Annotated in this window: 41 protein-coding genes, 2 tRNA genes and 2 pseudogenes; 32 read left to right on the forward strand and 13 right to left on the reverse strand. The window is 65.7% G+C overall.

Annotated features, from left to right (window positions below; translation table 11 throughout):
• Positions 1–74: 74 nt before the first annotated feature.
• The 9 genes and pseudogenes from ACGFIF_RS43485 to ACGFIF_RS43525 all read left to right on the forward strand — a co-directional run.
• Positions 75–1,055: pseudogene (locus tag ACGFIF_RS43485) on the forward strand (alpha/beta fold hydrolase); the annotation flags it as partial.
• Positions 1,056–1,110: 55 nt separating this feature from the next.
• Positions 1,111–1,266 (forward strand): hypothetical protein, encoded by a 156-nt coding sequence (locus ACGFIF_RS43490; protein ID WP_393163662.1) that lies wholly within the window; start codon positions 1,111–1,113, stop codon positions 1,264–1,266.
• A 15-nt stretch (positions 1,267–1,281) separates the two neighbouring features.
• The gene (locus tag ACGFIF_RS43495; protein ID WP_393163664.1) at positions 1,282–1,482 is read left to right on the forward strand and encodes a hypothetical protein; all 201 of its coding nucleotides are present in this window, start codon (positions 1,282–1,284) and stop codon (positions 1,480–1,482) included.
• A gap of 71 nt (positions 1,483–1,553) precedes the next feature.
• On the forward strand, positions 1,554–2,198 hold the full coding sequence (locus tag ACGFIF_RS43500; RefSeq protein ID WP_393163666.1) for a sigma-70 family RNA polymerase sigma factor: 645 nt from the start codon (positions 1,554–1,556) through the stop codon (positions 2,196–2,198).
• Positions 2,182–3,594, forward strand: coding sequence for an epoxide hydrolase family protein (locus ACGFIF_RS43505; protein WP_393163669.1), 1,413 nt, complete (start codon positions 2,182–2,184; stop codon positions 3,592–3,594). The genes ACGFIF_RS43500 and ACGFIF_RS43505 overlap by 17 nt, the downstream gene beginning before the upstream one ends.
• Positions 3,595–3,820: 226 nt before the next feature.
• Positions 3,821–4,363, forward strand: coding sequence for a hypothetical protein (locus ACGFIF_RS43510; RefSeq protein ID WP_393163671.1), 543 nt, complete (start codon positions 3,821–3,823; stop codon positions 4,361–4,363).
• Positions 4,364–4,447: 84 nt separating this feature from the next.
• Positions 4,448–5,464, forward strand: coding sequence for a redoxin domain-containing protein (locus tag ACGFIF_RS43515; protein ID WP_393163672.1), 1,017 nt, complete (start codon positions 4,448–4,450; stop codon positions 5,462–5,464).
• Between the two features lie 416 nt (positions 5,465–5,880).
• Entirely contained in the window at positions 5,881–6,759 is an 879-nt protein-coding gene (locus ACGFIF_RS43520) for a sigma-70 family RNA polymerase sigma factor (protein ID WP_393163740.1), read from the forward strand.
• A gap of 372 nt (positions 6,760–7,131) precedes the next feature.
• On the forward strand, positions 7,132–7,434 hold the full coding sequence (locus ACGFIF_RS43525; protein WP_393163674.1) for a hypothetical protein: 303 nt from the start codon (positions 7,132–7,134) through the stop codon (positions 7,432–7,434).
• Positions 7,435–7,456: 22 nt separating this feature from the next.
• On the opposite strand, the gene ACGFIF_RS43530 is transcribed toward ACGFIF_RS43525, so the two are convergent.
• Positions 7,457–7,894 (reverse strand): hypothetical protein, encoded by a 438-nt coding sequence (locus tag ACGFIF_RS43530; protein WP_393163676.1) that lies wholly within the window; start codon positions 7,892–7,894, stop codon positions 7,457–7,459.
• Positions 7,895–8,691: 797 nt separating this feature from the next.
• Here ACGFIF_RS43530 and ACGFIF_RS43535 point away from each other — a divergent pair.
• Positions 8,692–10,944 carry a N,N-dimethylformamidase beta subunit family domain-containing protein gene (locus ACGFIF_RS43535; protein ID WP_393163678.1) on the forward strand — a complete coding sequence of 751 codons (2,253 nt, stop codon included), beginning with the start codon at positions 8,692–8,694 and terminating at the stop codon, positions 10,942–10,944.
• 1 nt (position 10,945) lies between these two features.
• On the opposite strand, the pseudogene ACGFIF_RS43540 reads toward ACGFIF_RS43535, so the two are convergent.
• From ACGFIF_RS43540 to ACGFIF_RS43555, 4 genes and pseudogenes are all read right to left on the reverse strand, one after another.
• A pseudogene (locus ACGFIF_RS43540) lies at positions 10,946–11,532 on the reverse strand (LysR substrate-binding domain-containing protein).
• Positions 11,529–12,785, reverse strand: coding sequence for an IS701 family transposase (locus ACGFIF_RS43545; protein WP_393163680.1), 1,257 nt, complete (start codon positions 12,783–12,785; stop codon positions 11,529–11,531). Before ACGFIF_RS43545 ends, ACGFIF_RS43540 begins: the two are co-directional and overlap by 4 nt.
• A 156-nt stretch (positions 12,786–12,941) precedes the next feature.
• Complete coding sequence (locus ACGFIF_RS43550; protein ID WP_393163681.1) at positions 12,942–13,541, reverse strand: recombinase family protein; 600 nt, start codon at positions 13,539–13,541, stop codon at positions 12,942–12,944.
• 425 nt (positions 13,542–13,966) lie between these two features.
• Positions 13,967–14,272 (reverse strand): hypothetical protein, encoded by a 306-nt coding sequence (locus tag ACGFIF_RS43555; protein WP_393163683.1) that lies wholly within the window; start codon positions 14,270–14,272, stop codon positions 13,967–13,969.
• A gap of 438 nt (positions 14,273–14,710) precedes the next feature.
• On the opposite strand from ACGFIF_RS43555, the gene ACGFIF_RS43560 reads away from it, so the two are divergent.
• Positions 14,711–17,503, forward strand: coding sequence for a LuxR C-terminal-related transcriptional regulator (locus tag ACGFIF_RS43560; RefSeq protein WP_393163685.1), 2,793 nt, complete (start codon positions 14,711–14,713; stop codon positions 17,501–17,503).
• A 1,166-nt stretch (positions 17,504–18,669) separates the two neighbouring features.
• The gene (locus ACGFIF_RS43565; protein WP_393163687.1) at positions 18,670–20,043 is read left to right on the forward strand and encodes a pentapeptide repeat-containing protein; all 1,374 of its coding nucleotides are present in this window, start codon (positions 18,670–18,672) and stop codon (positions 20,041–20,043) included.
• 234 nt (positions 20,044–20,277) lie between these two features.
• Here the strand turns inward: ACGFIF_RS43565 and ACGFIF_RS43570 are convergent, their stop codons facing one another.
• From ACGFIF_RS43570 to ACGFIF_RS43580, 3 genes are all read right to left on the reverse strand, one after another.
• Complete coding sequence (locus ACGFIF_RS43570) at positions 20,278–21,279, reverse strand: tyrosine-type recombinase/integrase (RefSeq protein WP_393163689.1); 1,002 nt, start codon at positions 21,277–21,279, stop codon at positions 20,278–20,280.
• Entirely contained in the window at positions 21,230–21,766 is a 537-nt protein-coding gene (locus tag ACGFIF_RS43575) for a hypothetical protein (RefSeq protein ID WP_393163691.1), read from the reverse strand. Before ACGFIF_RS43575 ends, ACGFIF_RS43570 begins: the two co-directional genes overlap by 50 nt.
• Before the next feature lie 115 nt (positions 21,767–21,881).
• Positions 21,882–21,973 (reverse strand) — tRNA-Ser (locus ACGFIF_RS43580).
• A 254-nt stretch (positions 21,974–22,227) separates the two neighbouring features.
• On the opposite strand from ACGFIF_RS43580, the gene ACGFIF_RS43585 reads away from it, so the two are divergent.
• Positions 22,228–23,847: a hypothetical protein gene (locus ACGFIF_RS43585; RefSeq protein ID WP_393163693.1), complete on the forward strand. Its 1,620-nt coding sequence runs from the start codon at positions 22,228–22,230 to the stop codon at positions 23,845–23,847.
• A 578-nt stretch (positions 23,848–24,425) separates the two neighbouring features.
• Here the strand turns inward: ACGFIF_RS43585 and ACGFIF_RS43590 are convergent.
• On the reverse strand, positions 24,426–26,375 hold the full coding sequence (locus ACGFIF_RS43590) for an AAA family ATPase (RefSeq protein WP_393163695.1): 1,950 nt from the start codon (positions 26,373–26,375) through the stop codon (positions 24,426–24,428).
• 159 nt (positions 26,376–26,534) lie between these two features.
• Here ACGFIF_RS43590 and ACGFIF_RS43595 point away from each other — a divergent pair, with 159 nt between their 5' ends.
• The 15 genes from ACGFIF_RS43595 to ACGFIF_RS43665 all read left to right on the forward strand — a co-directional run bounded on the left by ACGFIF_RS43595 (position 26,535) and on the right by ACGFIF_RS43665 (position 41,539).
• The gene (locus ACGFIF_RS43595; RefSeq protein WP_393163697.1) at positions 26,535–27,377 is read left to right on the forward strand and encodes a phosphoribosylaminoimidazolesuccinocarboxamide synthase; all 843 of its coding nucleotides are present in this window, start codon (positions 26,535–26,537) and stop codon (positions 27,375–27,377) included.
• Between the two features lie 2 nt (positions 27,378–27,379).
• Complete coding sequence (locus ACGFIF_RS43600) at positions 27,380–27,571, forward strand: hypothetical protein (protein ID WP_393163699.1); 192 nt, start codon at positions 27,380–27,382, stop codon at positions 27,569–27,571.
• Positions 27,572–27,642: 71 nt separating this feature from the next.
• Entirely contained in the window at positions 27,643–28,413 is a 771-nt protein-coding gene (locus ACGFIF_RS43605) for a GntR family transcriptional regulator (protein ID WP_393163701.1), read from the forward strand.
• A gap of 126 nt (positions 28,414–28,539) precedes the next feature.
• The gene (locus ACGFIF_RS43610) at positions 28,540–28,857 is read left to right on the forward strand and encodes a hypothetical protein (RefSeq protein WP_393163703.1); all 318 of its coding nucleotides are present in this window, start codon (positions 28,540–28,542) and stop codon (positions 28,855–28,857) included.
• 47 nt (positions 28,858–28,904) lie between these two features.
• Entirely contained in the window at positions 28,905–29,252 is a 348-nt protein-coding gene (locus ACGFIF_RS43615; protein ID WP_393163705.1) for a hypothetical protein, read from the forward strand.
• 138 nt (positions 29,253–29,390) lie between these two features.
• Entirely contained in the window at positions 29,391–30,227 is an 837-nt protein-coding gene (locus tag ACGFIF_RS43620) for a hypothetical protein (protein ID WP_393163707.1), read from the forward strand.
• Positions 30,220–31,062, forward strand: coding sequence for an FtsK/SpoIIIE domain-containing protein (locus ACGFIF_RS43625; protein WP_393163710.1), 843 nt, complete (start codon positions 30,220–30,222; stop codon positions 31,060–31,062). The genes ACGFIF_RS43620 and ACGFIF_RS43625 overlap by 8 nt, the downstream gene beginning before the upstream one ends.
• Entirely contained in the window at positions 31,059–31,298 is a 240-nt protein-coding gene (locus tag ACGFIF_RS43630; protein WP_393163712.1) for a hypothetical protein, read from the forward strand. The genes ACGFIF_RS43625 and ACGFIF_RS43630 overlap by 4 nt, the downstream gene beginning before the upstream one ends.
• A gap of 57 nt (positions 31,299–31,355) precedes the next feature.
• Positions 31,356–32,852, forward strand: a complete 1,497-nt coding sequence (locus ACGFIF_RS43635; RefSeq protein WP_393163714.1) for a DUF2637 domain-containing protein — start codon at positions 31,356–31,358, stop codon at positions 32,850–32,852.
• 244 nt (positions 32,853–33,096) lie between these two features.
• Positions 33,097–37,746 (forward strand): MobF family relaxase, encoded by a 4,650-nt coding sequence (gene mobF, locus ACGFIF_RS43640; RefSeq protein WP_393163716.1) that lies wholly within the window; start codon positions 33,097–33,099, stop codon positions 37,744–37,746.
• Between the two features lie 332 nt (positions 37,747–38,078).
• A complete protein-coding gene (locus ACGFIF_RS43645) occupies positions 38,079–38,309 on the forward strand; it encodes a hypothetical protein (protein WP_393163718.1) in 231 nt (76 codons plus the stop codon).
• Between the two features lie 81 nt (positions 38,310–38,390).
• On the forward strand, positions 38,391–39,935 hold the full coding sequence (locus tag ACGFIF_RS43650; protein WP_393163720.1) for a DNA cytosine methyltransferase: 1,545 nt from the start codon (positions 38,391–38,393) through the stop codon (positions 39,933–39,935).
• Positions 39,936–40,026: 91 nt separating this feature from the next.
• On the forward strand, positions 40,027–40,407 hold the full coding sequence (locus tag ACGFIF_RS43655) for a hypothetical protein (RefSeq protein ID WP_393163722.1): 381 nt from the start codon (positions 40,027–40,029) through the stop codon (positions 40,405–40,407).
• The gene (locus tag ACGFIF_RS43660) at positions 40,404–40,628 is read left to right on the forward strand and encodes a hypothetical protein (RefSeq protein WP_393163724.1); all 225 of its coding nucleotides are present in this window, start codon (positions 40,404–40,406) and stop codon (positions 40,626–40,628) included. Before ACGFIF_RS43655 ends, ACGFIF_RS43660 begins: the two co-directional genes overlap by 4 nt.
• A complete protein-coding gene (locus ACGFIF_RS43665) occupies positions 40,625–41,539 on the forward strand; it encodes a bifunctional DNA primase/polymerase (RefSeq protein WP_393163726.1) in 915 nt (304 codons plus the stop codon). Before ACGFIF_RS43660 ends, ACGFIF_RS43665 begins: the two co-directional genes overlap by 4 nt.
• A gap of 77 nt (positions 41,540–41,616) precedes the next feature.
• Here ACGFIF_RS43665 and ACGFIF_RS43670 read toward each other — a convergent pair whose 3' ends face one another.
• Positions 41,617–42,048, reverse strand: a complete 432-nt coding sequence (locus tag ACGFIF_RS43670) for a hypothetical protein (RefSeq protein WP_393163728.1) — start codon at positions 42,046–42,048, stop codon at positions 41,617–41,619.
• A 145-nt stretch (positions 42,049–42,193) separates the two neighbouring features.
• On the reverse strand, positions 42,194–42,433 hold the full coding sequence (locus tag ACGFIF_RS43675; RefSeq protein WP_393163742.1) for a DUF1330 domain-containing protein: 240 nt from the start codon (positions 42,431–42,433) through the stop codon (positions 42,194–42,196).
• 323 nt (positions 42,434–42,756) lie between these two features.
• Between ACGFIF_RS43675 and ACGFIF_RS43680 the strand changes: the two genes are divergently transcribed.
• On the forward strand, positions 42,757–43,188 hold the full coding sequence (locus ACGFIF_RS43680; RefSeq protein WP_393163730.1) for a hypothetical protein: 432 nt from the start codon (positions 42,757–42,759) through the stop codon (positions 43,186–43,188).
• 23 nt (positions 43,189–43,211) lie between these two features.
• The gene (locus ACGFIF_RS43685; protein ID WP_393163732.1) at positions 43,212–43,433 is read left to right on the forward strand and encodes a hypothetical protein; all 222 of its coding nucleotides are present in this window, start codon (positions 43,212–43,214) and stop codon (positions 43,431–43,433) included.
• 216 nt (positions 43,434–43,649) lie between these two features.
• On the opposite strand, the gene ACGFIF_RS43690 is transcribed toward ACGFIF_RS43685, so the two are convergent.
• Positions 43,650–44,132: a hypothetical protein gene (locus ACGFIF_RS43690; RefSeq protein WP_393163734.1), complete on the reverse strand. Its 483-nt coding sequence runs from the start codon at positions 44,130–44,132 to the stop codon at positions 43,650–43,652.
• A gap of 370 nt (positions 44,133–44,502) precedes the next feature.
• Between ACGFIF_RS43690 and ACGFIF_RS43695 the strand changes: the two genes are divergently transcribed.
• Positions 44,503–46,623 (forward strand): restriction endonuclease, encoded by a 2,121-nt coding sequence (locus tag ACGFIF_RS43695; RefSeq protein WP_393163736.1) that lies wholly within the window; start codon positions 44,503–44,505, stop codon positions 46,621–46,623.
• A gap of 652 nt (positions 46,624–47,275) precedes the next feature.
• Here ACGFIF_RS43695 and ACGFIF_RS43700 read toward each other — a convergent pair.
• Positions 47,276–47,425 (reverse strand): hypothetical protein, encoded by a 150-nt coding sequence (locus ACGFIF_RS43700; protein WP_393163738.1) that lies wholly within the window; start codon positions 47,423–47,425, stop codon positions 47,276–47,278.
• 568 nt (positions 47,426–47,993) lie between these two features.
• Between ACGFIF_RS43700 and ACGFIF_RS43705 the strand changes: the two genes are divergently transcribed.
• Positions 47,994–48,087 (forward strand) — tRNA-Thr (locus ACGFIF_RS43705).
• The last annotated feature ends 127 nt before the right edge of the window (positions 48,088–48,214 follow it).

Here is a 48,214-nt window from a genome sequence, read left to right on the forward strand (position 1 = left end):
ACCTGTCCCCGAACACCTACGAAGCCCTCTACCCCGCTACGCTCCCGTCAGCGGCGTAATCCACCACCCGTGTCCACGAACCGGGGGTAAGGCCCCACTTCCTCCACATCCGATCCAAGCACGAGGACGCGCTACCGCTGATCGTCTGCCACGGCTGGCCGGGCTCGGTCGTGGAGCAGCTGAAGATCATCGAACCGCTGACCGACCCGACCGCACACGGCGGCAGCGCATCGGACGCGTTCCACGTCGTGGTCCCATCGATGCCGGGCTACGGCTACTCCGGCAAACCCACCGCCAAGGGCTGGGGGCCGGACCGGATCGCCCGGGCCTACGACGTCCTGATGAAGCGCCTGGGCTACGACCGGTACGCGGCCCAGGGCGGCGACTGGGGCGCCATCGTCGTCGAGCTCATGGCCGTGCAGGAGCCCGAAGGGCTCCTCGGCGTCCACACCAACATGGCTGGAGTGATCCCGCCCGAGATCGAAGCCCTATTCCACCGCGACATCATCGGCGCTGCTCCCGCGCTCGACAACCTCCCGGCCGACCTGACCGAGGAAGAGCGCAAGGCCTGCGAGGAGTTGCACAAGGTGTGGACCGGCGGCGCCACCTACGCCCTGCAGATGGCGTCACGTCCGCAGGTCATCTACGGCCAGGCCGACTCCCCGGTCGGCGTTGCCGCCTACCTCATGGACCACGACGCCAAGAGCCTCGCGATGATCACCCGCTCCATCCACGGCACCCCAGAAGGCATGACGCCCGACGACGTCCTCGACAACGTCACCCACTTCTGGCTGACCAACACCGTGGTCTCTGCGGGTCGTCTCTACGCCGAAAACAAGTTCGACTTCTTCGTCGTCAAGGGCGTCAAGGACGTGCCGGTCGCGGTGAGCGTGTTCCCCGAGGAGCTCTACCCCGCCCCGGAGACCTGGACCAAGAAGGCGTTCCCGAACCTCATCCACTACAACCGGCTGCCCAAGGGCGGCCACTTCGCGGCCTGGGAGCAGCCGGAACTGCTCGTCGACGAGGTCCGCACAGGACTCCGGTCGCTGCGGTAGGCCAGCCTCTTCCGTTGCAACTAGCCGTGGGCGTCTGATCGCGGCTTCTCCGCCCGTGGCACGGAGTCGATGTATCCACCGATGGCGCGGGGTTGTCGACGAAGGACGGCTCTATCAACTGGTCCGTCAGCAGGGTGAAGTCCGCGAAAGAACCATCGAGGTCACATTCCACACAGCAGGGGCGGAGGCCTACGCCTTCACCTTCGGATAGTCAGGAGGTCCGGCCATGTCAGATCGAGTTAGCGCCGATGCAGCCACCGACACCCGGCGGCGACGAGTGCGAGTCTGGTTCGGACGGTACGTGATCGCCGAGCTTGTCGCCGTACCCGCGACCGCGGACCGGTATGCCGCGGCGATGGACCGGCGGTTCGGCCTGCCGATCACGAACGAGCCCATTTCGGATCCGGCCGAGCAGGCGTCGACATGACCCCAGAACCGGTGGGCGGGCGTTCCGAGCCACTCAGCGCCCGTCCGCCGTACCAACGGTGGAGTCCCGCCATGGAGCACTGCACCAACCACGATCAGGCCCTGGCTTGGGACGATGTAGCCAAGGTCTACGCCAAGCGGATCTATCGTCACGCCTACCGACTGACCCGCAATCGCGCCGATGCGGAAGACCTCACCCAGGAGGTCTTCGTCCGGGTGTTCAGGCATCTGAAGAACTACGAACCCGGAACCTTCGAGGGCTGGCTCCACCGCATCACCGTCAACCTCTTCCTCGACCAGCTCCGCCGGGGTCGTGGACTCCGCTTCGAACCACTCACCGACATCCATCAGCGCGCCGGGCCGGCCGACCAGGATCTGGAATACCGAACGTTCGAGGCCGATGTGCGCTCGGCGCTCGACTCCCTTGCTCCCGGCAAGCTAGCAGTCATCGCCCTCCACGACATCGACGGTCTGACCTATGCCGAGGTCGCTGCCCTGCTTGGCATCCGGTGCGGCACCGTGGCCAGCCGCCTGCACCGAGCCCACGCACAGCTGCGCACAGCGCTCGCCCACCGAGCCCCACGCGACCTGTCAGATCCCGTCGACAACGCCATCCACCATCCATCCCCCTGGGGTCGCGCCCAGAGCGACTCCCCATTCAAGCTTCAAACCGGAGGTTGTCATGTCCGAACCGTCAGCCATGTCCCCGACCGATAAGTCGAACGAGCCCGATCCCTCCGACATCGCCTCAGAAGCACCCCGACCTGGTGCGGTCCCGACACGTCGGGGGTTCCTGTCCGGATCGGTCGCAGTGGCGACCGCGGCTGCTTTGACCTCGCTCGGTTCGCAGGGATTCGCCACCGCGGCAGCCGCAGTCAGCCCCGCGCGCCGGAGCTCGACCGGGACTTCCGTGCGAAAGTTCCACATTCACGAATCGAGACGCAAGCTCATCGACATGAAGCGACGCATCCGCGACACTCAATGGCCCGAGAAGGAGACCGTGGACGACCAGTCCCAGGGCCCGCAGCTCGCCACGATGCAGACTCTCGCGCGCCACTGGTACGACAACTACGACTGGCGCAAATGCGAGGCCAAAATCAACTCCTTCCCGCACTACATCACTGAGCTCGACGGCCTGGACTTCCACTTCATCCACGCACGCTCCAAGCACGCCAGCGCCATCCCGGTCGTGGTGTGCCACGGCTGGCCGGGCTCGATCGTCGAGCAGCTGAAGATCATCGAACCGCTGACCAACCCGACCGCATTCGGCGGCAGCGCCGCGGACGCGTTCCACGTCGTGGTTCCATCGATGCCGGGCTACGGCTACTCCGGCAAACCCACCGCCAAGGGCTGGGGACCGGACCGAATCGCACGTGCCTACGTCGAGCTGATGCGGCGACTGGGTTACAAGAAGTTCGTCGCTGCCGGCGGCGACTGGGGCGCCATCGTCGTGGATCTCATGGCCGTAGACGCGCCAGAGGGACTGCTCGGCATCCACACCAACATGGCGGGAGTGATCCCGCCCGAGATCGAGTCGATGTTCCACAAGAACATCATCGGCGCGGCCCCCGTGCTGCCCAACCTGCCGGCCGACCTGACCGACGACGAGCGGAAGGCCTGCGAGGAACTCGACAAGGTCTGGACCGGCGGCGCCACCTACGCCCTCCAGATGGCGTCACGTCCGCAGGTCATCTACGGCCAGGCCGACTCCCCGGTCGGCGTTGCCGCCTACCTCATGGACCACGACGCCAAGAGCCTCGCGATGATCACCCGCTCCATCCACGGCACCCCAGAAGGCATGACGCCCGACGACGTCCTCGACAACGTCACGCACTTCTGGCTGACCAATACCGTCGTGTCCGCGGGTCGTCTCTACGCCGAAAACAAGTTCGACTTCTTCGTCGTCAAGGGCGTCAAGGACGTGCCGGTCGCGGTCAGCGTGTTCCCCGAGGAGCTCTACCCCGCCCCGAGGACGTGGTCGCAGGAGGCATACCCGAACCTGATCTACTACAACCGAGTCCCCAAGGGCGGCCACTTCGCCGCCTGGGAGCAGCCGAAGCTATACACGCAGGAGGTGCGCGCAGGGCTCCGCTCGCTGCGCAAGGACTTCTGAGGCAGCAGCCATCGTGCCATACGAAGACCGGTGGCGGCCGGCGGATGACCCCCGCGGTGCTGTCACCGGCCTTCACTGCCGATGGCCGTCGCCGGCGAGAACTGGACCGACTGGCTCGACATTGTCTGGTGGTGGCGCTGCTCAGGGTGCGCGATCGAGTACAAGACAACGCCTTCCGCCCGGATCAGGGGCCGTGGTTGCCAGTCATGGGCTAAGACACGAGCGGGTGACACACGTAGCCGCCACGAGTCGTCGGTCGGCAGCAGCCCCCGGGGAGGAGAAGACCTGCGTCGAACAACTGCGGTTCTTCTACAAGCACGTCTACTACGCCTACCTCATGGGCGACCGCCCGCAGACCCTCACCAGCCTGGTCGACTCCCCGATCGGACTCGCCGCGTTCCTGCTCGACAACGACGCCAAGAGCATGGCCATGATCTCTCGTTCCTTCGCCGGCCAGACCGAAGGGCTGTCCCCGACCGACGTACTCGACAACATCACCCACTACTGGCTCACCAGGACTGGCGTGTCCTCGGCCCGGCTCGACATGGAGAACAAGGACCCCTTCTTCGCAGCCAAGGGCGTCACCATCCCAGTTGCCGTCAGCGTCTTCCCCGACGAGATCTACGAAGCCCCGCGTAGCTGGTCAGAACAGGCCTACCCCGGCCTCATCCACTACAACAGGCTGCCCAAGGGCGGACACTTCGCCGCCTGGGGGCAACCCAAACTGTGGATCCAAGAGGTCCGCAGGGGCCTCCGGTCCCTGCGCTGATGAGCCGCAGGTGGCTCGGCCGGTCCTCCAGAGGCCCGCCACCCGCCGTCATCGCGTCTTCTGCTCATTTTTCGGAGGTTCGAAATGACTGCACAACAATCTCAACCAACAGGTCTGCATACCGCACTGGTAGAGCTTCCCGTCCGCGGTCGACTCCCGGCGTTCGACAGTGCGACCGCATGGATCAACACCCCGCCACTGACGGCGGCCGGACTGCGCGGCAAGGTAGTCGTCGTCAACTTCTGGACCTACACCTGCGTCAACTGGCTCCGGCAACTTCCCTACCTCCGCGCCTGGCACCGGACGTACGGTGACGCCGGCCTCGTCCTGGTCGGCGTCCACACCCCGGAGTTCACCTTCGAGACCGACACAGGCAACGTCAGGCGAGCAGTGCGCCAGCTGGAGATCGACTATCCGGTCGCTGTCGACAGCGACTACGGCGTCTGGGGCGACTTCGACAATCGCTACTGGCCGGCCCTGTACTTCGCGGACGCAAGCGGCCGAGTACGCCATCACCACTTCGGGGAAGGCGAGTACCGCCAGTCCGAGATGGTCATCCGACAATTGCTCGGTGTCGCCGGCTCCGGTGTCCCGGCCGCAGTGTCGCCGACTGTCGCCTCCAGCGTCGAGGCCGCCGCCGACTGGCACAACCTGAGGACGCCGGAAACGTACCTCGGATATCAACGCTTGTGGAACTTCGCATCGGCGGGTGGCGCGGTACTGGGCGAGCGGCACGATTACACGAGGCCCGCCGTCCTGCACCTCAACCAGTGGGCGCTCTCGGGTGAATGGTCGATGGGCCATGAAGCCGCGGTATCCAGGGCAACGAACGCGCGGGTGAGCTACCGGTTCCATGCCCGCGACGTCAACCTGGTGATGGGGCCGTCGGTCTACCCGCCGCCGGTGCCGTTCCGCGTTCTTGTCGATGGGCGGCCACCGGGCTCCGACGCCGGCTCTGATGTGGACGCCGACGGCAACGGGACCCTCGCAGAGCAACGGCTGTACCAGTTGGTTCGGCAAACAGGGCCGATCTCGGACAGAACGGTCGAGGTCACCTTCGCAGACCCCGGCGCCGAGATCTACGCCTTCACCTTCGGATAGCGGGGCCCGACCCATGACTTATCAAGCGCAGGGTGGCGAACCGCCGACAACCACCGACGACGAGCGGCCGACACCCCCGTGCCGTACCGTGCGCGTCTGGTTCGGACAGCACGTGATCGCCGAGCTCACCGCCCCGGCGCCGGCCGCAAGCCACTATGCAGCAGCGATGGGCCGACGCTTCTTCGGGCTCCTCATAACCAACGACCGGCGCCCGGCACACCCAGGCCGTGAGCTAACGCCGACACCGACCGGTGGGCGGGCGTTCCCAACCCGACACTCAGCGTCCGTCCACCGCACCAGTCCACCGGAGAATCACATGGACCCCAACAGCCTCGAACATGGTGGATGTACCGCGGACCTGGGACGAGGTCGCCAGAAGACACGTGGCGGGAATCTATCGCCAGGCCTACCGGCTGATGGGCAACCGGGCCGATGCGGAGGACCTCACACAGGAGGTCTTCATACGGGTCTTCCGCCACCTCGAGGACTATGCGGAGGGAACCTTCGAGGGCTGGCTATACCGCATCACGAAAAACCTCTTCCTGGACCAGCTTCGTCGCCGCCGCGCGGCACGACTCGAGCCACTGGCCGATACCCATCTCCGCTTCGTGCACCCCGGCCCCGAACGCGACCTGGAGTGGCGAACGTTCGATCCGGACATACGTGACGCTCTCACGTCCCTACCACCAGGACACCTCGCGACCGTGCTGCTTCACGACATCGACGGCCTGACCTACGACGAGATCGCCGTGGTCCTCGGCGTACCCCATGGGACGGTCGCCAGCCGTTTGCACCCGTGCACGCAAGCAACTGCGAACCGCGCTCGCCCACCGCACACCCGCACTGCGGTGTGCTGCCTGACAATGCACGGCAGTCGAGTCTTTCAACCGCCGTCTCCTACTGAAGCCGAGCTTTCCGCAGAACCTTGCACAGTGCCATTCGACGGCACGGCGACTAACAAACAGCGCGCGAGCCGCCCGGGAGGCCGAGGCCGAGTTGCCTGCGATCGATCCCGCCGCCGAGGCAGCCGATGCGTTCGCCCGCCTCTGGCCGTCGAGCTGCGCGACGCCGAGGGCGGGGAGGAGACGCTTGAGACGGGTGTGCAGTTCGCGCTGCAGGCACTGAACTGCGACTACGCCGATGGCAGTGCGGCTGGTCAGATAATGATCGGGCGTGGTTGGTCGAAACAGGGTCTACAGAGTCCCAGGGATGCCCGAGATCCGTGGTGCGGGTCGTGGTGCGAAATGACGGATACCACTGGGGAAATCTTGGGGTGGTGCGGGCGGACGTGTTAGCGAAACCGCCGCTAGAGAGCGTATGCGACGCTGAGCGTCCTCCTCGTAATGAGAAGGTCGTCCGGATCCAACTCGTCAGACTCCTTGGTCGGCACGGGCGTTCCCCAGATGACCGGCGGACTGGCGCCGAACGCGTCGGGATCTAGCCGTACTGCCGTGCCGCAGTGCCGTGCGGGCATCGAACCCGGTTGCCGTCACGCCCCGGCCAGTAAGGAAAGGGGTGCGCGCGGAGTTGTTGAACACTCCGGGTTTGCAACACGTTTCTCTACACCGGAGGTGCGGGTGTGTCGCGATCTGTGATGTCGATGTTCGAAGTCGGCTGCACGGATGCCCGAACTCGTCTGCACACGCCGCAGCTTCAGGAAGATGTCGATGCTGGCCGGTAGCTTGCCCGGTGGCTCTGACGACGACGTCTTGATCGGCTACGCCACCACCGTCCACGGCATCATGCTGTCGATGCGGCCGCGCCGCCGGAAGGCCGCGCACATCGCCGACCTCGGCACACCGATCGCCACCGCGCTCGAAGTGCCCCCAAGGTGGAAGATCCGGTCCCTCGTCCGCATGGCCTCCGCACAGCAGCAGGTGCGGCGAATGCTGACCAAGATCGGCGACGAGTCCGGAGCGTCATCGACGCCGGCCGAACTCGCCCGCCGATCGAACCCAGGATCCAGCTGAGGCATGACGCCGGACTGGCGGTTCAGGGCGTGGCTGGCGGCCAGGCGACGACGACGGTCCGGGTCCACAGTCCGTCGTACGTTCCGGAGAGATCCTGTTCAAAGCCAGTGATGTTGGTGAAGGTGCCGGCCAGGTCGTAGACGACGGCCAGGACACCGCTGACGTCTGGATGCGTCTGGTAGTACCGCTGGTCGACGACGATCTCCGGACCGATCTCGCGCTCGGCGCGGCGCGGGTACGTCACCTTGACCTCGACCGTGGCGCGGAGATCCTTGACCAGGAAGTCCGTCCTCGTCGACTTCCCTGCGTAGCTGGGAGTGTGCTCTTCCGGCCGCACGTCGCGGTAGAGCAGCCGGAGCGCGAACGAGGTCAGGTCCTGCAGGTCGTACTCGTCCTCGAGTGGTAGCGGTTCCTTGCCCACACGAGGCCGAACCCGCAGGCTTCGGACCGCTGCGGGCATGCCTCAGCATCTGCACAAGGAGGTCGATGGACGGTCCCGTGACCGGCACAGGTGATGGTGCGGCGGCGGGAGCGGTCGCCCCCAACAGCGGCGTTTCGGCCGGGCGCGGCTGGAACAGATCGGCGAGCTCGCCGGGCCGGTTCGGGGCGAATTCCGAGCGCGGGAGCGGAGCGACTGGCGCAGTGTTGGGGAGTTCCCCGGCCGGCCAGGACACGTACCCCGCAGGGTCGAGGTCACCGCCGAGCTGTAGCAGTGCCCGGCGCAACCGCTCGGTCAGCTGCTGCTGATCGGGATAGCCGACGCGGCCGATGTGCCCGCCATCGCGCAGCAGTTCGAGTAGCTCCTCGGTCAGGTTGACCGCCGTCTGGTTGTCGGCAGTCATCAGCGCATGTTGCACTCGCTGCTGCTTGTTGTTGCCCTGCAGGGCTCGCGGGTCGATCCCCACCGACAGGAAGGCACTGTCGATTGCGGCCGCGGTCGGCCCTTCCCCGGCATGCCAGAACTTCGAGAGAGGCCCAGCAAGTTGTTGGCCGTACGACCGGGCACTTGGACTCACCATGGCCACAAGGCTCCCACCTCAGCGCACTGAACCGGCGACCGGAAACCGGTCTTCGGTGTGACCTGCGGAAACGCTGGATCACTTCCCTCGCGGCGGCCGGACTTGTAGTCCGGCTGTACGCCGCGCGGCCAGGGGCCATCGGCCCTAGGCGGAATCGCCGACCTGTGCGATCTTGCTGCTAGTCGGCGCTTGGGGGCGCGCCCGGGGGTGGGCGGGCAAGTGCCGGGTGGGGGGCACGATGAACGGATTGCGCAGGTATGTCGCGGCTGCGGTGGCGTTGCTGCTGACGTCGGCGACGCTGACTGTTGCCACGCCGGCCGCCGCGGTCGTGGCCGGCGTCGCGATCACGGGGGCCACGGCCTCGAACGGCACCACGACCCTTGGCTACCGCGCCACCGCGACCCATGCGGGGACCCTGCGGTACATCCTCGTCTCGATCCCGCCGGGATCGGGCGGGCGGATCACCTCGGTCAACGGCGCGGTCCGCACGATCTCGCCGGGCGTCCTGCAATGGCGCCCGAGCAGGACACTGACCGTTGCCGTCGGCACCCGTTTCTCGATCCCGCTGTACGGCGTACTGCTGCCGAGCGGAGGCCCGTGGACGCTGAGCGTCCGGGCGATCGGGACCACCGGCGTCGCCCTCTCAGCCGGCACCGGAACCCTGATCCGCCCTGCCGACGTGCGGATCACCGCGAGCAACCCGATCCCCGGCCAGAAGACCACGCTCACGTACGCCGGCACGGTCGGCCGCCCCGGCATCCTGTCGTCCGTCCGGATGAAGCTGCCGACCGGCGTACGGGGAACGCTGACGAGTGTCAACGGGACGCTGACAGTCTCGAGCGGATACGCGACCTGGAGACCGCGCTCCGGCATCAGCGTCCGCGGCGGCGTACGGTTGGCGATCCCGATCTACGGCGCCGTCCTATCCAAGTACGGCGGGATCTTCCGACTCGGGATGACCGCCACCTCGTCGACCGGCGTCCAGCTGATGGCAGGCACGGGCACCCTCGCGCTCATCGCGCCACCCGCACCGATGCCGACGATCCTCGCCGGCTCGTTCCCCGTACGACCGGCGGGATGCCCGACGGCCTGGCCGACGACTGCCGTAGAGAACGCCAAGCCGGGCACCGGCGCGTGGGTCATCCCGACTACGATGAACGGGCCGCTGGCGGCGTACCTGACGAAGGTCTCCGCGACCTGCGGCACCACGGTCGACCTGAAGGTCACGTCCGGCCGGCCGGTCAGCGTGGTGGCGTACCGGATCGGGTACTACCAGGGCCTCGGCGGGCGCGAGGTCTGGCGCCGCGACGGCGTGCCGACCGTGGTGCAACCCGCTCCGACGATTGGTGGTACGGCCAACGGTCACCCGCTCCGGATGGCGTCGGCGGCGAACTGGTCGAAGACGCTCACCATCCCGGTCGACCGGAACTGGATCCCCGGCACCTACCTGATCAAGGTGAGCGACGGCAGGTATGCCGCTTACGTGCCGCTGACGGTCCGCGACGACACCGGCCGGAAGCACAGCCTCCTCATCCAGCAGGCGACGACGACCTGGCAGGCCTACAACTGGTACGGCGGCCGGAGTTTCTACAGCAGCGCGACGACCGGTTCCGGCCGGCTGACGTTCAACCGCCCGTACGCCGAAGGGCAAGGATCGGGGCAGTTCCTGCCGCTCGAGCAGGGCCTGATCGTGTGGGCCGAGTCGAAGGGCCTGGACGTCACCTATTGGACCGACAACGACCTCGACGTGTACGGCGGTCAGCTCGCCGCCCGGGCCGGGACGATCTTCCTGCCCGGACATGACGAGTACTACTCGTTGCGGATGCGGGCGTCGATCAGTCAGGCGATCAAACGCGGCGTCAACGTGGCCAGCTTCGGCGCGAACGCGACGTACCGGCGGATCACCTTCACCGACAGCACCCGGCGGTACTTCGACCTCGACCGGTACACCGCCGGCGGGAGCTCGACGCTCTGGCGGTACCTGGGTGATGCGTACGCCTCGCAGCCGCTACTGGGCGCCGAGTACAGCTGCGGTGTGTACGCGGGCAACCTCAGGACCGGAAGCAGCTGGCTGTTCCGGGGCATTCCGGTCGGCACCGTCGTACCAGGGTTCCTCGCCGGTGAGGTCGACTACCTCTGGCCGGGGTTGTACAAGCATCCCGGGTTGGGCATCCTCGCGGCCGGCAGCGCTCTCTGCAAGTCGACGGGTCGGTCGACGCCGATGCACGCCACCGCGTACGTCGCGCCGTCCGGGGCCCGGGTGTTCAACGGTTCGACGTTCGCCTACGGGTGCTTCCTGGTACGGCGGTGTCCGTCCAACCTGGGGATGCCCGCGCAGTCGGTCGAGTCCCGGCGGGTGGTGACCACGATGGTCACCAACGTCACGAACTGGGTCAGCCGCGGGACGATCGTCGTTCCAGGAGGCGCGGCTGCGCCCGAGCTGCGCGTTGCCGTACCCAATCACCAACTGGCGGAGGACGACGACGACTAAGTCACAGCTTCTCGGCGACCTCGGTGAGTACGTCGAGCGTGGCGGTGATCAGAGGGTGCTCAGCACGGCTCGCCCGGACGGCGGCGTACACCCGCCACGTCGGCGCGGGCTCGGAGAGCGGCCGGGTGAGCGCGAGAGTCGACTCCGGTACGGCGAGGCGCGGGACGAGCGACACGCCGCCACCCGCGGCGACCGCGCGGAAGTCGTCGGACTGGTGGACGATCCGCGGCTGGAAACCCGCCTGCTCACAGGCGAGCAGGACGACGTCTCGGATCGGTTACCGGGCGCGGTCATCACCCAGTCGTCGTCTGCGAGCATGCTCAGCTCGATCGGGTCATGGTCCGCGGCTGGATGCGCCGGCGGCAGGACGGCGACGAAAGGCTCGCGTACAAGGGGATCCGGGCCAGGCGGCGGTCGTCGGGGCGCGGTGAGCCGCGGTGCTGACGCCGCACTAGATGCCTGGCGCGCGATCGCCAGTCTTCCCGGTCTGCCTCGAGCCGCACACAACCCAGCTATACGGGTAAGAAACGTGTCACCAGCGGCAACCGAGGGGGAACTAGTACGGCAGCCGGACTTCGTGATCGTCATGCTGGAGGGGTTTGGCGACGGTGGTAGTGGCTGGTTCGGGCGCGGTGTTGGTGGCGGCGTCTCCAGGTCGACCAGTGCAGCCGGTGTCGTATGTCGCGGATCGGTCCGGCGATGAGTGTGTTGAACAGGCGGTGGATCTCGTTGCAGGTCAACGCGATCAGAGAAGTCCGTTGTGGGGTGGGGTTCTGGGTTCGTTCGGTCGCGGCGAGGATGGCGAGGAGTGCGTAGGCGAGCATCGCCAGGATGGTCCAGCGGTGCCAGCTGGTCCAGCGGCGGACCTGGTGCTGGTCGAGCCCGGTGAGGGTCTTGCTCGCCTGGAACGACTCTTCGATCGTCCAGCGGCGCCCGGCGACGCGGACCAGGTCACGCAGCGGTACCGGTGCCGGTGACCAGCAGCGGTAATAGGCGAGCTCGCCGGTCGCGTTGTTGCGCCGGACCAGCAGCCACCGCTGCTGTGAGGACTGGGCGTCGTCGTCGGGGTCGATGCTGATCCAGGCCCAGGCGTAGAATCGCGGCCCCTTGGAGCCCTCACCGGCCGACATCTGCTGCCATGCCTTGCGGGGCAGTCCCGTGGCGAGTTCGTCGGCGCGAACCTTGCCGACACCGGTGCGAACCGGGTGGCTGCAGGCGACCGCCAGCACATACCCGATGCCGCGATCTTCAAGAGCTTGGCGCAGTTTCGGGTTGGCCCCGTAGACCTCATCACCGGCGACCCAGGGTGCGGTCACGCCAGCGTCCAGGACGCGGATGATCATCTCGGTGGCCAGCGCTGGTTTGGTCGCGAACTTCACCTCGGCCGGGACACCGGCCAGTTCGCGCCGGTCGGTGTCGTCGGCCCAGACCTGCGGCAGATACAGCTCCCGATCGATCAGTGCATGCCCGCCGGCGCTGGCGTAGGTCAGATAGACCGCGACCTGGGCGTTCTCAATCCGCCCGGCCGTCCCGGTGTATTGGCGCTGCACACCGACCGTGTGGACGCCCTTCTTCACATCCCCAGTCTCATCCACGACGAGCACAGCATCGGTGGCGCCAAGCCGTTCCAGGACAAACCGGCGCAGGTCATCGCGTACGCCGTCGGTGTCCCACGTCGCCTTGCGCAGCAGGTGCTGCAGGCCATCAGGCGAGTCATGGCCCGCGTGCTCGGCCAGCGTCCAGCAGTTCTTCACCGCCAACCCCGACATCAATCCGGCAACGGCATCCCGCGCCAACTGCCGCGGCTCCACCCGCGCGAATCGAGGCGCAATCCGCGCCATCAATCCGTCGAACTCCGCCCGCCAACGATCCAGGTCTATGCTGTGGCCCGCGGCCACCGCCATATCAGCTGTGTTCCACACAAACCCGGCATGATGACGCGGTGGCCGCTCCATGTCCCGTCGCCACGCCCAACATCACGAAGTCCGGCTGTCGTACTAGGCGCTGGCGGTGCTCGTGCGGTGGCGTTCAAGGACTCGGTACACAGTCGGCCGGGATACCTCGAACAGTTCGGCCAGTTCGGCGATGGTGTGTTCCTCAGCCGCGTGGAGTTTGAGCAGGTGGGCCTGCCGGGCCGGGGATAGTTTCGGTGCCCGGCCTTTGAGCTTCCCTTTCGCGCGGGCGATCGCCATGCCTTCGCGGGTGCGCATCCGGAGCAGGTCGACCTCGAACTCGGCGAAGGTGGCCAGGATGTTGAAGAACATCTTCCCCATCGGGTCGGTGGGGTCGTAGATCATGGTGCCGAGCTGGAGCCGGACGTGGCGCGCGGCGAGGGAGTCACCGATCTCGCGGGCGTCGGGCACCGACCGGGCGAGCCGGTCGAGTTTCGGGGTGACGAGGGTGTCACCGGCGCGCACCGCGGCTAGCGCCTGGTCCAGGCCGGGCCGATTGCGGTTGGTGCCGGAGTAGGCCTTGTCGAGGTAGATGTGTTCGGCGGCGACGCCGAGCTCGAGCAGGATCTGCCGGTTCGCTTCGAGGTCTTGTTTGTCGGTGGAGCAGCGGGCATACCCGATCAAGATCCCAGACGTCACAGCCATGCCCGGGATCGTAACGGATAGCCCCCGCTCACCGGACAAATCAACGGACACCTTATGTGAGAGAAGATTCCAGGCGTGTGGTTCGCAGCGTTGCGGTCCGCTGCGTGGTGTCCGTTGAGGGTTCGGCTAACGGACACCCGCCGACGCGGGTTCTGGGTCAACACGAGGCCGGGCTAGTGCAGACGACTTCGGTACACCGCGATGACTCGCACTCGCCTGCAAACCAGTCCTTCGGAGCGCTGAGCCTGTGCAGGCGACTTCGGACATCGACATGTGAGGCTGCCGGGTGTGGGTGTTGGGAACCACCGATTCTCAACACCCGCCGTATGGTCAGGAACGAAACGCTTTGAGGCGGCCGGTGGTTGGCGAGGCGATCCGACGCCGGCCGCCGGCGTCACGGCCGAGGCTGGGTGTGGACTCCACTCTCAGCGCGCGGTCGGAGTCTTCACGCTGGTCGAGTTACTGAATGGCTTGTGGCGGCGCAGCCGAGCAGCTGCGGCGAACCCGGCTCCGGTCAGGGCGATCCCGCCGAGTGTTCCGGCGCCGAGCTGCGCCAGGTCCAGATTGCCGTCGTCGCTGTCTGCGGGAGGGGCCAGTGGTTCTGCTTGGACGGGCCCACCGGGTTCGGGTTTGTTGATGGCGCTGGCCGGCGCGGCGATAGTCAGCGGGAGGCCGGCGATCCCGATGGTTGCGGCGATGGCGGCGATTCTGGTGACGGTCTCGGTGGCCATTGGAATCCGCTCCTTCGTTAGGTTGGACATGCCAATGACTGTTCGGGATAAGGAGCGCCGACGACATCGGGCACCCGCGCTCAGATTCGCCGTCGTTCGCCTTACATTGCTGCTACTTGGATCGGCCCTGTCTTAGTTGCGGTCACGCGTGCCGAGCGGGGCCGCCCGGCACGGCCACCTCGCGACTGGGGGATGTGCCGGCCTTGCGAGCAGGTTCGGTACGTGCTCTTGGGCGTCGCGCCCACCAGGTTTGATCGATGGGCCGGGCCCAACGGCCGCTCATCTACTGTTACGACGGCTGCGGCGGAGCAGTCCGCCTGCGGATCATGTGCGCTGCCGTGCCGGATCAGGCTGCATGCTGCTAGGCCGCGGCGCTGGTGAGATTGCGCGGGAGTAGGCGCTTTATGGCCACACCACGATGAGGGCGCATGATGGGGTATGGCCGGCTTGGTGGTCGGACGCGGGGTCGAGGCTGCGGTGTTGCGAGGATTGATCGCGGATGTGCCGGAGCGCTCCGCAGCCGTGGTGGTTCGGGGTGAGGCGGGCATCGGTAAGACGCTGCTCGTCCGGTCGGTTCTCGACGAGCATTCCGGTAGCGGTGTGCGGATCCTTGGCGGTGCCTGCGCGCCGATGTCCGGTGCGACGGCCTATAGCGGTCTCGGCGCCACGGTGACGGCTGCGCTGAGCCAATCCGCAGCATCTGGCGACTTCCCGTCGGCTGCGGCGGCCCGGGCATGGTCAATGCAGGCCCTCGCTGGCGTGCTCGACAGCGACGCGGCGCAGGGCACCGTCCTGCTGGTCGAGGACGTTCACTGGGCGGATTGGTCCACGCTCGACTTCCTTGCCCATTCGACGCGTAATCTGCCCGAGCGACGGTTGCTGGTCCTGCTGACATGGCGGGACGAGACTTCCCATCCCGACCGCCTGACCTGGCTGGCGGAACTGCTTCGCTGCCCGGACGTGATCGACATGCCGCTGCGCCGACTGACAGCTCGGGAGACGTCGGAGCAGGTAAGCGGTCTTCAACCCGGATGTACGGCAGACACGATCGCTGCCATCTACCAGCGCAGCGCAGGCAACCCCTACCTGAACGCCGAGCTGATCCGCGGTGATCCCACCGTGCCCGCCTCGTTGCGCAAGATCCTGCTCGCACGATTGCAAGCACTCTCGCTGGCGACCCGGACGGTCGTCGCCGCCACCGGCACGCTGGCTCGAGCCCTCGACGACGACGATCTGCTGGCCGCGGTAGACGGTGCCGCCGACGCCGTACGAGAGGCTTGCGACTCGGGCTTGGTGATTCGCGACCCGGCGGCCGGCTGCACTGCGCGGCACCCGGTGATCGCCGAGGTGGCCTATGAACAGTTGCTGTCTTCTGAGCGGCGCGACCTGCATGCGCGACTCGCGAAGCACTTGGCGGGCCGCGTTCTGACCGATGGCAACGCGGCACAGCTCGCCGAGGTCGCGGAGCAGTACCATCGCGCGAGCGACCGAGACGCGACCTTCACGTGGGCTCTAGCGGCCGCTCGGGTCGCCGAGAAGGCGTACGCGTATTCGGAGGCTGGCCATTGGTACGCCGTCGCTTCGTCGCTGTGGCGGCCGTCGGACCTGGCCGATGAGCGCGTACCGGAGCGCCTTGTGCTCGCCGAGCGGGCGGCTTCGCTGCTCGGCAGTGCTGGTCATCACGCCGAGGCTCTCGCCTTGCTCGAGGAGGCCGTGGCCGGCGGCGACGGTGAGGTGGGCACGCTGTCGGCCCTGCTGATGCGGGGTAGGCTGCGCGCGCATTTTGCCGACGACCTCGCCGGAGCGATCGCGGACATCGAGCGAGCACGGCGTCTGGTGCCGACCGGTGACGATCGAACGCTGGGCCGGGTGTGCATCGCGCACGCGACGATCCTGGGCCCCTATGCCCGCTCGGCCGAGGTGGCACGGGCCGCCCGGATGGCGCTGGAGCACGCGACCCGAGCCGACGACATCAGGACGGTCGGACAGGCTCGGGCGACGCTGGGGGCGGTCGCCGCAAACGAGGGCCGGATCGAAGACGCACTCGACGAGGCTCGGGCCGCGCTGACGATCGCTCGCGACCTCGCCGAGCCGGAGGATTTGGCCTGGGCGGGGGTGACGCTGACCTACGCGTACGGCATCGGCGGCGACACCGACAACGTCGTGGCCGTCGCGAACACAATCCAGTCCGAGCTCCGGCACCTGATGGCCAACGAGCACTGGCTCGAGGGCATCATCGAGTCCAACGCCGTCTACCAGCTCTATGCGGCCGGCCGATGGGACGAGGCGCTGAGCCGCGATGACAAAGGCCGCCCCTCGTCCGGACCGGCGTTCAAGGACGCCCAATTCGCACTGATACACATGGCACGCGGGAACCTACAGACCGCTGCCGAGCTGCAGCGAGGACAGGAATCCCTCGCCGTAGACGACCAGCCCCAGAACAAGCTCGACTATGCAGCGACCGAGGCCGAGCTGCGCCTACTCCAGCAACGCCCACGCGAGGCCCTGGCCATCGCACTGGACGCCGCCGAACTCATCCACGACACCGATGAGGAACCGATGTCCGGCGTGCTGCTACGCATCGGTCTCGAAGCAGCGGTCGCGTCGCAGTCACCCGACGGCTTCGATCGACTCGTGACGCTCCTTCGGCGCGCCGTGTCCGGGGTCGAGGCCGCAGCGCTGGCTGCAATTGTCGACGGTGAACGATCCCGGATCCGCGGCACGCCCGACCCGACCCCGTGGCTCACCGCCGCACAGGAATGGGCGTCACTCGGCCGGCCGTACTGGGAGGCGCAAGCCCGACTGAGGGCAGCCGAGGCGCTGCTGGCTCATCGCGGACAACCTGGCGCCCGCGGCCGGGCGGGCGGCGAGCTCGAAGCGGCGCGACAGATCGCCGAGCAGCTCGGCGCGGCACCGCTGCTCAGCCAGATTCAGGGGCTAGCGAAGATCGCCCGGATCCATCTCGACGACTCCGTGACCGAGCACCACGAGCACCGCGCGGCCACCACAGACCCACACCCGCCGTTGACCGATCGTGAGCGTCAGGTGCTTGCCCTGGTCGCGGCCGGGCGGACAAATCGCGAGATCGGCGCGACGCTCTACATGAGCCCCAAGACTGCCAGCGTTCACGTCACGCACATCCTCGAGAAGCTCGGCGTACAGTCCCGCGTCCAGGCCGCCGCCGAAGCAGTCCGGCTCGGCCTTGCGGGCAACCCGGCACCACCCGCCTGACGACGGCGGCGTGAGCGCGTGACGCGTACGACCGGTATCGGCCGCCCGGCCAGTGAAGCAACCGGGTCTGGATCCATGGGCACGCCATCCCGGCGGTCAAGATGGGCCTGGCAGTGGATGGTGAAGGAGGCGGGTTCAGGGGTCCGCCGAGTAGGGTCATTCCAACCTCACGCCCGACCTCCTCGGTCAGGCAGCACGATCCGGCCGTCATGACCTGCAGTCGCTCAAGCGGGTGTGGCACTACCTCGCTCGGTTCGGACGGCAGCACGACCAAGCGCCTGGGAGCTGACTCGGGATCACCTATGCGAGCGACTCACTCGGCGGACGAGGCAACGCTCGCTGTCCTCGACTCCGGACCGCCTGCGGGCCGCACTTCGCTTATGCCAAGGCGCGCTCGAAGGCGAAGGGACGTGAGCAGGGTTTCGCCGAGGATGGTGCCCAGGACCACGACATAAGCGTCGAGGAAAGTGGTCAGTTGGGACTGGCCGAGGGTGTTGAGCCGCCCGCCGCGGGTGGGTCCCGGCGGCGCACGCCCAAGACGCAGGTCGAGGCGGCTCGCCGCAGATGCGCGTCGACGTCGGCCTGGTCTTCGCCACCGTGGGCGGACGTGCAAGGTCGTGTTCCGGCCTGTCAACGTCGGCAACGGCCACTACCTGGCGACCGCTGAACCTCGAAGAGCCCGGCGCCGGCCGCCGACTCACCGCGCAGCTGCAGGTCGGTCGCCGCCTCGACTGACAGGTCCCCGGCCGGCGGCGCCTGAGGGGCTCAGACCATGCCAAGCTTGAGTGCGCCGTGGGATCGAGCTGCGTGGCATCACCCGTGGCACGAAATGGCGGGTACACATGGGGGATCTCCCGCCCGCTGCGGGCGGCCGTGTGGCAAAAATCGCTGGTAGAGACGAGATATAGGCCTGTCGTTCCTCCTCGTAATGAGAAGGTCGTCGGTTCGATTCCGACAGGCGGCTACGCCAGAAAGCCCAGGGGCAGACACCAAATCCAACCGAGGTCGGTCTGTCTCGGGTCCCTTGTGTAATGGTTCGACTGTGCCGCCCGGCTGCGCTCTCCCGCGTGACACCTCATTGCGTAGACACCGTGCCGCCCGGTAGGGCACGGTGATGGATCGCAGCGCGTCATCGCTCAATTGGCGCACTAGAGGGAGCCACTCAGATGCCACGTGACGGAGTTCGGCGCTCGATTCGTCGCGCACGGCGGGACCGTGATCTGGCCCGAACGCCAGAGCTCGGTCCGCTTGTGCTGCACGGGCTCGGAGCAGTGCTGCTGGCGATTGGCGGCGCTGTTGGGCTCTACCTGTTCCTTGCCTGGTTGCTCGGCGTCTCGCCCCACTTGTCGGGCACGGGATCCGGTCGGCCGGCCCTTCCAATCGCTGACCAGCAGAAACTGCTCGCTGACCTCGTCAAGGTCGCCCTTGGGTTAGCGGCAGGGATCGGTGCCGCCTTTGCCCTAGTCGTTGGGTATCGCCGCGCACGTACCGAGGAGGCCGGCAGCCACCGCGACGACCGGCGGCTGTTCAGCAGCCGCTACCAGGACGCCGCCCAGCTGATCGGCAGCGAAAAGGCCGCCGTCCGACTCGCCGGCATCTATGCGATGGCACGCCTCGCAGATGATTGGGTCGAGCAACGGCAGCAGTGCATCGATGTGCTGTGTGCCTACCTACGCCTGCCCTATGAACCTGACACCGGCGACCTCGGTGAACCTGAGGTCCGGTACAGCGTCATCGGTCTCATCGGCAGCCATCTACAACCCACGGCCTGGCCCTCCTGGCGGGAACACCATTTCGACTTCAACGGTGCGGTGTTCGACGGCGGCGATTTCCGCGGCGCTGTGTTCGCTGGCAACGTCGACTTCAGCGGCGCGAGGTTCACCCGCGGCACCGTCGACTTCAGCAAAGCGGAGTTCACCGGCGCCGTCGACTTCAGCAAAGCGGAGTTCACCGGCGCCGTCGTCAACTTCCGCCTTGCGAAGTTCGCTGCTCGCATGGTCAATATCCGCGATGCGCAGTTCGCTGCCGGCATGGTCACCTTCAGTTGGTCGGAGTTCGCTAGCGACCGTGTCAGCTTCACGGGTTCGGTGTTCGCTGGTGGCACGGTCGACTTCACCAGAGCGCGGTTCGAGCGCGGCAGAGTCGACCTCGACGCCAAGTTCAAAGGCAGTGTCGTCCTCTTCTACGAAGCGAGCTTCAGTGGCAGCAGAGTCGACCTCCGCGGGGCCGAGTTCGCCGAAGGCGACTTTGACTTCGGCGTCGCGAAGTTCTGGGACGGCTTTCTCGACTTCGGCCGCGCGACGTTCACCGGTTCGAATGTCAGCTTCAGCGGCGCGTCGTTCGGCGCCGCCCACGTCACGTTCTACGGAGCTACGTTCGATGGCGGAGTCGTCGACCTAACTGACGCCGTGATCGCGTATCAAGTGTTCAACGGCCCAAGCAGGAAGTCTGAAGGCGTGCCCGGCAAGGCGCCTGTAGGCCTTCCGGCGAGCTCCACTCCGCATGTGCTCCTACCCGACTGGCTAACCAGCTCGCCGTAAGGACGTTCTCGAGCCTGGTACCAGTCGTGCCATCCGCCGTGCCACCAGGTCCCCAGACCCGGCAGCCGCTCTCGACCGCGCAACTGAACGAGCCCAGCGATCCACGGGACGCGGAACCATGTCTCGCCCCCTTGAGCGTGCGACGGTCCCGTAGTCGTTGAGCAACCCGTCATCATACGCATGATCTAACTGTCGGCGACTGTCTACGGAAGCACGCACCCGAACATGTGAGTGCTATCCCGTGGTCCTGATTTGGCGTGAGTTGTCGAGGAGATCCCAGGCCTGTAGGAGGTCGAGGGCTCGCCGGATGGTTCCTTCAGAGACCTCGTGTTGACTGGCGAGCTGCTTTGTGGGCGGCAGGGGCGTGCCTTCCGGAAGTAGGCCGGACTCGATTGCGGCGCCTAGTTTGGCGGCGATCGCCTCGTAGGGGGCGCGCGGGTTGCGCATGATCCGTTCGCGCTCGCTGAGCTGTTCGGGGCGGCTCGGGAGGCGGTTGAAGAGCGCGGTTGCGGCTCGCTGGTCGGCTTCGGAGACGAATGCGGTGTAGACGCGGAGCGTGGTGGTGCCGCCGCCTCCGTGGCCGAGGCGGCCGGCGACGGTTCGGATGTCGACTCCTGCGGCGATGAGTTCGGTGGCCGAGTAGTGCCGAAGGTTGTGCAGGTGGGTATCGATGCCGAGCCGAGCCGCCAGCTTGCTGTAGCGCTGCGAGACGCTATCGGGCACCAGGTGTTCGCTGTTGTGTGGGGCAAGGGAGAACACGAACGCATCAGGCCCGAGCTTGGGTTTCAGCTTGGCCGCGTTCTCGTCGCAGGTCTCCCGGTGCTTGCGTAGGAGAGTCACGGTCTCGGCATCCAGCGTGAGCCGGCGGTGCTGGTGCGTCTTGGTGTCCTTGAGCCACTTCTTGCTGCTGTTTTGAGCCACGCTGGTGTCTACGACGATCGTGCCTTGGGCGAGGTCGACCTTGGACCAGCGCAGACCGCACAGCTCGCCGCGGCGAGCACCGGTGACCATCGCAAGCCACACGAATGTGCCCCACGCTGGGTCGTTGAAAGCCTCGCCCAGGATTTGGGCAGCTTCGGCGGCCGTCGGTGGGTGGGGATTCGGCTTGGGTGCAGATGGGGGCTTGCCGGTGGGCATCGGGTTGACCGATACCCACTTCCACGGAGGGCTTGGCGGAATGCGCCGCTCAGGATGAAGTGAATCTGGCGGATCGTGGAGGCGCCGAGGGGTCGGCATTCATGAGGTCGGCAGCGGTGGTCGCACTCGTGTGGGATCTTCGTGCGGTGTTCGGTGAAGGGCCGTCGGTCGCAATGGTGGCGACAGCGACGGAGCTCGGCGTAGTAGGAGTCGAGGACGTCGGCGTCGACGGCGCCGACCTGAGCTTGCCGATGAGCGGCTCGATGTGGTTCCGGACGTATCCGCGGTAGGTGCGAAGAGTTGTTTCGTCGAGCTCTGCCAGTTCCAGGTGTCGGTCGATCAGCTGGCTCAGGCTCGCGTTGGTGCGAGGCTGCCGCCGCTCGTCGACCTGGCTCTGAAGCCGCCGGATGGCGCGCTCGGCCTCCTCGGCGGCCTTCGGCGTGTTCGCCGGGATGGTCTCGCGGAGGTAGTGACGGCGTTTCGTGACCGGGTCGATGCCGGCGTAGACGACCACGCGGAGCGCACCGCTGGGCAGCTCCTCCACGGAGCCGCGGGCGCGCTGGCGCCTCTTCGGAGCCTTTGCCATGCGGCCGAGTGTAGCGATTCGCACCACGTTTGATCCCACGCTGGCGGAGATGCTGGGCCATCGAGGTCTCGCAACCACTCCGAATCTCCTTATTTTAAAGGCGATTCGGACTTCGTAGGCCCCGTGGGACTCGAACCCACAACCCGCGGATTGGGAATCCGCACTTGCGATCGCTGCGTATCGGCCGCCGATACCGCCACTTGACCTGGGAACTCTCACACGGCGTAGTCACCGCCACTTGTCGTCATATTGCGTCGTTTCGTATCCAAAGTGGTGGTGAAAGAGGTGGCGCTGACGAAGGTACTCAGCTGTCCAGTCGCCTCAAGCGCGGTCGCTGCAGCTCGGTTGCCGAGCGAGATTACTGTGGTCGTGGAACGCTGATAGGACAACTCGATTGGCGGAGCGACATGGTAAGGGTGCGTTGGGAGGACCTTGAGCGGACGCCGTCGTATGAGGACATGGTGTCCGTGCTACTGAGCCGCCTCCATCCTGATGCTGAGCGAATCGACGGCATCGGTGGAGACGGCGGGCGGGATGTGCAACTGCGTGCAGGTGAGCGACTCGACCTGTTCGAGCTGAAATCGTTCACTGGCCGATTAAGCGCTAGGAGCCCTGACCGACGGCGGCAGGTCGAGGAGTCCCTGCGCACTGCCGCCGGGTTGCAGCCTGATAGCTGGAGCCTCGTTGTTCCCATTGATCATAACCCTGACGAGTTGCGGTGGTTCGACGAGCTCAGTGGCCGGTTCCCGTTCGCGCTGTCTTGGCTTGGGCGCACATGGCTTGATGACCAGATGTCCGCCTTCCCAGACATCCCGCGATACTACTTGGATGACGCTCATCACCAGGTGGTCGACCTGCTCCGCGAACTGAATGCGGAACAGAGCGTTCTCGACGGGGGCGTGGCGGACGCAATTGATAGATTTGATCGACTTCGCACTAGACTCAACGAACTCGATCCCCAGTATCAATTTGAGATTGTGGCGGGACCTGCAGAAGCCGCGATGCAGACATTTCCGCGTGCCGAAATGTATTCTCAGATGCTCGGCGCACACGGTCCGGTAACAGTTGCCGTAATTTCTAGATACCGGAACGCTACGCGAGATCGGCCGATTCGGATCAGTGGGAATTTCGTATTCTCTGATTCTGAGGTAGACCAGGAGGCTGCCAGCAGGTTCCGAGATTTCCTGGATTTTGGAGACCCGACGGTTATCGCCGCGGAAAATGTCCAAGAAATGACCGTCGAGGCCCCGGGTGGTCTCGGCGGCGTATTACCTCCTGGTACCGTAAGAGTCGGTCCTGTTGCAGAGGATACACAATTTCTCCTCGAATCTAGGCTGGGTGCCTTGGATGAAGCTGGTTCCCAGCTCGCCTCGTTGCCCATCAGGTTCACTAGGCGTCAAGGCGGCCGGCGAGGGGTGACCATCATGGGAGAGGATTCGACGGGCGTCCTGCAAGTGTCTATCCGTCTGGATGAAACCGAACAAATGGTCACCGTCAATTTCGCGGTTCGACAAGTCGAAGGACTACTTCCAGCCACTCTTCTGCCGGTCCTTCGTCTCGCGTACGCTCTCCGTAGCCCACACAAGACATCCCTTATAGTCGGGGGGCGCGATCTCTGGCGCGAGCCGAGGCAGTTGCCCGATGTTGATTTGGTTTCGAGCGAGTACCTAGAATTCGTCGAGCAGTTGGCTCGAGTGCAAACAGAAACAAATACGCCATTCTCATTACCCGAAGAAATCGCCATGGAAGATGTTTCAGCGCTGCGCCGCCTTGTCCGACTGCTGGATGGCGAGTCCATTGCGGTCCAATCTGAGCCGATTGAATGCATGGTTACTGCTGACGAGCTGCAGCGTTTGCTCGCGGACAACGACCAAGGATTCTTGGGAGTGGAGGCGGTATGCACGCAAGTGCTGATGGGGGAAGAGATTCATCTCGGGCTGTGCAATGTGGTCACTCAGCCTGTCAGGATTGAACGAGTAGAATCGGGGCCGGTCGCATCTGATGGTCGCATCCAGATCCGCCTCGTCCCGGACGCAGGCGCCCGCGCACTTCTTCGGCGCGGCACGCTCATACCCAGTTGACCGACTGAAGCGGCAGCCAAAACTGCCTTTGGTTGAGGCTGAAGTTGCAAGCCTTGTTGCTTCAGCGGGCAAAGGCTCGTGACGGTTACGTGTCAACGGGCGGACAGTCCTCCGCATCGCCCCGATAGCTGCCGACCCTAGGTTCGGCACGGTGGGGGTCAAGGGTCGAGCTTGCTCGATCGCTTGCGACGCCGCAGGCGCCCTTGACGCGTGCCGTGCCGGACCGTCCCTTCAATGATTGCTAGCGGGGCGATGCGAAGCCCAGGGTCAGACGGCGGCCTTCGTCAACCGCGGACAAGCGGCTGGCCGGCCACTTCCGCGAGTAGTGGAACGACAGGGTGTTCGATCGGTGATGGCGAGTTCTGCTGTCTTCGACCCGGCACCCTGTTGGCACGTGCGCGCCAAGCCAAGGGCCGCGCCCAGAACGCAGCGGAGCGGAGTGGCGGGGCAGGCGGCCCGCCCTCCGGTGGCGGCGCGCATTCGGGCCCTGGAGGGGCCCGTCTTGAAGACGTAGAGAAACTTGAAGACGTAGAGAAACTTGTCAGGCAACCAGCCCAGCGGGGAATCGATGGCAGCGGTCACGTCAGGTGCAGGACAGAACGGATAGCCTCGTATGTGTCGGTGACCAGTTGGCGCCGGATTGGATCGACAACGGACGTCTCGGCTCCCATATCAACCACGCGCTGTGCGACAGCCACCTTGTCCGGAGACGACAACCCGGCGTCGACACACCATGCAGTAACGGCCTTCGTTCTCAAATTGCCCGGGAGGTCCTCGGGCGTCATCGTTGATTGGACCGTCTGCCAGCATCGGAGTTCGTCCATGACGGCCGTTACGTAGATCTCAGGATCAATCAGATCCTCAGTTTCATAAGGCAACGCCGCCGATGCATCTTGCAGGACGATGATTCGGTCACTTGCGATTCCGTTATTGATGAGCTTTTCGCGATGACGCAGCCCGCCTTCATCGCCGTCAACAATAAATGCAACTCTTCCGGCCTCCGCATCCAGTCCTGGTACGTGAATAGAAGACACATTGGAAACCCCCGGGGCCACATGGAACGAGAGTTTGCTCGCATCGATTGCATGCCTGAAGAGGGTTGGAAGTACTATCGCATCGGACGGCCCTTCGGCTATCAGGGCGTATCTGGTTGGGGTGAATGCGACAGCAGTTGCCCCCATAGATGCTAACAAAGGTGAAAATCCCGCGCCGTTGCGCCAGAATCCATTTTCGAGTTTGGAGGTCGACGAATCAATAGGGCTGACTGCGCGAACGCCTGTGCCTAGATCGTTAGGAAGGCAGCCAAATGAATGGGTCGTGTAGATTACCTTTGATGTGTACTCCTGCTTGGACAGGACGGCCATCACGTCAGCCTGAGCGTCATAGTGGAGGTGGGTCTCAATCTCGTCGACGAGAAGAATTGGGGACGTCTTCCAGGTTTGCGTGAATGCAAGTAGCGCAGTAAACCAGCGCATGCCGTCACTGCGCTCATCAATCTCAGACAATCCACCATCCTCCGGAGTGGTGGCATGTATGTGCAATGTATCGCGGTGCACTTCGAACTGCACCGCGATCCCCTGTTGATTCCATGCTCCGTCGAACGCAGACAGCAGCGTCTTGTTGGCGGCGTTGCGCCGTGTGCCGACATCAGCCATTCTGCCGTCTTCGATTTCCTTCACCAGGGCAACGAGATCGAGGCCGGCCAAATCGGCGATGTGCTTCAGCGCTTTCGGTGGGTCCGAAGCAACTTCAATTAAGGAATATTCGGAAGCGAGCACGCGGTCATCTTCCGAGAAGTAGATGATCGGTGGTATGTGATCCCGAAGCGTTTTCACGGCCGACCTAGCAGGGCTGGGCTCGCTCTCGACCTCCAGCAGCTTCCGGAGTAGCGATACGATTCGACTCTGATTGGACCTGAATGTCTTCTGCTGCGGTCCCGTAGCGGCCTTTGCGTCGGTGGTGGAAATGGTAAAATTGACGTCTGTCACTGCGTTAGTGAAGCCCGCAATCAACTTGAGATCCTCAGGTCTATAGCTGTCATCATTCTTGCTAAGCAGATTCATGACACGTTCATATGCACTGAATGTGAATGATGCCTGTTCATCTCGATCTGCTATCACATAGGCAGGCTCTTGCTCAATGCGAGCCAATGCTCGCCGCAGCTCATTTCGTTGACTTTTATTTCTCTGCGGCCAGCCAGGCTCGAATCCCCACAGTCGCCGTCCCGTTGAGTCCTTAGCAATGACGATACGTTCTACGTTTTTTACGCCAGGAATCTTGGAAAGCAGAGCCTTATCTTTTTGCTCAAGTTGAAGATGCCATTCCAAGCGCGGTTTTGCTGTCGATCGGCGGGGGAGTTCTGATGGCAGGAAAGGCCTGTCGTCATTGAGATGGGTTAGTGCCTGAAGCAGCGAGCTTTTGCCGGCCTCATTTGGGCCGACGAAGGCAATTAGGTCCCCATGTAGCTTTACTGAGGTTTTGGCGACGAATCGTCGGTAGCCTTCAATGGAAAACGAAACAAGTTTCATGGTGACCTAGCTTTGCGGGTTCGAGAGTTCGAGACTCTGAGTCGGACGGGCACCGCCGCGTTCTACGATGCGGACGGGACATATGGCACATCCGCTGACGCAGTGTGATCGTTACAGGCACTGCGCAACTCCCAGCTCAGGTGTGCTAGAACAGTGGTCGTGGAGCTGCTGCATCGGGGCAAGGTTCGGGATGTGTACAGCGATCGCCCGGGGGAGGTGATCCTGGTTGCGACTGATCGGGTGTCGGTCTATGACGTGGTGCTGCCGACGCCGATCCCTGACAAGGGAAAGTTGCTGACGAGTCTGTCGCTGTGGTGGTTCGAGCAGCTGGCGGATGTGATGCCGAACCACGTCGTCTCGGCTACCGATGTGCCGGCCGAGTTCGAGGGTCGTGCGGTTCGGTGTCAGCAGGTCGACATAGTGCAGGTGGAGTGCATCGCCCGCGGCTATCTGGCCGGCCTTGGCTGGGATGCGTACCGGGAGACCGGCAAGATCTCTGGCGTTGAGATCCCTTCTGGGCTCCGCGAGGGCGACAAGCTTCCGCAGCCGGTGTTCACGCCGACGACGAAGACGGCACCTGAGGATGGGCACGACGAGCCGATGACCTTTGAGGAGGTCTCGGAGGCTGTTGGTCCAGAGCTGGCTAAGACGCTCGAAGAGAAGACGCTCGAGCTCTTCACGAGGGCTACCGAGATCACCAAAGACCGTGGCGTGCACCTGGCGGATACGAAGTTCGAGTTCGGTCTCGCCCAAGACGGAACGCTCATCCTGGCGGACGAGGTTCTGACGTCGGATTCCTCGCGCTACTGGCGGGATGAAGACTGGAAACCTGGGCAGCGGCAGATCTCGTATGACAAGCAGTTCGTCCGCGACTGGGCACGCGACCTGGGCACTTGGGACAAGACGCCACCAGGGCCAGAGATCCCGCCCGAGGTCGTTGCGGAGACTCGGGCTCGCTACGTTGCTATGTACGAACGGATCACCGGGCAGAAGTGGGATTGACGATGGCTACTTGGGACGAGATTCAGCAGGCTCGCCTGAGCGAGGTGCTTGAGTTGCAGAGAGTGCATAGGCGCCTCTTGGCAGCCAAGGAGCAGGGAATTGCGCCCGATCCGGCTGACGCTGAGATCGCTCGCTCGGTTGCCGCGACTGGTTATGGCGGCATCGACAGGATCAACGCGCCGGACGACTACTAGACCATCGCGTCGCCTCGCGCCTATGCTAGCGGTGTTCTAGAACACTGAGCGCGAGAAGTCGAGGTCTGGTCATGCCCCCCAAGCTGGAGCGTCCCGCTCCGCCGTATCAGCAGATCGCCACCGAGATTCGCACCCGGATCTCCAGTGGTGAGTTGCAGGCTGGCGATCTGGTGCCGTCTGTGCGGTCGCTGATGCGTGACTACGGCGTGGCTATCGCTACCGCGCAACGCGCATTGTCCACTCTGCGGGCCGAGGGATACGTCAAACCCGAGCGTGGCGTGGGAAGCATCGTGACGACCGAGGAGGAGCGCGGTCGAGCCGCCAACGATCGTGTAGACAACTCTCGGCGCACCGGCAAGATCTATCCCACCGGGAGCTACGCGAAGATCACTGAGGCTGCGATGATCGAGGCATCAGAGCAGGTTGCCGACGCTCTGGGTCTGAAGCCTGGCGCTCCTGTGATTCGCCGCGTTCGGACGACCTATAGGTCCGACGACAAGCCGGCCTCTGCTTCGACCTCGTACTACCGCGGGCATCTGGCCGAGAAGGCACCGCTGCTCCTGAGTGCCGAGCGAATCAAGGAAGGCACGTTCGCGTATATCGCGAACATTCTCAAGCGCGAGGTCGACGCGTGGCAGGACCAGTTCGAGCCAGCATCGGCTACCGCTGAGCAAGCGGAAAGACTCGGTCTAGATGAGGGTGCTCTCATCATGGTCGGCCGGAACTGGATCTACGACGACACCGGCGAAGTGCTGGAGTACGGCGAAAGCGTCACCTTTGGGCGCGTGACCTATCGGGGCCGACTCGGCGACTCCCCCACCGCGTCTCGCGTTGACACTTAAGCGTCAACAACCAGTTATCAACTAATCGCTCTTGGTGCTTGCCTGCTCGGATTAGGTGTTCTAGTATTCGAACTAGAACACCCGCTCAAGGGGAGCGGGTCGGACGCCTAGAAGGGGCGATTCCTCATGAAGCTGCAGATCGACACCACGGGTAAGACGTTCACGGTCACGAAGGGTGTGGAGGAGAAGAAGGACCAGAACGGCCGGCAGAAGGCTGACCGGAACACCAACGAGCTGCTCTGGTCGGTTCAGGTGATGGCGCTCGACGAGACGGGCGGCGAGGTGATCAACGTGACTCTGGCGGGCAATGCCATGCCGAAGGTCAACGTTGGCGCTGTTGTCGTGCCGGTCGAGCTGGAGGCCATGCCGTGGGCCACCAACGGGCGGAACGGTGTTGCGTACAAGGCGAAGAGCCTGAACGCCGCGTCGGGTTCGGCGAAGTAGTTCTCCACTCGTCCCGTGATTCGTGCACTGCTCAGATAGGGGTAGTCATGTCGCAATCGATGGAAGATCGAACCGTCACAGCGAATCAAGCACGGTCCGAGTACGTGGCCAAGTGCAATGAAATCATCGAGATCGAACTGGTGATCGTCTTCTTCGACAAGGCCATCGCCGACAGCCTGAACCGGGCTGAACCTGTCGTTGCAATCAGCAACGATATCACTGCCGTGTACGCCTCGGAGGCGTTCTGGCAGCTGCTGGACCTGTACCGCGAGGCCACCGATCGTCGCCTCGATCTGTACGCCGCACGCGACTACGCATACGCGGTGTGGAAGTCGGCTTCGAGTGAAGCCTCCGCGGTTGACGCTTACGTGTCAACGTCGGTCAACAACCACTAGAACAACTGCTGGAACCAAGAACGGCCCTCGAAAGGGCCGCTCCCTGGAAACGAGACGCCAAGTCGGGCCTTCGGCCTAGGAAACCTGTCCCGGCTTGGTGTCTTTCCTGACTCAACCCCCTGATCGGGAGGTCTTGTCATGTCCAAATCTACCCGCACGCGCTCGACACGTCGAGCAAGCCGCGGACGCACCGCAACCGGAACCATCGAAACGATCACCCGGCCGTCACAGTCGGCGCCGGTCAAGTTCCTGCTCGCGGTCTGGCGCTGGCGCTGGGAGCTGTTCGTCCTGGCCACGATCGCCTACATCACCATCGCCCACGGCACGGCGATCACCGGCTACTTCCAGTCGAACCCGCTGTGGCTCAACGCCCTGCTGATCATCGTCCTGTCTGGATGGATCATCACTGACAACCCGGTACGCCGGTTCGTCCTGAACCGGATCTGGTGTGTCATCACCCGGCACCGGCTCCGCGCCTGCCTGGTCGAGATGCGGACCCTGAACTACTCAGGGAACCTGCCGTTCATCTTCGGATGCCTGTCCACCAAGACCGGCCAGATCGTCTGGCTATGGATGCGTCCCGGCCTGTCGATGGAAGACCTCGACAACAAAGCCGAAACCATCGCGTCGGCCTGCTGGGCACGCTCAGCAGTCATCGCCCGCTCCAAGCGCAACGCCGCTGTCGTGCGCATCGAGATCAACCGGCGCGACCCGCTGGCCAAGACCCACATCACCTCACCACTGCTCAACGACACCAGCGACATGCCCGAAGCGGCAGTCGCCGACGACGCTGTCATGGCCTTCCTCGCGCCAGACAACGCCCCCGACGAGTCCACCCCGCAACCGCCGGCCAAAACCGGCACCGCTGGTGAGACCCGCACTCGAACATCCAAGACCAAGACCACCGCCGCCGTGAACGACAGCCAGACGGTGATCTTGGGCTCCAACGGAGAAGACGTGTCCGACTATGTCTAGCTTCAAACCGAAATCGGTGTTCCCCCGGCGCACGCCGGGGGTCACCCCCGCACCCAAGGGTGCGCTGTCCATCTACGACCCGGTCTATCTGGGTCTCGACACACGCGGCAGACGAGTCCGCGTGACTCTGATGTATCGCAACATCCTCATCGGCGGCGAACCCGGCGCGGGGAAGTCCGTTGCCCAAGGCAATATCGTCGCCCACGCCGCACTGTGCACCGATGTGGATCTCATCCTCATCGACGGCAAGATCGTTGAACTGCTGCCGTACGCACCGGTCGCGAAAGAGTTCGTCGGCAACGACATGACCAAAGGCCTGCGTGTCCTGCGTGGCCTCCAGACCGACCTGGACGAGCGCTATCTACACCTGGCCCGCACGGGCCGCAAGAAGATCGTCCCCGGCGACGGCTTCCGCGCCAAGCTTTTGTGCATCGACGAGCTGGCCTACTTCACCGTCACCGTAGGCACCAAGGACCAGCAAGAAGAGTTCCGCACCCTGGTGCGGGACATCGTCGCCCGTGGCCGCGCTGCGGGCATCATCACGATCGCATCCACACAGCGCCCGAGCGCTGACATCGTCCCGACCTCACTGCGGGACCTCTTCGGCTACCGGCTCGCATTCCGGTGCGCCACCGATTCCAGCTCGGACATCATCCTCGGCACCGGCTGGGCCTCCCAAGGCCACACCGCCGTGGACATCGAACCCGAAGCCCTCGGCGTCGGACTGCTCCGCGCCGAAGGCGGATTCCCGCGCCGCCTCAAAACGGCGCTTCTCGAAGACCACCACGTCAACCAGATCGTTCGCCGCGCCGCTCATCTCCGGAGGGCCGCATGATCACCGTCAAACCCGTCCCCGCTGACGCCTTCACCACCGTCCGCGACACCAACGGCAACACCGGCTGGCTCCACGACTGCGGAGCCTTCGTCTACTCACCCAACCAACCCCACCGCTGCGGCGTGTGCTGGTCCGCACTCCGCACCGGCCAAGCCCACAACGGCTCCTGGCAACGCGCCTCACGACACCGGCCCGGCACCCACCCCCGAACAGATCAAGGCCGGCCGCCGCGGTGACCGCAGCGGCTCGCACGGCCTGGCCGCCGTACCGAACTCAACCGCTGGAGGCCAGCGATGACCACCCTGTCCATCAACCTGCTCGACAGGCTCGACCAGCTGGGCGCGATCACCTGGCCGATGATCGCCGCCGGCGTCGCGGGCGTGCTCCTGCTCGGTGCAGTCTTCACCGGGCTGATCTTCACCGGACGGCGCACGGCTCGCGGCGTTGCCGCGGCGTTTGAGGCCGGGCGGCTGACGACCAGGCGCGTGCTGATCGTGGTGGCGGTCGTCGCCGCGCTCGGCGTTGCCGGGATCGGCGGTGCCCGCTCCTTCGAGGCCGTGTCGGACAAGTTCGACAGCCCGTTGGTGCCGTTGGTTGCCGACGGCATGATCGTGGCCTGCACCGCCCTCCGGCTCGCCGCGTTGACGCGCGGGTGGCGGATTCCGGGCGCGCCGGTCACGACGTACGTGTTCATCGGCGGCACCGTCTGGCTCAACATCGACACCGCCACCGGGATCGCCGATGCGGTCGCGCACGCGCTCGCTCCGCTGGCCTACGCCGTACTGGTCGAGATGCTCGCGCACCTGCTGCGGCTCCACCTGCGACTCGCGCAGCCCGCGAAGCCGCGGCTGTCTGCGCTGACTTGGATCACCTCCCCGGTGATCACGACCCGCGTGTGGCTGCACCTGTCGCGGACCGGCGGTCAGCACGACGCAGACCCGGCCGCCGCGCGGGCGCTGGTCCAGCAGGTCGTCCGGATGGCGTCGCGGCTCGCGACGTTGTGCCCCAGCCAAAAACTGTGGCCCTTCGATGCGGCCAGGGCCGCCCGGACAGCCGCGTTGCAGACGATTCGCGACGGCCTGCTGTCGGCCGGCGAACTGGCCGCGCTGCTTCCGGCCACCGGACGGCTCACACCGGGTGAGCTGCTCGCGCTGGTTGACTCCGCCGCGCTCGGGCTGACCGCGACGAGCACACCGGACGAGACCGGCGCGACCCCCGACCTGCCTGCCCGTGGCGAGCAGGCGAGTTCACAGCTGTGGCTGCTCGCCTACCTGCTCGGTGCACTCCGCACCGGTGCACCAGCCACCATCACGCCCGGTGCACCGGTGCACCACCCGGGCCGCACCGCACCGACGATGCCGACTGCACCGGTGCACGACAGCATCTCTGGCGGTACGAGCGCACCGGTGCACGAACCGCACCGCACCGCCAGCCGCACCGAACCGACCCCCGGGTCGCACTCCTCGGCCAGCGACGAGCGCACCGACGACGAACTGCTAGCGGTGGTGCGCCACCACTCCGCGACCGAGCACAACGGCGGACCGATGAGTCAGCGTGCCATCCGCCGCGCTACCGGTGTCGGCACCGCCCGCGCCAAGCGTCTCGCCGAACTCGCCGGGTGGGCCGATCCCACTGGCTCCGGGACGGGCGACCGCGATCCCGCGACGCCGCAGATCCACGGTCAGCTCCAGCTCGTCACCGAGGCCGGTGAAACCGACCCCGACAACAACAAGGCGATCACCACCGAGACCACCAGCAGCCGCGAACTCGAATCGAGCAGCAGCCGATGAACAAGCCCAAGAGCAACCGAGCTACCAACAGTCACCAATCAACCAGCACCTCAGCAACCATCGCCCCAGAATCCGTCCGAGCAACAGCCAGCAGCAAAGGCCACAGACCAAAGATTGATGATGCACACCTATGCATCACGATCAAGTGGAGCCGTCGCTCCGCTTCGCGTCGCAGGCGGTGCGCGGGCTTCGCCCTGCGTGCCAGCGCAGGGCGCGGCCGGGCCGGAGCCTGCGGAGGTGCCCCGTGCTGAGCGTGCACAGCGGCCACCGCGCCGACTACCTGACCGGCGCTGTCGCGGCCGGGCGGGAGAACTACTACACCGGGGCGGTCGCGGCCGGCGAGCCTCCCGGGCGCTGGTTCGGCAAGGGCGCCGAACCGCTCGGCCTGCACGGCGAGGTCGACACCCAGGACATGACCGCGCTGTACGAGCGGTTCATTGACCCGCGCGATGACGCGTTCCGGGACCCGGCGCGGTGGGACGAGGCCGAGACCCTCGGCCACACCGGCCGGGCCTACAAGAGCGAGGAGCAGGTGTACGCCGAGGCACTGGCCAAGGAGCCCGGTGCGGACGCGGAGCGCCGTGCCGAGCTGCGTGCACTGGCGGGCAAGTCGGTGCGCAAGAACGTCGCGTTCCATGACGCGACGTTCTCGGTGCAGAAGTCGGTGACGGTGCTGCATACCGCGTTCGAGGCGCAGGAGGTGCAGGCGCTCGGTGCGGTCGAGTCGGCCCGTGGTGCACTGGCCGAGGCGCACCGCACCGGTGACCGGGAAGCGGTGCACCGGTGCACGCAGGCGGTGCACCGGGCCGAGACCGAGGCCGCGTCGTGGGGGCAGTACCGCCAAGCGGTCGAGGACGCGATCTGGGCGGGCAACAACGCCGCGTTGACCTACTTGCAGGACAAGGCCGGTTACACCCGTATCGGTCACTGGGGCGGCGCGGCTGGGCGGTGGGACGACGCGCACGATTGGACGATCGCGTCGTTCTTCCAGCACGACTCCCGCGACCACGACCCGCAGCTGCACATCCACAACGCGATCCTGAACCGGGTTCAGGGGTCCGACGGCAAGTGGCGCACCGTCGACGGTGAGGCGCTGCACCGCTACCAGCCCGCGGCCGGCGCGGTTGGTGAGCGGGTGATGGAGCACCACTTGTCGAAGGCACTGGGTGTCCGGTTCGAGATGCGTCCGGACGGCAAGTCGCGTGAGGTGGTCGGCATCGACCAGGCCGTGATGGATCTGTTCTCCTCGCGTCGCAAGGCGATCACGAAGAAGACCGCTGTCCTGGTCCGCGAGTTCGAGACGCAGTTCGGTCGTGAGCCGAACAACCTCGAGCTGGCCCGGTTGCAGCAGACCGCCACGCTCGCTACCCGTAAGGCCAAGTCCCACGACGGCGAGACCGTCGCCGAACGGCTCCAGCGGTGGGACCAGCAACTGCGCGCCGAGGTCCGCGGGGGACTCGGGAAGGTGGCGCAGACCGTCCTCGAGACCACCGGCCAGCCGCCGCAAGCGCACACGTTCAACGAGGCCAAGGTGCTGGACATGGCGCTGGCCGAGGTGCAGGGCAAACAGGCCGAGTGGGAGGCGCCCGACCTGACCCGCGAGATCAGCAACGCGCTGCCCGACGATCTGGGCGACCGGACACCGGAGCAGATCGGTGAGCTGCTCGACCAGCTCACCGAGCACGGTCTGCGCAAGGCGGTCGTGCTGGCCGCCGAGCGGCCCGGCGAATCGATCCTGCCCCGCGAGCTGCGCCTGGCCAACGGGACCTCGGCGTACCGGGCACCCGGCGGCACCCGCTACGCCACCGGCGACCACCTCAAGGCCGAGCGCCAGCTCGCCCGTGCCGGCTACGCCCGCGGTGCCGCGCTGATGCAACCACATTTGGCCGAGGCGTTCTGCGGCCAGCTCGCCACGGCAGGTCTCAAGCTCGGTGCCGACCAAGAGGCGGCCGTGCGGGGCATCCTCACCTCCGGCGCGAAGGTGGAGACTCTCATCGGCCCGGCCGGCACCGGCAAATCCCGCGTCATCGGCGCCCTGGCCAAGGCCTGGGAAGACCCCGCGCTCTGGTTCGGCAAGCAGCACCGCATGATCGGGCTCGCGGCTTCCCAGGTCGCGGCCGAGGTCATGGCCGCTGACGGTGTCACTGCCCGTAACATCAGCCGGTGGCTGATGACGCAGCAGCGCATCGCCGACGGTTCCGCCAGCCGCGAGGAACTGGCTTGGCAACTGCGCGACGGCGACCTGGTCGTCGTGGACGAGTCCGCGATGGCCGCAACGGGTGATCTGGCCGTCATCAACCGTCTGTGCGATGAGGCCGGGGCCAAGTTGTTGCTGGTCGGTGACCATCGCCAGCTTGCCGCGGTGGGCGCGGCCGGCGGGATGGAATTGGTTGCCTCCGGCGCCCTCACGCACGAGCTGACCGAGACCCGCAGATTCCATGCCGGTTGGGAGGGCCCGGCGTCGCTGCGGCTGCGGGCCGGTGACCAGAGCGTGCTGGCCGAGTACCACAAGCAGGGCCGCATCCTGGACGGCGGAACCATCGAGCGCGCCCAGCGCACCGCCGCCGACGCGTGGCTGGCCGATCACCTGGACGGTCTGCACTCGCTGCTGATCGTGGACACCAACGACCAGGCCGCCCAGGTCAGCGCCCAGCTGCGCGCCAAACTCGTGGAATACGGCCGCGTCGACGACACCACCACCGCGTTCCTTGCCGCACAGGGCACTCACGCGGGCGCCGGTGACCTGATCCAGACTCGCCGCAACGACTGGCGGCTCGCCAGCTACAAGGACAACCGGCGGGCGGTGTTCAACCGCGACGAGTTCGAGGTGATCGAGACCCGCTCCGACGGTGGTCTGATCGTCGCGCCGCTGGAGCGCGGCACCCGGCGCCGGGTCCCCGGGGAAACGCTGGAGTTGCCCGCGAGCTATGTGCGCGAGCAAGTCGCACTCGGGTACGCAACCACCGTCCACTCCTCGCAGGGACTGACGGTGGACACGGTCCACTCGGTGACCACGCAGAACACCTCGCTGTATGCGCTGTATGTGGCGATGACCCGGGGCCGGGTAGCGAACACGACCCACGTCGTCACCCAAGCGATCGCGGCCTCAGCCGAGATCGGCGAGACCAAATCGGCGGCGAAGCGGTCACCGCTGGCCGTGCTCGGCGCCGCGTTCGACCTCGACCAGCCGCAGATCTCCGCGTTGCAGGCCCAGGCCGAAGCGGCCGCCGAAGCAGGCCACCTCCGCACACCGGCCGAACTGCTCACCGACGGCATCTCGGTCGCCACCGCCGGCCGCTGCGCGCAGTGGCTCGACGAGCTGACCGAGCAAGGCCTGCTGACCGACAAGCAGCGAACGAAACTCGCCGCGGAGGACGGCGCCGGCACCCTGGCCACCCTGCTGCGGCGCGCCGAGCTGGCCGGGCACGACCCGCGCCAGGTGCTCGCCGACGCGGTCACGGCGCGGACGCTGACCGGCGCGCGCCGACTGACGTACGTCTTGCACGACCGCATCACCAAGACCACCCGGCTCGACCCGGTCGGAGACACCCACACCGCGTGGCTGCCGCGCCTCGAGGACCCGGCCTGGTCGAGCTACCTGCATCAGCTCGCCGCCGAAGCCGACCACCGCGCCACCACCATGGCCGAACAACTCGCCAACGACCCGCCAGCGTGGGCCGTCGAGGCGTTCGGCCACTTCGCGGCCGACCCCGAGAGCCGCGCCGAATGGGTCCAGCGGGCCGCCGTGGTCGTCGCCCACCGCGAACTCGCCGGCGTCACCGACGATGCCGCCGCGCTCGGACCGGCGCCGAAGCCTGGCCAGGTCGAGGCGTACGCATCATGGCGCGCCGCGTGGCGCGCCCTCGGCCGCCCCGAGACCGACCGCGCGGAGGCCGAGATGTCCAACGGCCAGCTCCGTGTCCGGGTCCGCGCCTACGACCGCGAACAGGCCTGGTCGCCGCCATCGGTTGCCGAAGAACTCGCGGGAACCCGGCAACAGGCCGACGAGCAGCGGCGCACAGCGACCCTGCGTGCCGTCGAGGCCGACGCCAGCAGCGACGCGGAGACCGCGGCACGGTTGCGCCGAGAAGCAGGCGAGGCGAAGGCTCTCGCGCAGGCTCTCGATGCCCGGGCGGCGGAATTGGCGATCGTCGACCAGGCCCGCGCCGAGTGGTACGCCCACACCGCCGCCACCCGCGAAGCAGCACGCCGCGCCGCCGACGAACTCAACGACCGCGGCATCAACAACACCGACGAAGGCACCACCCCCGACGAATGGCTCGCCGCACACCGCGCCAGCGATCAAGCCGACGACCAGCACCGGCCCGTCACCGACGAACACGAACTGGCCGACATCGCGCAGCAGCGCGACGCCGACACGATCGAAGCCGTGCCCGGCGCCGAATTCGTGGAGGCCCAACTGGTCAACGACCAGCTACCCAGTAAGGCCGCGACACGCGACGTAGCCGCCGACGAGATCCCCGACGCGGACATCGTTGCCGACGACAACACCAGCTCCGACGACGCGACGACCGCAGTCTGGGTGGCCGCCGACGACCAGACCGTGCACGAAGAGCAGGCTCCGGTTGACATTCGCGAGATCGCGGCCGGCGAGGAGGGGGTCAGCGAGTCCGACGCACCTCGGGTGCCGTCTGCCGATGAGACCGCGGAGGCGGTCCGGCGGGCGCAACGGGCACTGATCGAGATTCAGCACCGCCGCGAAGCCGAGGAACGGTTCGCCGCCGCCGAAGCCGAAGCCCGCGACGAGGAACTCGCCCGGTGGCACGCCGACGACATCAGTTTTGAGCGTCGCGAGGCGGCAGCGAAGGCATCCGAGTCCGCGAGCGAGGACAGCGGACCGGTTCTGGAGCTGGGCAGCTACGACGGCGAATAGCCGCGCGTAGTCCGAGGTTCTCCCGCCCCTGGCGGGCGGGAGAACACCCCGGCCTCCGGCCGGGTAAATCCCTTCTCTGGCTGGGGTTGGCGGGCGGCTACCAGACCGGCCCCCTCCACCCGAACCGGTCGCGGAAGTTCTCGCCTGCTGGACGGCGGCGCTCGCTGCGCTCGCTTATTTCCTTGTCCATCAACCGAGAACTTCCGCAACCGCTTCGCGCGGAGCCTCTAGCCGGTCCGGTAGGCGGCAGTAGCCGGCAGGCCCCAAAGGACGGGGCTGCCGCCACACAAGCCCACCAACGGGCGAAACGGACCAGTCGCAAGGAGACCACCGTGACGAACCAGACCTACCTCCTCACCCCACCGACCACCGCACCGACTTCCGCAGGCAGCGATCTCGCGTGGCCCGACCACCGGGACGTGACCCCGGCGCCGCAGCCGATCCGCAACGGCCAGGTCGTCAGCGTGTGCGCGTGCGGCCAAAGCTTCATCGGCATCGACCCCGACCACGCCGACTGGCAGCTGATCGACCACATCGACAACGCCCTGAAGACCGCCAACTAAACCGACCGGCTCGGGGAGCGTCGTGGTGACGGACCACGCACCCACGGCGCTCCCCGCACCACCCAGAGAGGAGCTGAACCGATGACGTTGACGATTACTGATCTGTTCTGCGGTGCCGGTGGATCCAGCACCGGCGCCGTGCAGGTGCCGGGCGTGACGGTGCGGATGGCCGCGAATCACTGGAAGCTGGCCGTGGAGACGCACAACAGCAACCACCCGGCGACCGACCACGACTGCGCGGACCTGTCCCAGGTCGACCCGTCCCGCTACCCGCGCACGGACGTGTTGTGGGCGTCGCCGGAGTGCACGAACCATTCCCAGGCCAAGGGCAAGAAGCGGAACGTAGACGCGATGCCGGACCTGTTCGGCGACACCCTGCCGGACGAGGCGGCTGAGCGGTCGCGGGCGACGATGTGGGACGTGGTCCGGTTCGCCGAGCACCACAGGTACGCCGCGATCGTGGTGGAGAACGTGGTCGATGCCGCGCTGTGGGTGCTGTGGCCGGCCTGGCGCTCCGGGCTCGACGCGCTCGGCTACTGCACCCACGTGGTCTATCTCAACAGCATGCACGCCCAGGCCAGCGGGCTCCCGGCGCCGCAATCCCGCGACCGGCTCTACGTCGTGGCCCACCAGCGCACGACGACCTGTCCGGACCTGAACCGGTGGACCCGCCCGTCGGCGTACTGCGCTGGATGTGACCAGGTGGTGCGGGCGATGCAGGCGTGGAAGAAGCCCGAGCGGACCTGGGGCCGGTACCGGGCGCAGTACGTGTGGCGCTGCCCGAACGTTGCCTGCCGCAACCAGACCGTGGAACCGGGGTGGCTCCCGGCCGCGGCGGCGATCGACTGGAGCCTGGTGGGGGAGCGGATCGGGGACCGGGCGAGGCCGCTGGCCGACAAGACCATGCAGCGGATCCGCGCCGGGCTCGCCCGCTACGTGCGGCCGGAGTTGCTGGTGCCGGTCGAGGGCCGCGACGGCAAGACCGCCGCCCCGATCGCCGAGCCGATGCGGACCATGACCACCCGGAACGAGACCGGACTGCTGGTTCCTGCCGGTGGGACGTGGAACGAGACCGCGACGCCGTTGAGTGAGGTGATGCGGACGAGGACCACGCGGGAGTCGGAGGCGCTGGTGGTGCCGCTGCGCAACAACAACACGACCAAGCAGGTGTCGGAGCCGTTCGACACGTTCGCGGCAGCGGGCAACCACCACGCGCTGCTGATGCCCTACTACGGCAACGCCACCACCCGGACCACGGCTGAGCCGCACGGGACGTTCACCACCCGGGATCGGTACGCGCTGATCATGCGGAACAACGGATCGCGCTACATCGGCGCCGAGATGTGCACCCCAGCCAGCCAGACGCTGCGCACCCTCACCACCGCCGGGCACCAGTCGCTGCTGGAGCCGCAGACGGTGGCGGTGGAGGACTGCCTGTTCCGGATGCTGGAGCCGCACGAGGTCGCTGCCGGGATGGCGTTCACGCCCGGGTATGTGGTGCTGGGCAACAAACGCGAGAAGGTCCGTCAGCTCGGCAACGCCGTCACCCCACCGGCTGCGCGCGACCTGATCGCCGCCGTGGCCGAATCCCTCGGCCACGACCTCAGCGACCTGAACGCCGCCTGACCGGGCCGCAGTCGGCCGGACCTCGCCGCAGGTCCGGCCCCTCGGCCACCCGGCCACTGACACGCAACCGTCAACCATCCAAGGAGAATCGATGATGCAGGCAGTACCCCAGAACCCCGGCGACTCGCACCTGACCGGACCACTGCCACCGGAGCCCATCACCGCGCAGCCAGTCGAGTTCCGAAGTGACTCTGCCAATGGCGGCAACGCGGCAAGCGACACACCGAGCACCATCACGCTCACGATCAGAACGACTGGTACACCTGCTCGCGACCTGCCGTTCGGCATGGCCTACGACGTAGGCCTCGTGCTGAAAGCCTACGGATTGAACGTGCTGGACGAGTCATTGAAGGGTCACGGGATGGTCGCGGTCCAACTGGCCCTCGTGAAAGTGATTCAGGCGATCCCGGACGAACTGGGCGGGCGCCAAGACGAGGTACACGACGGCATCCGAGGCCAGGTGGACCGGTGACGATCAAGGTCCGGCTGTCCGGAGAACCCGACGAAATCGAGGAACTGGTCGCGCACCTGTGCGAAGGATTCGAGGTGGCCGGCGGGGATCGCGCCTACCCGAACCGGGGATCCTTGGGCGTCCGCGTCTACCTCGAAGTCCGCCCCCGCGGAGACCAGCCGCCTAAGCGACGCGTGCCCGGTGAGCGTGTGAACCCGAGCCACGAGGAGATCGAACCGTGAGCACCTCAACGGATCCGAGGGCGAGGATCAAGCGGCCTGGGGCTCGAGGTACGGGACCCGACCGTCTCGGGAGGGCCGCGCACTGGCACGCCGCCCGGGGACTGGCCGTGTTCCCCCTCCGACCAGGCTCCAAGACCCCAGCGATCGAGGACTGGCCACACCAAGCCACCACCGACGCCGAGCAGATCACGCGCTGGTGGCGCGAAGCCCCGTACAACATCGGCATCGCCACCGGTCCGTCCGGGCTGCTGGTGATCGACCTGGACCAGCCCAAAGACGGCGAAGTGGTTCCAGAGCCATGGGACTCCCGCGGTGCGACATGCGGGCGCGACGTGCTCGACCAACTCGCCGCCAACGCCGGCCACATGATGCCCCGGACCTGGACCGTCAGCACCCCCAGCCGGGGACAACACCTGTACTACCGCCAACCCGACGGCACGGAACTCGGCAACACTGCCGGACGACTTGGCTGGAAGATCGACACTCGAGGAAACGGCGGGTATGTCGTCGGCGCCGGATCGGTCCTCCACGGGCAGCGGTACCGGGCCGACGTGATCCGCCGCCCCGCGACCCTCCCTGACTGGATCGCCACCGCCCTCACCCCGCAGCCAGACCTCACACCGAGGGACGCGCCCGACCGAAGGAACGCGAGCGCCTACACGCTCGCCGCGCTCACCAGGGAACTCGACAAGGTCCTCGCAGCCACACCAGGACACCGCAACGACACCCTCAACCGCGCCGCCTTCGCACTCGGCCAACTCGTCGGCGCCCACCTCCTAGACGAAGCAACCATCCGCGACGAACTCGTCTCCGCGGCCGCACGCATCGGCCTACCCCGCCACGAAGCCGACCGCACCATCACCTCAGGACTCGACGCCGGCGAACGACACCCCCGCCAACGCAACGCATAGACCTGCCCAGGCCGCAAAAGGGGCCTCAGGAACGCCACCCAATGGCTCTCCTGAGGCCCTGCTCGATGCGCTTTTGGTCAGCTCGCGTGCGCTTGCTCAACCTGGATTGGCGGTACCCCCGAGCGTCGCCACATCCAGGCGAACGTCGCGGCGACCCCTTCGACATAACCCGGCCGATCCGGCCACTCCCACCGCCCGACCAGCCGCTCGGCGTGCATCGTCTCTTCCTCGATGAGCTCCTCGATGACCCACGCACTTTTCAGGGTCAGCGGCGTCTTGGCCATCTCACCGTTGCGACCGTCGATCGGGCCGTCGTACGGAATCCACGCGCTGGCGATCCACCGGCACGCCGCGAGCACCCCGACCAGGTACCAATCGACCTGGTCTTCACCACGCAACGCATCGCCGCGCTGCTCCGCCTGCCACCACAGATGAGCGAACTCCGTCACCTTCACGCCACGCAGGTGTTCCCGTCGGATTCGGTCGAAATCCCGGCCCATCAGCTTCATGCCACAACACGATCCCACAGGCCGCCGACAATTTCCCCGGGCCCCCGCCAACGGGCCAGTCGAGAGGCAGGCAATCCACCCTTCCGCAATCTGTAGAACATAAGTAGTGGGTATCTGCTTTAGTGCAGTGATGATTGGACCTCGGTCAGTCAATGCCGTCGACGATGCGGAAGTCGCGTTCGACGCCGTGGGAGAGGGCGACCAGCGCGTCCTGGTAGGCCGTACTCTCCTGCGCCGCGACGGCCTGCTCGAGGGTGTCGAACTCGACCAGAACAGCGCTCTCGGCGATCCCGGCGTCATGCGCCAGGACCCGACTGCCACGGGCGAGGATCCGACCGCCCGCGGCCTCGACGGCCGGACCGGCCAGCTTGTTGTAAGCGGCCAGCTCTCAGGGTCTGAAATGCTGCGCCAGACGCTGACCCGTAGCCCTTCGGCATGGAACCGTCCGGCTCCCTGACCGTCGCGTCGCATGGCTCGACCAGAACGACATCCGCCAAGCCAGCCACAGCGATGGCGCCGCTCATGCCGACGGGTCGTCGTAGCGTCCGGGCAGCTGCGCCAACCGGTGATAACCCTGGTCGGCGGGCCACGGGGCCGCCAGGCCTTCTACGTCTCGGACTGGAACGACTGGCGGCCTGCCGCGAAGCGTATCCATGTAACGCCAAGTGACCGCCGCTCGATGTAGCGGCAAGGGGAGGAACACAAATCATGCGGTTGCTCGCAACCATCATCGCCGCTGTCCTGCTGCTGGCAGGCTGCGGTACCGACGATAAGCAGACTGCGGAAAGCACGCCGGCACCGACGTCGCCGGCAGGTCCGCCGACAGCGGAGAAGTACCAGACCGTAGAAGCACTCAAGGACGCCGCCGTGGGCTTCGGACTCTCGTGCCCGTCGTGGGTGCAGGACAACGCTGTGCAGGCTGCCGCCGAGTCGGGTACATGCTCCGACGACTCGGTCCTGTCGACCTATGCCACCGATGCGGACCTGCAGTTCGCGCTCGAGAACCTGCAGGGCATGAACGAGATGGCGAAGGAGAACAACGTCCCGGTCGATCCCCAGCTGATCGGGCCGAACTGGATCATCAATGCGCCAGGGGCTGACAAGCTCGCCGGCAAGCTGGGCGGAACAGTCGAACGCTAAGCCGAGATGCAAGAGGTGCAACGATGGAAGACCGAACCGCCGAAGACCGAGAGCGGGAACGCGCTGAGCTCTTCAAGCAAATCCTGGAGGAGCGCAACGAGTTGCTCCGCGAGAAGATGGAGCGGCGAACCTTGGTCAGTTGGCTATTCGGGGACAAAGGTCACCGGACCGAGGGGTTTGTGACAGTCGCGTTCGTGTTGTTCCTCGTCGGCGGCTTCATCTACTACGCGTTCTTCGCGGGATAGGCATTGATCCATGACAGCCAACGCGCCCACCAAGGTCCCTGAGCAGATGGGCGCTCCTTCGTGCTGTGGACAACTTCTGTGGCCGATCGAGCGAAGGCGGCAGACTGATGCATGTCGCCAGCCCGCGACCCGAAAGTCCCCCCCGGAAGCCTGCACCCGCACAGCGTCGAGGTGTTCGGACCTCCAGTCGGTAGGCAGGTCCGGGCTGGCTACACCTCAGCGGATCCGCGTTGCAACCTCGAGGGCGAGCGCTTCGTGGCGTGTCTGAGCGAGCCGGTCCTTGGGCCACGGGATCTGGAAACTGTCGCCGTTTCGCAGCTGCACCTGCCAACGCGTCAGGCACTCGGCATCCCCGTAGGACTGGAGGCTGAGCAGCCGGCACCCAGCCACCTCGCCGAGCGGAACCAGCTCGCCGTAGACCGTCGGCGCCGCGGACCCTGAATCGAAGTCGTCGAGGAACCACTCCCCGCCAGGCCTACTGGCCGATACCCGGACCAGCACGTCACCGGCGATCCCCGTGCACTCCCAGCTCGCGACCGTTTCCACACTCCCCATCGTGGGTTTGCCGAAGTCGTAGACGGCGACTGCATGCGAAACCATCGCGTCTCCGATCAGCACCGTCAGCGCCTGGACCACGTCCCGCGGCGGCTCCGCGCCGCCGTCCCGAAACTGCTCCAGGACCACGGTCGTCCTGTCCATGTCCAGCTTCATTCGATCCCCCTCTGTGCAGCCCTTTCAGATGCAGAACGTAGCAGGCTCAACAGACAGCCCCGACGACGACTGAACGCTGTCAACAGCTTCTCTGCACCAACGAGCGTGCGTGCGAATCCTTGGGTCGAGATCGCCAAGGGCGGCATAGAACAGGTGGACTCGCTTGTGGACGCAGTTCTTGTCGGGGGGAAGGTAAGGGGGCGACAAGTTGATCTGGCCCTCGGTGGGACGCCGCCTCGGCGGCGAGATTTCGTCCGCTTGTCATACGGTCGAGACGCAACGGCGATCGATGCGCAGCTGCATTTATCAATCCGCGATTCTTGCACAGACGCTGTACACGATCTCATATAGTTCCTTCATGACACCGGATAGTCCGTCAGCGATGTCGTCCCGTGAAGTTGGAGAGCAGAAGGCCCTCTGGCGTGGGCAGGCTAGTTCGATTCCGGGTCTCCTGGGTGGTAAGGCGGTGTGGTTGCCGCTGGTCCTCGAACTCGTCAAACAGGTCGGCGAGGGACGCGCCTTCGACCTCGACATGAGGCCTGAGTTGTCGTTCGATGCCGGGGGCGTTCAGCCTCGGTCGGTCGGCGCGTCTCCGAAGGCAGAGCCTGCAACTTGGCGCGAATATAACGGCTTCCTTCGAGCTCTCAGACTCGTCGAGAACAACGGAGGCGAACTACGCCTCGCCGCGGCGGGGTCAGAGCTTCGATCTGATCCGACGCCCGAACGCCTTGCGGTGATCCTGGCCGATCGTATTCGGCTTTTCGCAGAGGTCCTGGCCGTGATCGCAGAGGAACCGCTCACGATCGACGATGTCGATGAGCGTATTCGATCGCGTTACAAGTTGTCGTGGCGGACCAACGGTGGCACCCGCAGTCGAACGGACTGGCAGGAGGTGCTTGGCCTGATCGAACCTGCGGGCAATCGACGATGGCAGATCGCGCCGGCGGGACGCTCGTTGCTTGCGGGTCGCATGATCGTGACGCCTGAGGCATTTGACGGCGAGGATGAGCGCGCGGTCAATATTCCGAATCCCCCTGCTGAGATCGCGGCGCTGCTCGATGAATTGTCGACATCAACCCGCCCGCACGAGGCGCGCAGCACCTACAACATCTGGGTTCCGAGTCCTCCATCGAATCCCAACAAGGTTGAGAATCTCAGGACCATCATAAATGCTGCATCAGAAAGGATCGAGCGAGCAGAATTGTTCTCGTTCGTCGTTCAGACGTTCGGCCTTAAGCCCAGCAGTGTCGAGTCCATGCTACCGTTCATGCGTGCCTCAGGGATTCTGATTGAGGTTGGCCGGGGCGTGTTTGAGGCCACGCCTGCGGCACGAGCTTGGGTTGAGTCAGGGGACGACCTGAACTTCATACGGATCCTCCACGCGAACATGCGGTTCGTTGGTGAAATGATCCGTGCTGTCGAGCGCGATGTCACACGGAATGAGATGTATGCGGAAGCCGCGCTGTTCGGGCTCAACACAGAAAAGAGCCGTTGGATCGCTAGTTTCCTCCTGAACACCGAGTTGATCGAGGAGTCGCGATACGGGAGTCTGCGAGCGACGGCACTTGGAACTGCGCTCGTGACCGAACTGCCGCTTGCGGAAGCGCCGCCTACCTTTGCGAAGGTCAGCGATCACGTCGGAGTTGCTCGGCGAACGACCGAGGTTCCATCAGTCGGGCTGAGTGACGAACTGACCCGACTCTCTCGAGAACCGCTCGCGCGAGGCCAGGCTTCGGGTCGAGCATTCGAGAATGCTGTACGCGACGTCTTTCTCGCTATGGGATTCGAGGCACGTCTGATTAGCGGGTCTGGTGATACCGACGTCCTCATTACCTGGTGTGATGTTGACGGTACGCGAACAACGGCAATCATCGAAGCAAAGGCGCGATCGAGCGGCCATGTCACCCACGCCGACGTCAGCGATGTGGCGATCGAGACGCACAAGCACCGCCATCATGCAAGTCTCGTGGCGATCGTGGGTCCCTCTTTCAGTGGTGACACTATCAAGAATATGGCTTCGCAGAAGGAATGGGTCCTCCTGGATGCCGAGCGATTGGGGACGCTCTCTGAGTCATCGATTGCCCTGGGCCTTCGACCATACGAAGTTGGGCGTCTATTCCTCGCGCCTAACGGACTCTCTCAACTCGACGACCTGATCGCGGCGCGTGAAAGAGAGTTGAATATCGTGTCGTTTGTGCTTGCCAAACTCGCTGAGGAGATGCGCGAAACCGGAGAGGCGCTTTCTGCCCGAGATATATATAGGGATGGACGTAAGACCGAACTGGCGCCGAGCGTCGAAGAGATCGTAGTTGCGATTGAAACGATGTCGCAGTTGCAGATTGACGCGTTACGGATGGTCGACGCGGCGGACGATCCGAGATTCGCGACCTACGTTCTCGGTGAAGCCTCGGCAGCGACACGCCGGCTTCGCGCGCTCGCGGATGCGATCGAACGTCGGGATAGTGATTCCTATGTCTGAACTGACAATTTGTGGCGTATCGGTCGAGGAGCGGCACTAGCTGACGATAACGGTAGAACTCGAGCGTCGACCTCTCACCCTGGGCGATGAGAGTTGTAACCTCGTCAGCCTCGTCCGTCACGGTGGTCACCGCAGAGCCAATGCGCGCGGCGTGTGTTGACAGAGACAGAGATGCGCAACGCGCTGTCCGGCGCCGGTTAGATCCGGGGCCCCGAGAAGTGGGTGCCGGAGGGAGTGTCTAGTGCCCCGCGTCTCAGGTCCTCTGACGGTTGGCTTTCTTGAGGATCTGGTCGCCGGGCTACTTCTTCGCAGTGATGCGATTGCCGCGTTGCATCGCGACTACCAGCTGCCGGTCAGGCAACGTCTCTGCGATTGGGGCCGGGAAGTACTAAGCGCCCACCTGCGAGGCAGCAAGCAGCCTCAGACGCCGGCGTTTCTCCGGGAGTACGAAGACGCCATCACCGAGTCAGAGGAGATGCTGGCATCCATTGAGGCAGAGACTGCCACCGAGATCGAGCCTGGGCGGGACGAGCCCGACGCCTAGTTGCATTCCGCCGCGCCGCTCAGAGGATGGCAACCACCGTGCACGCGGCGCAAGAATGAGCGCGGTCTTGGTCGCCTACGTCGTGAGGTCAGAAGGATGCCAACCTGGCTAGAGGTCGCAGGAACCCTGGGAGTGGCGGTTGTGGGTGGCATCGTCGCGCCGTACGTCACCAACAGCCGCGATCGACGGGCAGCCCGCGCCAAATTGCTCGAGGCGATCGGCGTAGTGAGCGAACAGCGGTGGAACGAGATTGATCACTACGCATCCTTCAGGCGATCCGCGACCACGCTTCAGTCGACAGCCCTCATCGCGCGTGCACCCCGCTGGGCAGTGGACGACTACATACAAGCTGCGATCAGGTCTAGGCGGGGGTTTCGGTCGTTGGGTCACGATGAAAACGGCCCGATCCTGACCGGCGATGATGAGCTGGAGGCCGAGGTTCGGCGAGCGCTGGACACCCTGACGTACGTGATCTGGCACCCGACGTTGGGCAGGCTGCGACGTTACATCTGGCACCATCCCAGACCCAGACCTTGACGGCCCCAGATCCGAGCCACTGCTGTGGCATTCGTGCTCGGTGCGCGCAGCAGTCTGCCCCCAACAGGTCCACACGAACCGCCATCGGACAACCTCGGAGCCCATCCTTCACGCTGCGCCCAGGAGCTAACCGTCTGTTGCTCGCTCCTACGGATCAGAAGGCAGACGCTCCGCGCGCCTGGTCGCCGGTCCCGGCGTGAGCAGTGTCTTGGGGTGGCCGAGATGCATGGCATGACTCGTGGCACCAAACGACGGATACGCATGGGGATTCTCGCGCTCGCTGGGGATGGCCGTGTTGCTGAAAACGCCGGTAGAGAGCGGATGCGACGGTGTAGGTCTTCCTCGTAATGAGAAGGTCGTCGGTTCGATTCCGACATGCGGCTCGTCGACTACGCTGTCGGCCAATTCCACACCCGGGCCTTACCCCCGGTTCGTGGACACGGGTGGTGGATTACGCCGCTGACGGGAGCGTAGCGGGGTAGAGGGCTTCGTAGGTGTTCGGGGACAGGT

The organism is Kribbella sp. NPDC049174, from assembly GCF_043197365.1.
GTDB lineage: Bacteria > Actinomycetota > Actinomycetes > Propionibacteriales > Kribbellaceae > Kribbella.

Bases quoted from the DNA above. Each gene is read 5' to 3' on its own strand.
- ACGFIF_RS43550 (WP_393163681.1), bottom strand. From the start codon at position 13,541: ATGGCTGTGACGTCTGGGATCTTGATCGGGTATGCCCGCTGCTCCACC.
- ACGFIF_RS43620 (WP_393163707.1), top strand. From the start codon at position 29,391: ATGTCCAAATCTACCCGCACGCGCTCGACACGTCGAGCAAGCCGCGGA.
- ACGFIF_RS43545 (WP_393163680.1), bottom strand. From the start codon at position 12,785: ATGGCGCGGATTGCGCCTCGATTCGCGCGGGTGGAGCCGCGGCAGTTG.
- ACGFIF_RS43515 (WP_393163672.1), top strand. From the start codon at position 4,448: ATGACTGCACAACAATCTCAACCAACAGGTCTGCATACCGCACTGGTA.
- ACGFIF_RS43685 (WP_393163732.1), top strand. From the start codon at position 43,212: ATGGAAGACCGAACCGCCGAAGACCGAGAGCGGGAACGCGCTGAGCTC.
- ACGFIF_RS43560 (WP_393163685.1), top strand. From the start codon at position 14,711: ATGGCCGGCTTGGTGGTCGGACGCGGGGTCGAGGCTGCGGTGTTGCGA.
- ACGFIF_RS43670 (WP_393163728.1), bottom strand. From the start codon at position 42,048: ATGAAGCTGATGGGCCGGGATTTCGACCGAATCCGACGGGAACACCTG.
- ACGFIF_RS43655 (WP_393163722.1), top strand. From the start codon at position 40,027: ATGATGCAGGCAGTACCCCAGAACCCCGGCGACTCGCACCTGACCGGA.
- ACGFIF_RS43695 (WP_393163736.1), top strand. From the start codon at position 44,503: ATGACACCGGATAGTCCGTCAGCGATGTCGTCCCGTGAAGTTGGAGAG.
- ACGFIF_RS43505 (WP_393163669.1), top strand. From the start codon at position 2,182: ATGTCCCCGACCGATAAGTCGAACGAGCCCGATCCCTCCGACATCGCC.
- ACGFIF_RS43570 (WP_393163689.1), bottom strand. From the start codon at position 21,279: ATGCCGACCCCTCGGCGCCTCCACGATCCGCCAGATTCACTTCATCCT.
- ACGFIF_RS43650 (WP_393163720.1), top strand. From the start codon at position 38,391: ATGACGTTGACGATTACTGATCTGTTCTGCGGTGCCGGTGGATCCAGC.
- ACGFIF_RS43600 (WP_393163699.1), top strand. From the start codon at position 27,380: ATGGCTACTTGGGACGAGATTCAGCAGGCTCGCCTGAGCGAGGTGCTT.
- ACGFIF_RS43630 (WP_393163712.1), top strand. From the start codon at position 31,059: ATGATCACCGTCAAACCCGTCCCCGCTGACGCCTTCACCACCGTCCGC.
- ACGFIF_RS43565 (WP_393163687.1), top strand. From the start codon at position 18,670: ATGCCACGTGACGGAGTTCGGCGCTCGATTCGTCGCGCACGGCGGGAC.
- ACGFIF_RS43520 (WP_393163740.1), top strand. From the start codon at position 5,881: ATGGGCAACCGGGCCGATGCGGAGGACCTCACACAGGAGGTCTTCATA.
- ACGFIF_RS43605 (WP_393163701.1), top strand. From the start codon at position 27,643: ATGCCCCCCAAGCTGGAGCGTCCCGCTCCGCCGTATCAGCAGATCGCC.
- ACGFIF_RS43625 (WP_393163710.1), top strand. From the start codon at position 30,220: ATGTCTAGCTTCAAACCGAAATCGGTGTTCCCCCGGCGCACGCCGGGG.
- ACGFIF_RS43525 (WP_393163674.1), top strand. From the start codon at position 7,132: ATGCTGGCCGGTAGCTTGCCCGGTGGCTCTGACGACGACGTCTTGATC.
- ACGFIF_RS43500 (WP_393163666.1), top strand. From the start codon at position 1,554: ATGGAGCACTGCACCAACCACGATCAGGCCCTGGCTTGGGACGATGTA.
- ACGFIF_RS43690 (WP_393163734.1), bottom strand. From the start codon at position 44,132: ATGGACAGGACGACCGTGGTCCTGGAGCAGTTTCGGGACGGCGGCGCG.
- ACGFIF_RS43575 (WP_393163691.1), bottom strand. From the start codon at position 21,766: ATGGCAAAGGCTCCGAAGAGGCGCCAGCGCGCCCGCGGCTCCGTGGAG.
- ACGFIF_RS43590 (WP_393163695.1), bottom strand. From the start codon at position 26,375: ATGAAACTTGTTTCGTTTTCCATTGAAGGCTACCGACGATTCGTCGCC.
- ACGFIF_RS43555 (WP_393163683.1), bottom strand. From the start codon at position 14,272: ATGGCCACCGAGACCGTCACCAGAATCGCCGCCATCGCCGCAACCATC.
- ACGFIF_RS43680 (WP_393163730.1), top strand. From the start codon at position 42,757: ATGCGGTTGCTCGCAACCATCATCGCCGCTGTCCTGCTGCTGGCAGGC.
- ACGFIF_RS43615 (WP_393163705.1), top strand. From the start codon at position 28,905: ATGTCGCAATCGATGGAAGATCGAACCGTCACAGCGAATCAAGCACGG.
- ACGFIF_RS43530 (WP_393163676.1), bottom strand. From the start codon at position 7,894: ATGCCCGCAGCGGTCCGAAGCCTGCGGGTTCGGCCTCGTGTGGGCAAG.
- ACGFIF_RS43535 (WP_393163678.1), top strand. From the start codon at position 8,692: ATGAACGGATTGCGCAGGTATGTCGCGGCTGCGGTGGCGTTGCTGCTG.
- ACGFIF_RS43635 (WP_393163714.1), top strand. From the start codon at position 31,356: ATGACCACCCTGTCCATCAACCTGCTCGACAGGCTCGACCAGCTGGGC.
- ACGFIF_RS43495 (WP_393163664.1), top strand. From the start codon at position 1,282: ATGTCAGATCGAGTTAGCGCCGATGCAGCCACCGACACCCGGCGGCGA.
- ACGFIF_RS43610 (WP_393163703.1), top strand. From the start codon at position 28,540: ATGAAGCTGCAGATCGACACCACGGGTAAGACGTTCACGGTCACGAAG.